We start from the raw sequence: 54,900 nt of genomic DNA, 5'->3' as shown, positions 1-54,900 counted from the left end.
TGCGGCTTTGAATTCGAGAAGGTATATGGCAGGCTTGGGAGCGGATTTGCGGAAGCGCATCATCGCGTTCCGCTTGGCCAATTACGCGACCAGGTAAGAACGAGAGTTGAGGATCTAATAACTGTTTGCGCGAATTGTCACCGAATGCTGCACCGGATGGCAGGACGGCGCGATGATGCAAACAAGCTTATGCGAGCAGTTGGGGGGTGACATGGGAGCACCCGAGCGGTCTGACTGGACGCGACTACTGATCATGCAATTGCCGCTTACGGCGGGGGAGGCATGCGAAGCGGTGAAGTCACCATTAGTCGCGAATGAACCACCTCAGAACGAGCTGGCGGCTTTGATTCCGCGCGGCTACATGCGCCCCCTGGCATTGAGACGCGGTACGCTCCGACTAGAAACAAAAGGGCGAGCTGCGTGACGACTAGCGGCGCAGAGCGCGAGCCGACTGACGCCGAGATGAACGAAGCGCAAGATTCTCTCGCGCGCTGGCAGACACCCGAAGAGTTTGACTCCAAAGTCAAGGCGTTCGAGTCGCTCGTTAAGTCGTCTACACTTTTCAACAAAGCAAATGCGGGCTTCTTATTAGACGCAATTCCTATTGCTGCGTTCGCCAAGCATCGCGCTGTGCAGTCGGTGCGGCTGGTCCTCCAACGGGAACGGCTGAACGACGGGCAGCTCCGAAGCGCGGATGAAACGATTGACATCGAAGTGACCGAAGTCATGGAGCCGGGCAGACGGCGCGGCGACGAATATCGCTCCGGAGCGACCCTGGCCATTCGCCATTTTGACCCACACCTCGGAAACACCATTGCAAATGAACTTGCGAATGGCATTAGGAAGAAGGCTGACAAAGGCTATCGAACAAAGCCGCTACTTTTGGTTTACCTGAACATTATGATTGGTGGACGTATTGGCAATGAAGTAGAAGTCGCGATTGAGAGACTCAGAACAGAGCACGCAAACACATTTCGAGAAATCTGCGTTCTGTGGGGTACAGAATGGCACTAGGCCGACTTCGCGACACCTGACCAGCGGCTGCACAACATCTTGCGTCAGTGACGCTCGACGCGGTAGTTGAATTGTTTCATGGGCTCCATTCCACCGGAATTGCGGCACTTCCCTATCACCACGCGCCGCAACGCACCGATTATCCGCCATCACATTGCAAATGGCGGCGGCGTCTGCTGCCTGACGCAGCCAATGCCGAAATCAAGGGAAAACAAATATGATCGGGGTTGATTGCCACTCGCTCGATTCACTCCAACCACTTCCCCAGGAATTCTTCAACTCCGATGTTGAGACAGTGGCAAGAGCGCTCATAGGCGCGTTCCTCTTTAACGCCGATGAGCATGGCAATGCAATTGGAGGCCGCATCGTCGAAACAGAGGCATATTGCCAAGGCGATCCCGCCGCGCACTGTTTCGATGACAGGCGCCCTCTCGGCAAACGATATCCGCGCAGATTCTTCGATTCTATGTACCTAACCGGAGGGCACGTGTACGTTTACAAGGACGGTCCAAAGCATTGCTATTTGAATCTCACGTGCGGGGAATTGGACTACGGTAGTGCTGTTCTGATCCGGGCAATTGAACCCTGCAAGGACAGCCTCGATACGATGAAGGATCGGCGGCTTAAGTTCGTTAAGAGCCTTTCTGATGCGGAGCTTGATCAAAAGCTCTGCTCTGGCCCGATTAGGCTTTCTCAGGCGCTCGGCATCGAGCCGCGGATGGACGGAGCACTTATTTCGAAGACTTCGCTCCGGCTATTTAGTAGCACCGAGTGCCCGCCAATTGCTTGCGGTCCCAGAGTGAACGTCAGGCGAGGAGCGGACATCATTCGACGATACGCGATGCAAGGTTCACCGTTTGTCAGCGAACGCGGAAACGAGCGATATCCACTTTCCAGAGGTCAATCTGGAGATTCAGCGGGATAGAGGCTCTGTAGCCGTGAGCCGGTCTGCGCACATCAAAGTTCCCCCGCTGGTGCCGGCTCGGATCTACCTCGACTGGCGAGTCATCGTCAATTTCGGTTTAGCCCGTGCTCTCCTCGTGAGAGAAGAATCCGTTTCCAGAACCCCTCTCGTTGAAAAACGATTTCATCAGACGTGAGATTCGGTCGATGTTCCAGGAGCGCGAAACGGAAGAACTTCCTGCAATATTCAAGAGTCGGATCGCTCACTAATTGTCGCAGTTCGGCGTTGCCACCATGGCCAGTGGCTGCATAGTTGCACCACCGTCCCCAAATTCCATCAATACTGTATGCTGAACCTACGTATCGCTTCCCGGTGTTACTATCTGAAATTAGGTAAACACCCTTCACGCTGCTCAGCGCCGCCTTCCAGTCGGGTCTATTGTTTCGAACTAATGTCTCCAGCTCATCGAAAGAAAGATCGATATTCTCAAATCCAGGAAATGCGCGGCCGGAGTAAGGTTCTCGAAGAATCTCCTCTACCTCCAAGGCGGAATAGTGGTTCTCGAAATTCACGCGTGTCGCACGTTCACGATAGGCCGAACGCAACTTAAGACGCCCGAGAAAGCTCGCACCCTCATCGGCCAGTTCGACAACGTAGCAATCCGAGAGGCGCTGGGTCACCCGAAACACACCTCCAAATAGCCAGATGTCTGGCTCGTGATAGAATTGAACTAGCGAGAAGATGGAGGGGCGATTGAACTCGTCGCGCGCAGGTCGATATTCCTGCCATCCTTGCCACTCCCGCCTATCTCGTGCCCAAACTTCAAGCGGCTGACTCTCACCGTTCCAGCGAGCGAAGTGGACCTTGTAATTTTCCGGGGCGGCAATCGGCCAGATGTCCGAGAGGCGGATCACGAGATCACCTATTCCTTTCACGATTCGTTGGCGCTGCGACTTGGATGCGAGATTTTCGGATGAGGCTGGTCTCATGTTCAAGCGAAAGGGTCTGGTTCAATTTGCTCCTCATGGAGCCCCATGACAGGAACGCCTTGGTGGCCAAGACTTAAATCATCTGCGTTTCTTACTGCTGGCCGTTTCGACACTTGCCGATTCCGCTAGTTGAATCAATATTGTCAGAATGGGCTGGAGAAATCCTATCTTTCAACGGCCACAGGTGACGGCAGAGTCGGCCCGCGGATGCATCGATGCGCCGGTTTGCTTTTCGGAACGGGAAGAATGGTAAAGCTCACAGTCTCCTACGGATATGACATTCACTCGATAGAGCTGGATGACGCTACCTATGCGGCAATCAAGTCAGGTCAAAAGGTAGCCCTCGACGGCCAAGGTTTCGTCCACGAAGAAGAAGGCAAGGTCTTGGATCATTGGGTTTTCAACAACACGCCCGGCGACATCTATTTTTGGCTCGATAGCGGCGCGGAGTTCCGGGCAAGAGATTCGTGGATTGAGGACGCTTCCTGACCTTCAATCAAGGCTCAATGTCATCTTCATTTGCGTAGCAACTATACAGTGGAGAGGTCTTGACGGTTAGCTCCGCTTGGTTTGCTGGCATCTCGGTAACAATTCACCATTATGGCTACAGTCGAGTTGACCTTCACTATGATGAGCTGATTGATTCCGGGTCGACGCCGCGAAACCAACCAACAGTTAAGCCATTCTTGTTGACATACTCTCTCAGCTCTTGACCTATAGCTGGCTCGATGTGCTGCAACGCGAAGCCAGTCAGTGCGTCACCTTCTTCAAAAGCTCCTCGCATTTACCACTTTCTGGATCCTTTTTTGCTGCCAGCTCTTGTTTGCAAATCTGGGAGCATTGGCCAAGCTCTATCAGAGCATCGACACCCCCAGCGACAGCACCCAAAATTGCACCACAAGCGGCTCCCACGGCCCCCGCTCTTGCTCCGCCAAGCGCACCTATTGCGGTTGCGGCCACCGCCTTGGCTTTAGCGGTCTCCAATTTTTGCCTGAGACACGCATGGCAATCATCTTGTCCAAGAACAACACTCGGCGAGCCAATAACCAGCATAAAGACGGAGGCTGCAATTAACTGACGCATGAGCCACTCCACGAAATCAAACTCTGGCCAACTGTCGGGATCGGCAAGATGGTTCGCGTCTTCAACATCCTAGAATTTCCAGTTAAGAGGATTCAGATCCCTAACCGTCTTGTTTGGGACCGACTCACTGCTTCCTGGAAATGGCTTGTTAACAAAAGATTCTCGACTTCCTGTGAGCTGGCTGGGGTTATTGATCACAGAATTTGGGCCGCCCGTAAGATCACCGATTGCCTTAACTGCTTTCACTACTTCATTGTTCGGACCGGGCCCTTGTGTCAAATCCTTGAATGCATTGTTCAGAGATATCACAACCGTGTTGTTTGGGCCGAAGCAGTCTTTTCCAACCTGTCCGGTAAAACACTTGGTAAGCTCTCTCACGGTCAATCGACCCGCAGTACAGCCAGCAAATCCAACGGGATTGCCGCCCGTCTGCACGGCACATTCAGCGGCGATCCTCCACTCTTCATTTATGGTTGGGCCTGCAGCACACAGTGCGAAGGACGTCATTCCTTGGCTATTGCTTGCGCAAGATACCATTCGCGCAGCATCGGGTGGCAGAACCGCACTCGCCGCGCAACCTGCCAGTTGACCCTTGTCGCTTCCAGCGCGCGCAACGCAAGCGACGTTCTGACGCGTCCTGTCGTCCATGATGCCATCGGTACAGTTCAGGATCACAGAACTCGCGTCTCGCCCGGTTGCGATACAACCATATACGCGCTGAGCGACACGAACCTCGGGCTTATCTCCAAGGAGGCACAGCGCCGCAGCGTTTCGGTCCGGATTCTTGATACACCCAGCAATCCGCGGCGCATCTCCGCCGACCTGAGCCGCGACGCAGTCGAAGCCGCGCGAGGGATCAGAACTTGCTAGACAATCGATAGTTCGCTTCGCGTCTCCCAATCTTGGATTGAGTGCAGCGAGGCATCCGTCCATCTTCGAGTTCGGCGTACGAACGCACGCTACAAGCTTCTGAGACTCTCCACCCAGGAACGGTGCGGCGCATGAAGTCAACTCATCCGTCGCAGATGGGTAACGCTTGACACACTCGCTTATCTGAGTAGCTCGTGGAAGCTCCAAGTTCAGAGGTGTGGCGCACGCAAGTTTATCAGCCGTGCTTCTTGCACTCGCAAAGCACATCATTTTTTGAGCAGCAGGTCCCGCCAAATCTGCGCCGCACGATAGTGGTGAAGAATGATTTTCTACAAGGCAGCCAACTAGCTTGCGAGATTTGGCCATATCGGGAGACAGTTGATCAAGACAAGAGGCGGCGGCCGACGGCGACCGATTGTTGGCTAGACACTGCGCCAAAACCACTTCCTTCGGTGTAAGACTCGCGGCAAGACAATCCCGGGCCGTTTGTGCCTGCTGAGCGGATTGTATACACTGCTGTATCTTTTCCGCCTTTGCTTTTACATCGGCATTCGCTGCGCAATTCAACAACTTTTGCGGAGATGGCTTATCGCTTCCGATGCATGCAAGTACTGGCACGAGAGCCGGGTTGTTTGTCGTCTTAGCAAAGCACGTGGCCCGATCCAGTTCGTGCGGTTTTTCAAAACAATCTCGAAGTCCACTCAACGCTGGTGAAGGGAATGTGGTCGCGACGCATCGCAAGAAATCGTCCTCGGTTTTGGAGGATTTCTTGCAATCATTTATCTTCTTTGCATCCGGAATTGGAGGAATGTCCGACGGGCGGAGGACCAATTGGCTTGCCCTGTTCAGATTTTCGGCCTTAAGCGCGACATCCAATGATGTGCGCCCTTCAATCGTATCAGGATAGACGGCACAGTCAGTCTCAAGCGCACAGCGCAATAAGATTCGCGGAGTAACCCAGACGTTTGCGCAATCGCGCATCTTTTGTATCGAAACCTGCGCGCCACCCTTCGCTAATTCGTTGTAGCAACTAATCACCTTTTTACTGACGGCAGAATCTGGTGCCGCAGCGGAGCTCGTTCCTACCGACCCAACAGCGAGCAAAATGCCGAAAATCCAAGAAAAGAAGCGACCCAGCATGGCTGTCTCCTCCTCAAATGATTGATTGTATGGTGATTATTCTGTATCTTCCGCGGGAATTGCGCAAGGGTTGTAATGCTGCTCTCGTGAAGCTTACACGACCGCCTGAAAGATTTGAATAAGACAGAGCAACTGAAATGAGTACGAACGATTCAGCACGCCCATCGAAGTAGCCCGAAAGCGATGGCGACTGGCAGTTCTCTGCTAGGATTGGCTCCGAGAAATCATGCTTGCACAGCGGTGCCTTATAGATAGAATCGATTTGCTGTTAAATTTCAAAGCGACTTTTTATGCCGGGCAAGCAGGCGAAAATTCTGGCTGCTGACCAGATCGACAACCTCCTACTGTTTGCCGATACGACGCGGTATCCGCTTCGAGACCGCGTAATCGTTTTGCTCTCTGTGAAAGCCGGCCTGCGAGCCGCCGAGATTGCGAACCTCACGTGGGAGATGGTTCTCGATCCGAATGGTGCCATCAGCAAAGCATTAGAGCTGAGAGACCACGCAGCAAAGAAGCGGCACGGGCGAATAATCCCTCTCCATACCGATCTTCGTGAGGCACTTTCAGCACTTCAAGGCACATCCGAGCCATCACGACCTGTCGTGCTTTCGGAGCGTGGCCGTAAGATGAAGGCGCGCAGCATCGTCATCTGGTTTAGCCGCGCTTATCGCGCGGTCAATCTTGATGGCTGCTCCTCACATTCAGGTCGCCGAACATTCATTACGCGGGCGGCTAGACTCGTGCATAAAGCCGGCGGATCCTTGCGCGATGTTCAGTTGCTCGCCGGGCATCGGTCGATCCAGACCACGCAACGGTACATCGACGGCGACAGTGACGCCCAGCGGAGGTTGGTATCGCTGATTTAGGTCCCCGCTCGACTAACCTAGGACCGCCCCGAGCGAAGGCGACGGAGCTGGCTGCTCCGTGTATTGGGCTTTTCGAACCATACAAGCACGCCGACACGTTGATCCGCGCCGTGTGTTCCTTTGCCGGGTCACTGTCCTTACTCGATGAGATCGATGACGAGTTTCGCCACGCGGGCCTCGATCAAGCTGTCGCGTCGAGCGATACGCCGCCTATTTTTGATTGGCTCCTGACGGCGTTCAGCTTTCAAGGCGTCTCAGACCGTGCGGCCCGGAGCTACATGGAGAAGCATGGGAGCGCATCCTGGGCCAAAATGGAGGCCAAACTCCAAGCTTGCCCCTCCTGCCCAAAGCTCCGAACCTACTGGGATTACGAGGGCTGCCGGTACGACAAGGGCAGCTTTACTTGCGCCGAGCCCGATCATATCGACGCCTGTCCAGTACCTCGTGAACAGCTCCGCAATGGAAGGCTGAATCAGACCGCGGCCTCATTCTTCCTGTTCGTCAGAGACATCGCTGGGGGCGACCTCATCGGCTGGATCGATAGCCAATTGGAAACCGTCACAGGCACATCTGACGCCGATCTGGAGGCGGCCACACAGGAAGCCTTGATCGGCCCCCTCCGAGAGGTTTTCGGCGTGGCCGACAAGGTCCTGACCAATGCGCTCTCCTGGCTTATGATAGGCGCACGCAACCACCGGCCCGTTTGGTTCGAGACCGGAAGTGCCATGGTCGTCATAGACACCTTGGTCCACAATTTCTTGCACCGCACCGGCATTTTGGAAAGCTGCGGAATTCCCCATCGGTACGGCCCGGCATGCTACGCCGAGCGCGGCTGTGCCGAGATCATCCGCCGTGCCGCGGAGCGAATTGATGCCCGCTCCTTCAATCCGAGCTTTCCAGAGTTTTTCCCGCGTTTTGTCCAGCACGCCATCTGGCGCTATTGCGCCGCGGACGGTCTCGACCTGTGCAACGGCAACCGAATTGACGACCGCGCATCGTGCCAAATCAGCTACTGCCACATTTTCCGAATTTGCGGCCGAAAACGACTAAAAAGCCAATAAAAACAATTTCTTGCATCATTTTTGAGTGCTTGTTTTCGATCAAGATTTAGCATATACTGTAATCGCAAGGTTAGATAACGACTTTGTACATTTTAGACTTGTGGAGTACTTCAGGGATACTTTTGCCCCGCCTTCGGGTCTGAAATGGCCGTTCCACCCGCGGATTGAGGGAGCCCTTGTGGCTCCCTTTCGCATTTCTAGGAGCTGCTCAATGGGCAAGAAAACTGGGAAGACCGAACCGGCAAAGGTTGATCCGGTCTACGTTCTAGGTCTCGACGCTAACGGTAAGCCGCGCGGCGCTCGGTTCGCCGAGCTGAAGGACAGCATCGTGTCCGCGGCCATGGACATGAAGTGCCGCGTATTGATCGACCAACCGGCACCAGTGTCGGCCCTGGGTATGAAGCTGCCGGTGGGACGAGTTTACGGCGGCGGCAAGGTCGTAAGGCTGTTCGTTCCGAATATCAGGCGCGAACTCTACGACAAGGTGCTCGAAGCGGCGGGGCCGCTTGCAGACGGAGAGCCTGCCGCCGAAAAAAACGATGTTCGGGGTCAGGCTCCCGAGGACCTTCAGGCAAAAAGCGAAGCTGATGCTGCCCCGGACGACGTGAGGTGCATCTCGCCGGTGACGTCCGGCTTACCGCGCAGTTGGGAAGAAATAGCCGTCGGCCACATGGTTCTGGCCCATGAGTCGCCCGATGATGGGTGGTGGGAAGCCGTGGTTATAGCGAGGGACGCAGAAATTCTGACCTTGCGATATCGCGACGCACCCAAGCTGCCGAAGTTCATCAGGCACATAAACACGGTCGCGTTGGTCAACCCCGGCCTCGCCTGATTCTACCCGCCCTCCATCCCAAATTGGCTCGGACTGCGGCCCGGGCCAAGCCCCTATCCACGCGCCGGACAGATTCCGGCATTCCCCCCAACATCACCGGAGAAAGCAACCATGTCGGTTGAACGGATTCGTGCGCTCAATGATCAGCTTCGGACGACTCTCACGGGCGGCAAGGCGTTCATGACGCCTGGCATTGCCGCGCTCGGACCAGAGGCCGTTCAGCGTCTAGTGACGGCTATAGCGATGTTTGACGACTTCTGTGTTGCCAACGATCCGCACGGCGAGCACGATTTCGGCATGTTCGAGTTTGAGGGCTCGTCCATTATCTTCAAGATCGAATATCTCGATGCGAGTTTCGAGTTCGGTTCACCCGACCCAGCCGATCCCACCGTCACCCAGCGAGTGATCACACTCATGTTGGCCGACGAATATTAGCCGGCCGCCGGGTCAACACCACCGCTAGTCAGAAAGAAGTTTCGCCAAAGGCACCGAGAGCGCCTCAGCGATACGGGCCATAACCAATAAGCTAGGGTTGCGTTTGCCTCGCTCAATCCCGCCCATATAGGTCAAGTCGATCCCGGCTTCGAACGCCAACTTCTCCTGTGTCATCCGTCGTTGCTGACGGATTTTCCGAACATTCCTCCCCAACACTGCGCGCCAATCCTGCATTGCAGGATCGAGCACCATCGGGCATATAGTCTCTAGGGACTATAATCCCTATTCGGATCAACCTATACGGGCGCGCCAACGGAATCATCGAAAGGATCGAATAATGTCGAGCGCCGAAAGCTCTAACCGCCAAAGCCTTCTTCAACGTGTTCCTACCCCTCTATTTCTTGTTATTGCTCTGTTCCTCCTTTTTGCTGGCACCTCCCTGTCCTTCTTTGCGGGCGCAATCGTGTGCGTTATCGCAGGCGTGGATAATTCCGACTTGCAGGCCCGTATAGGTGTGGCCGCTCTGCTCATCGGCTTTGTTGGCTCAATCTATCTGCTCATCAGAGCAAGGCGCTCTCCACGTTCGCAGCCGCAGCAATCGCGAACCGTTGCAACCGCTCCCCCGCCTTTGCCGATTATCCACGCGGTGCAAGACGACAGCCGCCGACGCAACAAGTCCGCCGAGGGCGATGAGCATGAGGCGACGGCCGAACAAGATATTGAACACGTCGAGGACGAAGTTGATCAGATGCCCATTGAGTCTAATCGAATAATCGATTGGGTGAAGGTCTTCACCACCCCTGTCTTGATCGCCTTCAATGCGGCCATCGTCTTTGTCGTTCTCGCCGAGACGCTTTCGCCGACGTTTGGGATGGTCGGATTTGCTGTCGTACCGATAGCTCTTGTTTCTGCTTTAACGTCCCATCTCATGGGTACCCACTTTAACGTCTCCGGTGACCGGCTCTCTTACCCCTATTTTGCGTGGCGGCTAGGATTGCCGTTGTCCGGTATTCACGACGCCAACGCGCAGACCATTAACAAGCGCGGAGTCGATGTTCTGGCGAGCTTGGGCGAAACGAATCCAAAATACAAAACCGTGCACCACTATCATGTGAACCTGTCAGGCGATTTTGGTGCACGGCGCTTGATGTTCCGCTCCAAATTCAAACGCGATCAATTCCTGAGCATTCTGCGAACGATCCGGCCTGACGTGCGGATCACGCGATGGTCCTAACGCGTGAAGTAATTTCCACGCCGAGTATTTGACGGGCAGACGATCAGGTTCAGCAACCATGAGACAGGGGTTCAATTTTCCAATGAAGCAGGTTGTTTTCTCAATGGTCACCATCATCGTCCTATTCTTCGGCCCGGCGAACGCCGAGATGGTCAAGATTCCCTGGCATACCTCAACGCAATCGTCGCCATGGATTCCCGGCAACGAATACATAGACGGCTGGTCAAAGAACTTTATGAATGGGACCGTCGAAGAAAACGGAAAGGTGAAAGTCGGCGGCGAATTGCAAGCCGAGATGATCCGGCCGCACGGCACCAAAGGTCCCATCCCGTTCGTGCTAATGCTGCACGGTTGCTCCGGAGCTCGTGAATGGAATTTCGCAAGCGACTATGGCGAAAAACTAGTCCGAGCAGGTTATGGTATCTTGGTGCTCGACAGCTTTGCTACCCGAGGTCTAGGGCCGGACGGCGTTTGCTCAGATCCAAGCCAATTGAATTGGGCGCGGCGTCGGGCCGATGATGCCTATGCCGCACTAGATTGGCTGATCGACCAAAAGATCGCTGATTCCAAGCACGTCTATGTCGTTGGTCGCAGCAACGGGGCCACCACGACGCTAATCATCATGAACCGCGTCATCGGCGATCTGCACGAGCATATGTTCGCCGGAGGCTTCGCCATGCAACCCTCATGCTATCTGATGAAGAACGTCGAGTTCTATGCTCCGGTTCATCTCTTCCTTGCCGAGAAGGATGAGGCCACCAGTCCGGCCCTCTGCGGCCAAATGGCCGAGAGCAAGCGCGCGATTCCTGTTCAGGTCACACTCTGGAAGAGAGCCTACCATGCTTTTGAAGATCATTATTCCGTCCACATTTTTCACGGCTACCATATCGGCCACAATGCAGCAGCGGCCCAAGGCACAATCAAAGCCATCATCGCGGATCTGAACGCCGCTCGGAAAGCTACGAGGTAATCCAACAGCAGTAGCACGTCATTAGCACGAAAGCAGCCTAGTTGCCGGTAGCCGCAACGTAGGCTTATCGCTCCCGAGTCAATAAGCGGGCGTACAGAACGTTGCCCGCTTATCTCCCCACATTCTGGCTCGCGGCTAGTTCAAGACCAGAATCGTGTCTTCGTCCAACCTGCCGTGCTTGAACGCCTTCAAAGTATAATCGGCCATGGTCCCGTAGCTGACCGGCGTAACGTGGATCCGCGCGAGCCGATCATTTAGATAGAACTCGCTTCGGTCGCGGAAATGCTGATCGAGAGGCACCTTCAAGCGCGATTGAAGACCCCACAATCTATTCTGAATCCCACTCGGTAAGATCGCCGGGCTTGGATGAGGTAACAAAGCGACGACGTTGAAGTGTAGACCGTCATTGGCGACAGCACGACGGTTCGGTTCGCCTCGATTCCACTTGAACACTGGTAGATCAGGCCCCCCAACGAAGATCGGCCGGAGGTGAACCCAGTTACGATGGTTCGGACGATGGATCATGTGCTTGGCGAGAGTCCAATGCACGCGCTCCACTTCTTGCCGCATAGTATCCATGTGGTTCTGACGTGACCCTGACAATCGGTTGAACATGAAGTTCACAAAGTATCCTTCGCGCCCCTCGTTCATCTTTTCAGCTATCAGGCTTGAATATGCCTCCACAATGGCTTCTCTACAATGAAAGCCATAAGCAGGTTGATGTTGTGTCATCGTTGGTCCGTTTATGTTGTGATTTGAATTATCTATTCAGACATGACTAGCCATATGAAGAGGGTGAATTCTCCATGTTGAAGTACCGCGCATCGGGACAACCACTGAGCGCGTCGGCTATGTGTTCTGAATTAGCTATTTTACAAGATGGGAGATGGTTGAGCGGGATCGGACGATGGCCGCCTCGCACCGTCTCTTAAAGAGACGGAAGACGGCGAAGCCGCCCAAGAAAAAAGCCCCCGACCTCGTGAGCCGGGGGCTTCCGTTTTCTCTCTGTAGAGAGGCGGAGCATCGTCCTCCTAGCATTAATCATCCCAATCGCTGGCATCTCCAAGGCTATTCGCAGCCATAACGCGTCTCACCTGAAGATCACCGTCATCCTTGCTTACCCGCGAAACTAGCATCGTGAGCTTGGTGCCCAATTTCTGGTCCAAGAGCTGGTCGCGTTCGGACATCCTCATCCGAAGAGGGAGAATGACCTCCTTGTCGTTGCGAGCCTTCTCGCGTTTGGAAGCTTTGCCAGCATCCGCCAGCGCCTCCCTTTTCTTTTTGCACCACGCAGAATAGAGCTTCTCCAACCCCTCCTTTTTGACAGTAATGGCAGTGTCCTTCACCGCCACGCCACGTTCACGCAGGTACTCGAGGACTCCAGCTCGCTTTGATGCCAGTTTCCTGGCCTTTCGTGATGAAGCACCCGTAGCCTTAGCTACAACTTCAAGAGGCCAATTGATGGCGGCTGATTTTTTGCGCCTGTTCCTCGCCTTTTTCACTGCGCTGACGAACTGCGACCGCAGTGTCTTGTCATCCGAGAATTTTACAATGATCCGTTGTGCCGTCTGCAGAGAACTCCGGAGCAGAGCACGATGTCCCTTGCTAGAGTTCCTAAGGTTACTTCCGCTGCGTTCAAGCTCCTCCAAAAGAGTCTTGATCGTATAGTTTGGTTCCGGCTTCTTCATTCGATTTTCCAGATTGATGATGTGCCAACTTCTGTGGCAATGGTCGATTGCCGCCGTTGGCGGATGAGCACCACACAGGCGAGAACACGAGGCGGCGACTGAGCGCTTCCACTTCTCTCAGTTGCCGGAACCACGACGAGAGGCACATAGGATGCTCTCAGACGAACTGCCCTTTGGTGCGGTTCAAATCTGGTTCAACGGATGGCTCCCCAATCCCGTGAACACGGCGCTCATTGCCCTGAGGGCTCCGCGTCATCCTTAGTAGGAAGACTATCAACGAAAGCGCGGAGAAACTCGGCGCGGATGACGGTTCGACGACCGATCTTGGCTATTTGCAACTCACCGCTTTTTATCGCGTGGTACAGAGTTGTCCGGCCGATGCTCAGCAATTTGCACGCTTCGGCGACACTGTAAGCCATTTTCATGAAAAGCCTCTCTAGTCCGGAGACGTTCCGGAGACCGCGTTGGCGACCGCCAACGCCATCCATCTAGATAACGCGGGAGTGCGCCTCAATTTCTCGTTCGGCTCAACTGGGCTCATCGCTTGGTCGCGAGATTAGGTGCCTCGACGCTTCACCCCCCTCAGGCGAAGTTTGCGTTGGAACAATGCCGCGTCAGCTTTTTGCTTGCTGATCGCCTTCTGCGCCGATACTCAAAATCGCCCCGTAACAACACCGCATTCGGTTATCGAAATACAGTAAGCGCTCGCTGAGGAAGCGCATTCGAGACTATGAACAGCCGACTGCGGTCATCGATCAGATTTCGGCCTTTGGCGCTCTAGCCGCATCTCCCTCAATTCGCGTTTTATCGTTGCAATCGATGGAGTAACGTTATGGTTTTTTCGAACCCATTCCTGGATTTCAAAGTTGCGAGTCTTCGCGGCCAGCCGCAAAGGAGGATCCCCATTCCAAAGGGCGAGAACAGATTGCCTTACTAAGGCCCCCTGAGGGGCGTCGTTGTGTGACCTAATAAGTCGCTTATTGATAAGTATTCTGATCTCTTGGCGAGAGACGAATGCGGAGGCGAGGTGCGCGTAAAATCGCGTGCCATCCGCTCCAATCACTCCATAGTTTCCATCCAAGATGAAGTTATCGTGGCCACCAACGGGGATGTATTCTTTAGGCGAAAAGCGCATCCAATCTTCGCAACGCAGACACAAGACTTTTTCGGTGACGGGGTCTCGGACATAGACTTGCAATCGCTCCTCTTCCATCTCAAGTCTGAGGAAAAGGGTGGCCTTCTGTTGGAGATGCCAACCTTCGAGCGTCTCTTGGTCTAGAGGCCCGGCAAGTAGCTTATCGAGAGCATCGTCCAGCGCCCTTTTCCACTCGCGAGGCCACTTCGGCTCATGCTGAGAGATAAGCTCGCAAATCTCGTTAAATACCGCTCCGAGAGAAACCTCGCCCTCGCCCAACGATGCCTCGTGGAAATCCAACCAACTTCTCATCCGATCCATCCCGTACCCTCGCATGGGCAGACCGCGAGATGTTGATCAGGTGTTGGGACGACATGCAGGCACGCCCAAATGGTGCGAGCCTGCTCGTTCACCACCGTCGCAGGTCATAGCGACTCGACCCTAAGCTGACGTGTCGATCAAGGAAAGGAGCCGCCCTTCGAAGTCCGAACGCGGAACGTCGGATTCCCGTACAACGCGACGGCTTTTTGAAAGGTGACGGCAGCGGCGCGCCGGAAATCACGTTGAAGAAAAGTTGAAGAAGCCGCCAGGGCGCGCGGCAACAAACCGCGTAAGCTATTGATTTTATTGGCGCTCCCTAGGGGAATCGAACCCCTGTTTCAGCCTTGAGAGGGCCGCGTCCTAACCGCTAGACGAAGGGAGCGTGAGGTGAACCGCATAGCCTCGAAATCGCCGCGCCGCAAGACGGGGATGGGAATTTTGTGGGGTGAGTGCCTCGAGGGTCTTTCCCCGTGGGGACCCCCACCCCCGACCCCTCCCCGCAAGGGGGAGGGGAGTGGGCTGCCCGGGTGGCGAAGGGATCGGCCATCATAGGATGGAAACAGCCGGCCAAGGCGGCGGTGGGCTCCCTCTCCCGCTTGCGGGGGAGGGTTGGGGTGGGGGCGCTGCCGGCGCCGGTGCCAATGGAGAGAGTTCCCCCACCCGCATCGCATCTTCGATGCGATGCGACCTCCCCCGCAGGCGGGGGAGGCGCTGACCGCCCGAGTCGGCAGAGATGGGGCAGCAACGCAATAATGGCTGGCGTCCGGGCGAAACCGCCCTGCCCTTACGGCTCCACGGCGAAGCGGAGGCGGCCGGTGGGTTTCAGGGACTTGGCGTCGAAGGTGCGGATCTCGGTGGTGCCGCCGACATCCAGCGTCACGGCCAGGCGGTCGCCGGCGGTGCCGGTGGCGACGATGCGGGCGCCCTTGGGCAGCATGGCGGTGAGGTCCGGGCCCGAAGCTGTGCTTCCATCGCCGCGGAAAAGGCGGTAGCCGATGGCGACCAGAAGCACTGCGATCGCGATCGAGGTGGTCACGCCCGCGATCATCATCATGCGCCGCAGCCGCGCCATCAGCTGGGCCTGCTCGGGCGAGGACGGCTCGGGCGCAACGGTGGAATTCATGGACATCTCGACTTCAAATCCTAGCGGCGTGATGACGGTGACGGTCGCCGGCGACGAAGGCTCGCCGCGGCTCGATCGCGTGCTCGCGGTCCGGCTGCCGGAGCTGTCGCGGTCGCGGCTGAAGGCGCTGATCCTGGCCGGTCAGGTCAGCCTCCGCGCGGAGGCGGTGCGGGACCCCGCTTATCACGTCGCCGCCGGCGACACGATCACAATCGACGTGCCGGAAGCGGTGCCGGCCGAGCCCGCGGCCGAGGCGATCCCGCTGAAAATCATCTACGAGGACGACGACATCGTCGTCATCGACAAGCCGGCCGGCCTCGTCGTGCATCCCGCGGCCGGGCACGAGACGGGAACGCTGGTGAACGCGCTGATCGCGCATTGCGGCGCCAGTCTTTCCGGGATCGGCGGGGTGAAGCGCCCCGGCATCGTGCACCGGCTGGACAAGGACACCACCGGGCTGATGGTGGTCGCCAAGAACGACATGGCGCACGCCTCGCTCAGCGCGCAGTTCGCCGATCACGGCCGCACCGGCGCGATGGAGCGCGGCTATCTGGCGTTTGCGTGGGGGGTGCCGCACCGGCCGCATGGCACCATCAACGCGGCCATCGACCGGCATCCGCATGCCCGCGACAAGATGGCGGTGCGCCCGCGGGGGCGCGAGGCCATCACCCATTACGAGGTGCAGGAGAGCTTCGTCGGCCGCGACGGCAAGCCGGTGGCGTCGCTGATCGCCTGCCATCTCGAGACCGGGCGCACCCACCAGATCCGGGTGCATCTGGCTCACCTCGGCCATCCGCTGCTCGGCGATGCCGTCTATGGCCCGCATTTCAAGACCAAGGCGAACCAGCTCGCGCCGGCCGCGCGGGACGCGCTCGAGGCGCTCGGGCGGCAGGCGCTGCACGCCTATCTCCTGGTCATCGAGCACCCGCGGACGGGAGAAATAATGCACTGGGAATCGGAGCTGCCGGAGGATCTCATGCTGTTGAGGAGCGCCCTGCGAGCGGCGCTATGACGCAGCGCCTTCAGAAAAACGCAAGTATGCCAGCAGGTTATGGCAGCCACACGGGGACGTGACCCCCGGAATCCTTCCACCGGGGGGCGAAAATGGTGTATGTTGCGCCTGCGTCGAATGGTCGACGCATGGAACGTCGCAAACCGGCCGGCTTTAACCAAGCGACCGCTTTGCCTGGCCCGCCGCTATCGGGGGCCTGAACCAACTGGAGGGCGCTCGATGGCCCGTACAGCTACGCTGCCGGTTCTCAATGGAGAATCCGGACTTTCACGCTACCTCGCCGAGATCCGCAAGTTCCCGATGCTGGAACCGCAGGAGGAGTACATGCTCGCCAAGCGTTGGCGCGAGCATGACGACAGCGACGCAGCGCATAAACTCGTGACCAGCCACCTCAGGCTCGTGGCCAAGATCGCCATGGGCTATCGCGGCTACGGCCTGCCGATATCCGAAGTCGTTTCGGAAGGCAATGTCGGCCTGATGCAGGCGGTGAAGAGGTTCGAGCCCGAGAAGGGCTTTCGCCTCGCCACCTACGCCATGTGGTGGATCAAGGCGTCGATACAAGAGTACATCCTGCGTTCCTGGTCGCTCGTGAAGATGGGCACCACGGCGAACCAGAAGAAGCTGTTCTTCAACCTGCGCAAGGCCAAGAGCAAGATCTCCGCGCTGGATGAAGGCGATCTGCATCCGGATCAGGTCAAGCTGATCGCGAAGCGCCTCGGCGTGACCGATCAGGACGTGGTCGACATGAACCGCCGCCTCGGCGGCGACGCCTCGCTGAACGCGCCGATCCGCGACGACGGCGAAGCGGGCGAATGGCAGGACTGGCTGGTCGATACCTCGCCCAACCAGGAAGCCATCATGGCCGAGCACGAGGAGTATGACCACCGCAGGCAGGCGCTGAACGGCGCGATCGGCGTGCTCAACGCGCGCGAGCGCCGCATCTTCGAGGCGCGACGCCTGGCCGATGAGCCGATGACGCTCGAGGACCTCGCCGCCGAGTTCGGCGTGTCGCGCGAGCGGGTGCGCCAGATCGAGGTGCGCGCGTTCGAGAAGGTGCAGTCCGCCGTCAAGGGCGCCATCGCCAAGCAGGAGGCGGCGGCCCTGGAGGCCGCGCATTAACGGCGCGGCTTACGGCTTGAAGGTGGTCTTTGGATGCGATCGGAGCCGGCGGAGACGCCGGCTTCTTGTTATGTGATCAGTTTGTTATGTGATCAGTCCGGCGCAGCGCGGGCGAGCCCGGCGAGCGCACAGCCCTCGCAATAGCGGGCATCCTTGTAGTCGATCCAGTTGTGCGCATAGATCCGCTCCCGCGGGATCTGATAGCGCAGCCGGAGCAGCTTCGAGAGAATGCGCCACGCGGCGACCTGGGCTTCGGTGGCGGGCCGGGTGACGTCGGGATAGTTGCCGGCGAACTCCACGCCGATGGAATTGTCGCGCACGACCTTGCGATAGGTCGGGCCGTTGTCGATATAGCGGTTGTCGTTGCGGTTGGCGCCGTCGCCATGCAGCGTCACCAGGGTTTCCGGCACCGCCCAATACACCGTGCCGTCGGTTTCCACCCACAGGGTGACGCCGCGCCGTTTCGGGTTCTTGGCTTGCGCCAGCGCCCCTGATCGCGCCGATCCCGCCGGTCCTTCGGTCTGGTGGACGATGATGTTGGTCCAGGGATGGGCCTTGGCCGGATCGCCCCACGGCGCCAGCCAGACCATCTTCAGACCGGGGATGTCCGGCGTGCCGGACGAGCGGGCGAGCGACGTGAGATCCTCGGCCGTAGCAGGCAGAGGCAGCGTGACGAGAAGCAGCGCGAGCGCTGCGCGGAGGGAGAACAGAACCGGCCTCATGGCCGGCAACGATAGCACCGGCTACCCGGCGGTGGCATCCTGCCGGCGCGGCGGTGCCATCATCGGCTCGATCTGGTCCGGCGCCAATGCCGGCGTCTCGTGGTCGGCGGCGAAGACGGCATAGCGGTTCTTGCCCTCCTTCTTGGCGGCATAGAGCGCCTGGTCCGCCCGCGCCATCAGCCGGTCGGGGAATGCGCCGACATCCTCGGTCCATTCGGCGATGCCGATCGAGACCTCGATCGGCACCTCGGCGCCGGCACAGGCCTCCGCATCGTCGCGGCAAACCTGCAGGATGCGCCGCGCGATCATCGCGCCTTCGCGCAAGGCGGACGCCGGCAGCACGATGCAGAATTCGTCGCCGCCGGTGCGCGCCAGCATGTCGCCGGGGCGCAGCCGGGTCTGGGCCATCAGCGTGAAGTGCTGCAGGCAGGCATCGCCGGCGGCATGGCCATGGGTGTCGTTGATGGTCTTGAAGCCGTCGAGGTCGATCACCAGCAGCGCGAACGGCCGCCGCGAGCGCTCGGCGCGCGCGCATTCCTCGCTCAGGCGCTGCATCAGGTGACGGCGGTTGGCGACGCCGGTGAGATCGTCGAGCAGCGCGAGATCGGCGACCTCGTTGCGCAGCCGGTCCACCGCCATCAGCAGGAAGCCGAAGTTGAGCGACATCGACAGGAAGATCAGCAGCAGCACCGCGGCGGCCTGGCCGCTGGTGGAGTGGCTGAAATTGAAATCGGCGCCGACGAACGCCCCGATCGACCGCGCGGCAAACACCGCGATGATCAGAACCGACAGCAGGCCGGCCAGCCGCGCTCCCGGATTGACGGGCCCGCGCCTCGCATCCAGCACCAGCCGCGCGATGATCGCCATGGGGACCGCCTGCCCGATCGAGTAGCACAGGATCCTCAGCGGGCCGTGGTCGTACACGTATTGAAAGAATGCGATCGACGCACAGGTCATCGCGACGACGATCAAGCTCAGCCGCCACGACGCCCTGTAGCCATAGAAGCGCTCGACGCCCATCGCCGCGAGGCAGATCGCGAAGGTCATCAGCGAGCCGCCGGCCAGCAGCGGAACGAACGAGCCGAAATAGAACCGCGTCAGCGCGAACGTCGCCGCCGGCGCGCACATGAACGCAGACGCCGTCCAGTACCGCGCCGAATCCAGATTGGGATAGCTGCGCATCACGTAGGCCCAGATCAGGCCCAGCGCGAGGAAATTGACCACGAAGGCGGTCCATAGCGTCGGAACGTTCAGCATCCCGACAGCAGGACGCCGCAGCTCCTGTCCTCGATGTTCAATAGCGCCGCGCTCATGAGCTACCCTGTTGTTCGCGGCAACATGGGCGCGGCGCAGTTAACGGTTCCTCAAGGTCGCAACCAAGATTGCGCCTTGGTTTTGAATCAATGAAGACACCTTTTACGATCCGCTAACCTTGTCACGACCTGCGTGCCAGCGGCGCAACTGGCCGGCGAATGCATCGAGCTGTGGATAAGCGCAACCGCGCTGGTGACAGCGTGAGGCAGAGCTTCGCGAATCTGCTGGGATCGACACCCGAGGCTAATGCATGGCTGGCGTGCGCCAGCGAAGCCTCGAAGTCGCGTTGCAATCCATCAACTCCTGACGAGGATGCCATGGCGAAGAAGGCGAAGAAGGCCGCGAAGGCCACCAAGAAAGCTGCGAAGAAGACCAAGAAGGCTGCCAAGAAGAAGTAGTTGCACTTCCGGGTGGGAGCGCGGCTTCCACCCGGCTCTCAGTCGGCTCGGCCGCTAGCCAATCCCACGTCTCCACCGGTCGGCATTTGCCACGCATCACCCTTTGAGCGACGCTGGCGGAGCAAGACCTTGGCCTCACCCGATATCGGGCGCGCGCTCGAGCGTCACCTCAGCCTCGCGCAGCACATCGAGCGGCGCCCACGGCTTGCTCCAGAACTTCGTGCCGCCCGGCAGCGGCTGCGAAAACGGCCGGCCAGAAGTGACGACCACATTGATGTGGGGGTGACGCGCCTTGGCGAGATGGGCAAGCTCAACCCCGTTCATGCGGCCCGCCAGATTAACGTCGGTCATCAGCAGCACGATGCGATGACCCGGCTTGTTCAGGACGAGTTCGGCGGCCTCCGCGCTCTCACACGCGATCACGTCGTACTCGCTCTCTTCGAGCAGCAGCGTGATCATCTCGCGCTGCGCCAGATCGTCTTCCACGATCAGTGCGGTGGCACGGAAAGGTTGCGACTGTCCCATGCAGGTCCTCCACGAATGTGTGCTCGTAAAGTAATGTGAGTTAAAAGCTGAACGGCCGGATGGTTCGGTTCCAATCAGAAAAAGTGGCAGAAAGCCCAGCTGCAATTGGAACAGGCACGTAGATCCGGTCGATCAGGGGAGTGAAGCGACAATGACGATCATTCGAGGCGCATCTGCCGCCGTGACAGGCGCAGCCAGCGGCATCGGCCGTGCGCTGGCGCAGGAGCTGGCGGGGCGCGGTTGCGATCTCGCGCTCGCCGACCGCGACGAGGCGGGCCTCGCAAGCCTCGCCGCCGAGCTCGCCGCGAGCGGCCGCAAGGTGACCACGCACCGGCTGGACGTCAGCGATGTCGCTGCAGTCATCCAGTTCGCCGAGGACGCGACCCGCGCGCATCCCGACCTCAACATCATCGTCAACAATGCCGGCGTGGCACTGTTCGGCAGCTTCGCCGAGATCGATCAGGCGGAGATGGAGTGGCTGTTCAACATCAATTTCTGGGGCGTCGTGCACGGCACGCGCGCGTTCCTGCCGCATCTTTCGCGCCAGCGCGAAGCGCATGTCGTCAACCTGTCCTCGATCTTCGGCATCATCGCTCCGCCCGGCCAATCGGCCTACGCCGCGGCAAAGTTCGCGGTGCGGGGATTTTCCGAGAGCCTGCGTCACGAACTCACAGCCGCCGGCAGTCCCGTGCGGCTGTCGGTCGTGCATCCCGGCGGCATCGCCACGGCGATTGCGCGCAATGCCCGCGCCGGCCAGGGCATGACCGACAATGCGCGCCGCGTGCAGGCCATCGAACGGTTCGAGCGGCTCGCCAGGACCAGCCCGCGCGATGCCGCGTTGCGGATCATCGAGGGCGTCGAGCGCAATGAGCCCCGCATCCTGATCGGCGGCGATGCGCGCTTCATGGATCTCCTGCAGCGGTTCATGCCGGGCACCTATTGGCGCGTGATGGCGAAGCGGCTCGAGAAGGCGGCCGCGAAGCAGGCGTGAGCCACGGGACAGGAGGCGCCGCCCCGCCTCGCGCTCTCGAGACCACGGCACCAGGACACAGCTCATGCCGGTCGGACACGGGGAATCACCCCCGTGGCGGATACGGCCGGGGCGATGGCGTGTCGGCGAGCTTGATACTTCAAGCCACCCAACGACCGGTCAGGCCGCTCTGATATGGGCCAGGAACTGGTTGACCTCGCTGCGCAGCCGGGTCGACTGCTGCGCGAGCTCGCCGGCCGCCGACAGCACCTCGTTGGCGGCGTGGCCGGTCTGCACGACCCCGGACGTGACGCCCGCGATGTTGCGCGTGACGTCCTGGGTCTTGCCGGCGACGACGATCACATTGCCGGCGATCTCGCGGGTCGCGGCGTCCTGCTGCGCGATCGATGAGGCGATGATGGTCGAGATCTCGTCGACCTCCTGGATCGTGGTGCAGATCATGCCGATGCTCTGGACCGCGGCGGCGGTTTCGGCCTGAACCGCGGCGATCTGAGCACCAATCTCTTCGGTCGCCTTGGCCGTCTGGGTCGCCAGTGTCTTGACCTCGCTGGCGACGACGGCGAATCCCCTGCCCGACTCGCCGGCGCGCGCGGCCTCGATCGTCGCATTCAGCGCCAGCAGATTGGTCTGGCTGGCGATCTGGTTGATGAGTGCGACGACCTCGCTGATCTTGCTGGCGGCAACGTTGAGCCGCTGCACCTTGTCGTTGGATTGCTGCCCTTCGTCCGCGGCCTTGCGAACCACGGACGATGCACGCTCGAGCGTCTTGCTGATCTCGTTCATCGAGGATGACAGCTCTTCGGCCGCCGAGGCAACGGTGTTGACATTATCCGATGCGGAGCCGCACGCCTGCGACACCGTCAGGGCCTGCTGCTTCGATTGATCGATCGTCACCGACATCGAACGAGCGGTCGCCTCCATTTCAATGGCCGCAGCCGACACTGCGTCGACAACGCCGCGGACGCTGGCCTCAAAGCCATCGGCCACCTCCATCAGCATGCGGCGCCGGTCCTCCTCGGCACGAGCCTGGGCCTTCTCCTGCTCCGCCTGCAGATCCCTCATCCGGATGGCGTTGTCCCTGAAGACCGAAACGGCGCGCGCCATCTGTCCAACCTCGTCCTTGCGCCAGTCGGCCGGGACGCTGACGTCCAGGTTGCCATCGGCGAGCTCGCGCATGGCGCTCGTCATCTGGACGATCGGGCGGGAGATGCTGCGCGCGATCAACAGCCCGGCGAGCGCGATCAGCACGAGGCCGGCCAGCGTCATCCCGATCGCCAACGCCCCGGCGCGATTGCGAGCCTGGATGAACTCGCTGTTGTCCATGATGATCTCGACGGCGCCGATCGGCTTGCCGGAGAAATCTTTGATCGGGCCCAGCAGCGCGACCACCGGAACGCCTTTGAGCTGTCCTTGGCGCGACAGGAAGCTGCCGGCCGATGCCTCCCGATAGTCGCCGCTTGCGAAGAAGGAGGTCTCCCCGATCGTTGTCGCGAACAGCTTGAAGCCGTTGTCGCCAGCCAGGCGGAACGCGACGTCGACATTCCGGCTGCGCTTGAACTCGTCGAAGAAGTTTTGGCCAAAGGTCAGGCCGAACTCGACCGAGCCCAGATGTTTGCCGGCGGAAACGATCGGTACGACGCCGCGGAGGCCGAGGCCGGCAACGCCGCCCTCCAGCCCGACGATCGGCTTGCGGTCGGTGTTGGCGGCCACCACCGTCTTGCGGAAGCCCGACAGATCGTCGCCGAACTTGGCCGGCTGGTGCACGCGCAGGAAGGACATCGCCGGCGGCGTGTGAAACTGAAACTGGTCGACACCGTAATCGGACTTCATGCTGGCCATGCCCGCGCCGAACAGCCGCATCAAGGCGTCGCGGTCGTTCTGCGCCATGGCGTCCTGGACGGCGGGGATCTTGGCGACCACCGCGCTCATGGCTTCCGCGCGGGTCGACTCCAGCTGCAGGCGCGAATTGAAGGCGTCATATTGGGCGTGGAGCTCGCGCTCATTGGCGCGGTCGATGATGCCGCCGATGATCCACATGGCGACCAGCAGCACGAAGAGGGCCGTCGCGGCCGCGCCGATCACCAGAGAAAGGGTGATCCGGGTTCTCAAGCCAACAAGCTTCAACATGCAATCCTCGAACGTCGACCGGTGTTCGAGTATTGCAGCGTTGCAACTAATTATTCCTGAACGAGTCAACCAATGGAGTGGACCAACAACAAATTAGCTGCTGCGGGCGAGAACGGCTATCGAAGCTTTCCGCCGCACACTTTACTCTTAACCTGCCGCAACCCACGCTGGTTGCAGGTCATTTCATCTCAACCAGAACAGATCCGTTCGGAACGTCCTGACAGAGCAGAAGGTCGGATCTGTCGGACAGGGCGCGTTCAGGCGACAGGACCGCCGCGCGCCCGCCAGCGGCTCATGCCGCCGGCATAGTGGCGGATATCCTGCCGCCCCGCCGACAGCGCCCGCCGCAGCGCGGTGGCCGAGCGGCCGCCAGCCTGACAGATCAGAACCACCGGCTTGTCGTGCACGAGGTCGCCCGGGTCGAAACGCGACAGCGGGTGATTGACAGCGCCGGGAATGTGTCCGCCCTTGAACTCATGCGGCTCGCGCACGTCGACGATGACGCAGCGCCGCTGCTGATGCGCCCGCACCAGCTCGTCATGCTCGATCGCCGGCACACTCGTCGATCCGGTCAGCTTGCTGAACAGTCCTGATAGCATAGGAGGAACCTCTCACTGATTGACATAGGGGGCACTCAGGCGACTCCGCCTACCCCTGTGTCCGCTTCGCCTTGGCCTCGGATGCTTCGACCCAGAAGAAGAACGCACCTGCGCCGATCGCGAGCGCGGCGAACCAGGCGCCATCCGGCACGCCGGTGATGTCGGGCAGCCGCACCTTGCCGAGCGCCCAAACATTCAGGACGTGAGCCTTCACCCAGTCGAAGCTCAGCGCATAGAGGATCGCGCCGACAATCATGCCGAAAGCGCCGACTGCGGCATGCACGCTGCCGCTGGCGATGGCGCCGAGCGCGGTGCCCGGGCAGTAGCCGTAGACCACCATGCCGACGCCGAACAGCGCCGCGCCGAGCGCGACCGCGAGCATGTTGGCGTCCTTGACGTAATATTTGGTGTTGCCGGTATCAACCAGCAGCAGCACGCCGATGCCGCCGACCAAGATCGCCGTGCCCATCACCTTCAGCACGGTGAAGTCGCGCAGCCGGAACTGGTTCTCGATCACGTTGCAGCTCGTGACCTTGCCCTGCTGCAGCAGATAGCCGAACACGGCGCCCATCAGCAGCGGGCCGGCGATGCTCATCAATGACGTCATGGCCATTCTCCTATGCTTTGCGGAACATGACGCGCGACGCCAGAAGGCCGGTCGCGAACATCACGGCGAGGAACAGCCAGCTCGACAGCGCCAATTGCAGACCGCCGGAGATGCCGTGTCCGCTGGTGCAACCGCCGGCCAGACGCGCGCCATACATGATGACGATGCCGCCGAGAAACGCGGCCACGAAGCGCTTGACCACAGACGGGCCAAAGCGCTCCTTCCAGACCTCCGGTACCAGTTCGAGGCGCCACGTGCCGGAGATGATCGCCGACAGGAATGCGCCGAACGGAATGCCGACCAGGAACCAGACGCCATAGTCCCATTTCAACGGCATCGACTTCCAATAGCTGTTGGCGGCGACGGCGTCGGATCCGATCACCGGAGCGGCAAACAGCGATGCGATGCGCGAAAACGCCGTCGTGACGCCGAGCGGGTCGCCGAACCCGGCAAAGGCCACCCAGCTGAGGACGCCGATGCCGGCGCCGACCAGATAGGGCGACCAGTCGATGCGCTTGGACTTGCCCAGATCCTTGACCATGACGTCGTTCATCATTGCCACGACGGGTCCTCCCTGCTGACGCGGCCCAGCGCCGCGACCGACTTACGTTACTATATGCATATATTCGAATTTCTGCAATTATAATTCAGCCGATGCCGACAGGTGAGGTGAAAAGGCGGGGCTCTGCGGCAGCCTGACTGCGAGGAAACAGCGGCACTGACGAACTCGGGGACGGCAGCCCCGAGCAAGCGCGGCGGAGCATGATCCGCCGCGACCCACGCTCTGTTCATGTCGGCGCGGGCCTCGCAAGCCCATCGTCACCAGGCGACTCGGTCACGCAGCTTGCCGCGGCCGCGCGAAAGATCCTCGAGATGAGGCTCGCAGGCCACCGCAGAAGCGATGGCAGCGTGGCCGGCGCACCTGTCAGCACACCCGACGCGGGCCGGCCGAAATGGCGGCGAGATCGGATCTGCGCGGCTCTCAGTCGCTACGAACCCTAGGCGGCTCTCACGCCGGCGATGAACTTCTTCACTTCCATGCTCAGTCTGGCACTGTCGTCGGCCAACGATTTCGCGGCGGACAGAACCTGGGAAGCCGCGGTTCCGGTATCGACGGCGCCGCGCTGCACATCCGCAACGTTGGCTGAGACCTGCTGCGTTCCCGCCGCCGCGTGCTGGACGTTGCGCGAGATCTCCTGCGTGGCAGCGCCCTGCTGCTCCACGGCCGATGCGATCGTCGACGAAATCTCCTGCAGTTTCTCGATGGTGATGCTGATGTCGCGGATCGCACCGACCGATTGCTGGGTGGCGGACTGGATGCCGGAGATCTGCTGGCCGATCTCGCCGGTGGCCTTCGCCGTCTGCTCGGCAAGCGCCTTGACCTCGGATGCGACCACGGCAAATCCGCGGCCGGCTTCGCCGGCGCGCGCGGCCTCGATCGTTGCATTCAGCGCGAGCAGGTTGGTCTGTCCGGCAATCGTATTGATCAGCTCGACGACGTCGCCGATGCGGGCAGCGGACTTCGAAAGCTCGCTGACCTGTTCATTGGTCTTGCGGGCCTGCGCCACCGCCTCATTGGCCATCTGGGCCGAATCCTGGACTTGCCTGCTGATCTCGTTGACGGACGCGGAGAGCTCCTCGGTCGCAGATGCCACCGACTGCACATTGGCGCAGGCTTCCTCGGAAGCCGCGGTGACGGATGTGGCCAGGTTCTGTGCGCGGCTCGCCGTGTTGCTGAGCCCGCCGGCGTGACCCTCCAATGTGCTCGATGCCGTGGACACGGTGTCGACGATCTCGCCGACCACGGCCTCGAAGCGGCCAGTGATCTCGTCAAGCCGCCGGCTGCGTTCCAGTTTCACCTCTGCCTCTTTCGAAGCGATATCGTCGGCCTGCTTCTTCGCGATCAAGGCGGTCTTGAAGACCTCCAGGGCGTCCGCCATCATGCCTACTTCGGTCTTCTGGCCGCGATAGGGGATCTCCGTCGCCAGGTTGCCCTCACCGAGCGCCTGCATCGGCCTGATGATGGAAGCGATGCACCGGGAAATATCGCGAACGAACCAGCTTCCGACGCCGATGCCGGCGAGAACGGCAAGGACGATGACCGTCGACATCAATGCAAATGCCTCGGCATAGCCATCCGCGGCGATCTTCGTCTCGGCGTCGGCGCCACGATTGTTGAGGTCAATCAGCTTTCGAAGATATTCGTCCGACTGATTGGCGACGCCCCGGACCGTCTTGTTGAACAGATCGCTCGCCTGCTTGGTCGCATTGCCGTTCCCTGCGCGCAGCACCTCGAGCACACCATCGGCAGCCTTGACATATTGCTCCCAGCCCCGCGACCAGCTCTCGAACAGGCTGCGCTCCTCGGAAGACGAGATCATCGCCTCATAGGAGCGGCGCGCCGTCGCAATGACGGCGAGCGTTGCCTTCATGTTGCGGTCGAGATTGTCCTTCTCCTCAGTCGTATCAGCCGTCATGTAGGCTCGGAGCTGCGCCCGATTGAGATTGATCGCCGAACGCAACTCGCCGAGCACGCGCACGCTCGGCAGCCAGTTCTTGGCGATCTGTTCGGTATGCGTGTTGATTGTCTGCATGCCGCGGACGGCCAGCAATCCGACGATGGTCATCGCCAGCAGCAGCAGCGCAATGACGGCCGCCATTTTTGCTCGAATGGAGAGTTGCGTCATCTCGCGTGCCTTTCGTAGTCCCGGCGATTCGTATCGGTCCGCCGCATGATTGCGCCGTACCCCTCGCGACGGTAACACTCGACCTTCGCAAATTGGTTAACGAGCGGGATCTCGAGACTGGGATCTACCAACGTCATGTTCGGGCGTGATAGTCCGAACGCCCTGTTCGGCGCGCATCTCCTGTGGTCGACCCGCGGACCACGCGATCCGCGCTCCGGCGTGAACGACGCAAAGACACGTGTCTTCGGGTTCGATCCGATCTGATCAGACAATGTTTTTGTCAGAGGCCTGGAGTGCGCCGACACGCCAGGCGTCGACGAGCCTGTGACAGACAGGTCCCGGAGATTGATGGATGCTGCTCTTTGACGCTGCATTTTCAATGCCGCTCAGCAGAAGCAGGCTCGCTTCCGCAAGATGTCTCATGAAGGCATGACGGAGGGCGACTGAACCGGGCTCTGCGCCGGCTTGGCGGCGAACAGCCAGCGGTCGACGACAAAATCGGTGACGGCCGCACCCAACCACATGCCACCGAGCACGATCCACGCTGTGAGCGCAAACACCGATGCCCCCGTCACGCCGGCGCCGACGGCGCAGCCGCCCGCCAGCATGGCGCCGAATCCCATCAGGACGGCGCCGATCATGTAACGGCGCATGCCGCGCCCATCCGAGAAGCCTTCGAGATTGAGTTCGCGCGCCAGCGCGGCCGCAACGAACGAGCCGATGAACACGCCCGGAATGATGCCGAGATCGAAGCCCGGCTTCAGCTGCGTGCTGGCGAGCACCTGCATCAGCAGTTCCGCCGAAGGACCGCTGAATGTGAGGCTCTTCAGCGGCACCGGCGAGAACGAGGCCTGGCCGAGCTGATAGGTGAGGAGCCAGCCCCCGGCGACCGCCGCGCCCGCGGCGACCGCCGCGCGCAGGATCTTCGGGCCGACCTGAAACTTCGACACGGCGGCGAGCCCGGCCAGGAACCACAGCATGCCGAAGCCGAGCTTCTCGGGCGTGCCGCCGCCGAACAGGCTCATGATGTCGCGCGACGGTCCGCCGTCGACCAGCCAAAGATTGGTGAGCCACTCGCGCGCCGGCGCGAGCAGTCCGCGATAGGCGGACTGCGCCGTCACCGCGAAGATCAGGCCGGACAGCAGCGCCCGCAAATTGCCGTTGGCCGAGAGCACCAGCAGACGGCTGGCACAGCCGCGCGCCAGGATCATGCCGCAGCCGAACAGGGTGCCGCCGATCATCGCGCCGGAAATGCTGCCCTGCTGCGCCAGCTGGCGCGCCTCGGAGACGTCGAGCAGGCCCATCGCCACCAGCGCCTGGGTGCCCAGCAGCGCCGAGGCGAAGGTGAGGAGCCACACCGCCAGCCGCGGACCGCCCTGCCCGCGCGCGAACTCGACCGTGGCCGCCCGCAGGCAGAAGCGGCTGCGCTGGGCGAAGAAGCCGAACGCGCCGCCGGCCGCGAGCCCGCAAAGCAGCGACACCAGCTCCTCACCCAGAAGGTCGATCAATGCGGTGAGCACGGGCGCTCCCGTCGTTCAGGCCTGCCGCTCAACATGCCGGGCGGCATCGGCAAGGACGCATGCGCCCGTCACGGGCGCAGGTAGGCGTATCCACTCTGCTGCAGCTCGGTGAGGCGCACGACGCCGCCCTTCTCCGCCACCGCGAAGCCTGGCAAGAGATCGTCGAGCTTCACACCCTGCGCCTTCATGGTGTTGGCACAGGCCTCGAAGCCGACGCCGGCCTTCATGAGGCGCTCGGCCAGAGCCGAGATGGTCTGGTCGGCCGAAATCGCATGAAAGGCCCGCAAGCCCGGACCGTGGATCACCAGGCGAATGTCTGCGCGTCCAGGTCCTCCGGTGCCATCGACGTGATTCTGGAGGTTGCCGAGAACGAACAGGGCGCGGTCCTGATCGGCGAGATGATAGGCGACGCGCTGGCGCGGAGACTCCGTCGCCGCGCGTGCGCGGCTGACACCGAAGATTCCAAACACACTGGCAAGACCAGCTTGCATCAAAGATCGACGTTCCATGGTGACTCCTAACGCGTGGCTGCAATGAATCCTGCGATGCGATCAGCGGCATCCTCGGCGGCGAGATCGCGAAAGAAGTGATCTGCGTCGTCAATCGTCTCCAATCGGACACGGCTGCCGGCGCGTGACGCCAGCGGCGCGAACGACGCTGCCACGTCCGGTACCGTCTTGTCTTGCGCTGCCGCAAGCACCAGAACCGGCAGGCTCACGTCGGCGATCAGCGCCGCCGTATCCTGGCGCCGGTCGGCGCGATAGAATGCTGCGAATGCGCGCGCCGTCACCTTGGCATCGCGGCAATAGATGAAGCCCGGCACCGACATCCAATCACCGCCGCGCCCGGCGGCGATCGCAGCCTCAGCCTTGTCGAGCAGCGGCGCCAATCGCTGGCCGTAGCTTTCCGCATAGGCGTCTCTCAAACCGGTCTCGATGCTCGCCGTCGCCGGCGCCAGCAGGATCACACCGTCGACCGCCGCTTTGGGATACGCGGCCAGATAGCGCGCGAGCTGATTGGCGCCGCGCGAATGTCCGAGCACGAAGACGTGCGACGAGGTCTTGCGCGCTTCGCTCAGCCAGGCGGCGATCTCGGCGATCGCATCGTCAGGCGCATAGTCATGGGGCTTGGCGCAATCGTACATGCCGGTGCGGCGATCGAGACCGAGCACGAGATTGTGCGCGAGCGAGGCGATGCCCCGCTCGGCCAACGCCTTGGACAGACCCTGGATGGTCTCCATGTCCTTGTGCGCGAGCGTGCCGTGCGTCATCAGCACCAGCGGCACATCCGGTCCCGACTGCGCCGGCAGCCGGAGCGTGCCGAGCGCCGTACGCCCGCCGATCGCGAGCTCGCGCATCTCCTCGGCCGCGACTGCGATCGACGCAATGAACGAGAGGACGAGAGCCAGCCACCACCGCATCGCAAATTCCTTCAGGGACGCACGATCGTCCAGTTCTTCTCGGACAGCTCCAGCAGGGTCGCGACCCCGGTCTTGACGACCGTGACACCGTCGAGCAGAGGCGGCTGCCGTCCCTCCTTGCTCGCGAGCGTCTCCAAGGTATTGCCGCAGGCGATGAAGCTCACATTGGGCATCGACTTGGCGAAGCCGAGCACCCGCTCCTTTACCGGCGAGCGGTCGGCCAGCAGCATGTCGAGGCCGCCATTGAAGGCGACGATCACGATCTCGACCTCCGCGCCCTCGCCCGAATAGTGGCGGGAGACATTCGCGGCGACGTCGAGCACCGCGCGCATCTTGGCCGGATCCTCGTCGCTGATCTGCAACGCGAGCCTGTGTGGCTCGGCTGCAGTGGCGATGGACGCAACCCCGCTTCCGGCCAGGGCGACGGATGCGGCCGCCAACAGCATCTGGCGGCGGCTGCATCCGGCAATCCTCACTCGACGCCTCGCGGCTTGCCGTCCTTGTCTTCCGGCGTGACGTCGACCGCTGTCGCGCGTCCGGTGATCTTGACCGGCGCGATGCAGTTCTTCATGCACGGATCCTTCTGCCAGAACGCCTTCTCGCTCGTGCTCCGGTCATCCATGATGAACCCGCCCTCGTTCGGCATCTTGATCGTGGCGAGATTGCTGTTGCTCAACTCGAAGTTCTGATCGGTGATCACGTCGTTCAGATAGAGCACATAGGCGACCAGCGCGTAGTACTCGTCGACCTTCAGCGACTGCGGGCTGCCGAACGGCATCGCGTGGCGGACGTAGTCGAACAGCGTCGAGGCGTAGGGCCAGTAGGAGCCGACCGTCTTGACCGGATTGTCTGATGTCAGCGATCCCTTGCCGCCGGCGAGCACCGGCCAGCGGCCGGCACCCTCGCCGAATTCACCATGGCAGCTGGCGCAATTGTCCATGAACAGCTTCTCGCCCTGGGCGACGGTGCCCTTGCCGACTGGCAGCCCCTGCCCGTCCGGACGCACGTCGATATCCCAGCCGCGGATCTCCTCGGCGCTCGGCGCGCGGCCGATGTTGAAGCGCTGCGGCGGCTTGGCCTCGGTTTTGGCCTCGATCTTCTCGCTCGGACCGCCGGCGAATGCCACCGAGCCCGCAAGCGTTGCCAGCGCCGCGGCGGCAATGAGGAGCTTAGGCGACCTCAACATTCTCGACCTCACCGTTTGCCTGCACGTGCCAGGTCTGGATGCCATTGTTGTGATAGATGGAGTTGTAGCCGCGGACCTTGCGCAGCTCGGCCTTGGACGGCTGGACGTAGCCGGTCTCGTCCTGCACCCGCGACTGCAGCAGCAGCGGCTCGCCGTTCCAATCGAACTCGTAGTAGAAGCGGGTCAGCGCCTTATCGAGCACCGGGCCGTCGATCCGCGCCGGCCACCAGTTGCGGCCGCCATCGAGCGACACGTCGACGCGCTTGACCTTGCCGTTGCCCGACCACGCCAGTCCCGAGACGATCGTGAAGCCCTTGCCATGCTTGATCGGCGCCTGCGGGCTCGGGCTGGTGATCACCGACTTGGCATCCATCGCCCAGGTGAAGCGCCGCGCCTTTCCGTTCGGCAAAAGATCGGTGTATTTCGAGGTTTCCTCGCGAGTGTGCCAGGGCTGGTCGCCGACCTTGATGCGGCGCAGCCATTTGACCCAGAGATTGCCCTGCCATCCCGGCACGACCAGGCGCATCGGATAGCCCTGCTCGGGATACAGCGCCTCGCCGTTCATCTTGTAGGCGATGATGCAGTCGTCGAGCGCCTTCTCGATCGGCAGGCTGCGATCCATCGACGCGGAGTCGGCGCCCTCCACCAGCAGCCATTTGCCGTTGGTCTTGACGCCGGCCTCCTCCAGCAGCGTGCGCAGCGAGACGCCGGTGTACTGCACGCAGTGGATCATGCCATGCGTGAACTGGCAGCCATTGAGCTGGGCACCGCGCCACTCCATGCCGGAATTGGCGGCGCATTCCATGAAGTGGATGCGGTTAACGCGCGGGTAGCGCTTGAGCTCGTCGAGCGTCAGCAGCAGCGGCCGCTCGACCAGGCCGTGGATCATCAGCCGGTGATCGGCCGGATCGACGTCGGCCACACCGCCGTGATGGCGCTCGAAGCACAGCCCGTTCGGCGTGATGATGCCTTCGAGCTCATGCAGCGGCGTGAAGCTGACCGAGGATTCGCGCGAAGCCGTCAGCCATTCGACGTCGCGGCGGACGACGTCCTTCTCGAACTTCGACGGCTTGCCGTAGGGGCGCACAGCGACGCCCTCGCCGAGGGTGCGCGTCCATTCCGGCACGTTCGGCGGCTGGTTGGCGGGATTGCCGGCGCCGGCACGCGCCTGCGAGGCCAGCGCCGTGGCGGCAAGACCGCCGGCTGCAGTCAGGAAACCACGGCGCGACGCGCGTGAGGCTGAGGGAAGTAGTTTGTCCTTGGACATCGTCGTCACACTCCGGAGACTTTGACGGCCCGGTTGGGCTCGAGACGAACGGTTTTCTGACGCTGCAGATAGCTCGACACGACCTCCCAGATCGGCGGCCCCTGCGTGCCTTCGTTGACGCTGGCCCAGCCCGCGACCTGGTACTCGCGCGTCGGATCGATCGCGGCCCCGGTCTTGATCAGGCGCATGTCGGAGATCCGCTGCCCCTGCGGCTTGTTGACGTCGATGGCGTAGGACATGCCGCCGATGCGGACCATGTCGCCGCCCTGCTGGTAGTAGGGGTCGACGTTGAACAGGTTGTCGGCGACGTCCTCGATGATCTCCTTGAGGCGCGTGCCGGTCATGCCCATGCGATAGACGGCCGGATAGGTGATCGCGGTGGCGTTGGTGACGTCCTCGAAGGTGATGTCCTGACCCGGCATCACGCTTGTGCCCCAACGGAAGCCCGGCGACAGCGCGATCTCCGCATCGCGCTCCTGCAGCAGCGCCTGGCAGATGAGGTCATCGAACGTGCCGTTGAAATTGCCGCGGCGATACAGCAGCGTCTCGGTCCGTCCCAGCGGGCGGGCGAGATCGGCGGCAAACGGCTTGCGCACCTCGGCGATCTTGGCCGCCATCGCCGGATCCGGCGTGATCACGTCGGAAAACAGCGGGATCAGTTTGTAACGATAGCCCTTCACCTCGCCGTCCTTGACGTCGAGATCGAGCCGCGAGACGAACTTGCCGGAGGAGCCCGACGCGATCAGCAGCGTCTTGCCGACCTTCACGGCCTCGGGCAGCGCATCATGGGTGTGACCCGTGAGAATGACATCGAGACCCTTGACGCGGCTGGCCAGCTTGCGGTCGACGTCGAAGCCGTTGTGCGACAGCAGCACCACGAGGCCGGCGCCGTCCTTGCGCGCCTTGTCGACCTGGGTCTGAACATCCTCCTCGCGCACGCCGAATGACCAGTTCGGAATCATCCAGCGGGGATTGGCGACCGGCGTATACGGGAAGGCTTGGCCGAGCACCGCGATCTTGACGCCGCCGCGCTCGATCATCGTCGAGGCTTCGAACGCCGGCTCGTTCCATTCGGTGTCGCGGATGTTGAGGCCGAGGAACGGAAAGCCGAGACCATCGACCGCCTGCTTGACGCGCTCGGTGCCGTAGGTGAACTCCCAATGCCCCGTCATCGCATCCGGCTTCAGCAGCGCCATGCAGTCGATCATGTCCTGGCCGCGGGTCTTCAGCGACGACCATGATCCCTGCCAAGTATCACCGCCATCGAGCAGCACGACCTTGTCGCCGCGCTCGGCGCGGATGGCCTTGATGACGGTGGCGGCGCGGTCGAGCCCGCCGATCCGCCCGTAGGTCTTGGCGAGCGCCTCGAAATCCTCCGAGGTCAGCGCATAGGCCGACGACGAGCCCGGCGCGATGCCGAAGCGGGTGAGGAAATCCTTGCCGGTGACATGCGGCGGCTGGCCCTTGGCGTCGCCGACGCCGAGATTGGTCGACGGCTCGCGGAAATACAGCGGCATCAGCTGGCCGTGGATGTCGGTGACATGCACCAAGGTGACGTTGCCGACCGGATCGAACGCCAGCAGCTCCTTCTCGGTCAGCTTCTGCTGAGCAAAGGCGCGGGTCGCACCCGCAAGACCGGAGCCACCCGTCAAGGCAGCCGCCGCCAATGCGACCTGAACGAATTCGCGACGCGATATCATGATGTATCTTCCTTGTGTCCGCGGCTAGTTGCGGACCGACGGTGTCTCGACGGGCAGCCCGATGCCGCGCCAGGCGACGTAGACTTCGAGGGCGAGGAACTCGTCCGACAGCGGCTTGTAGGGCACGCCGCGAACGTCGAACATGCAGCCCTCGAACCGTTCGTGCAGCGGGATCAGGCGCTGATCGCGCAGCCGGTAGGTCGGAAAGCCGTTGGTCTGGCCTTGGCTCAGAAAATCGGCGCGCATGAACTTGCCGTTGTTCTTCTCGTGGCAGGACGCGCAGGCAAGATCGAGCTGCCCGACCCGCGTATAGTAGATCTCCTTGCCCTTCTCGAACCATGGCGACATCGGACCGTCGGTCTTCACCGCCACCGGCATGCCGCGCGACTGGTAGCGGACGAACGCCGTCATGTCCGTCAGTTCCTTCGACTTGAAGGCCCAGGGCTGCGCCTTCATGTGCTCGGTACGGCAGATGTTGATCTGCTGCTCGAGATTGACCGGCTTGTTGAGCTTATCGCTCCATTTGGGCATGGCGGCGCCGACGCCCTTCATGGTCTTTTCCGCCTCGCCATGGCAGCTCATGCACGACTTGCCTTCGCTGCCGTCGACCGTCTTCCAGACGTCGGCGGCCCGCTCCACCGCGAGGAAGCCGGGATTCTCCAGGTCGTCATCCTGGAGCGCGCGCGTTTCCTTGGTGCGGAACTGATAGCCCGAGATGATGGTCTTGAAGACGTGACCGGGAGGCGCCGGAATGCCCTTCCGTTCGGCCTCCTGGCCGAACGTCGCGGCTGCCGACAGGGCGAGCGCGGCCGAAGCCAGGACGGCGAGAGAACCGTAGCGAATGGACATCCGTCACTCCTCCTAGCGATCACACGCGGCCGATCAGGCCTTCAACGCGATCTTCTCTTCGGCCGTCACGACTGAGCCATCATCATCCGTCCAGGCGAACTTGAACGTGCCTTCCTCGTCGATCCTTGCGTCGAACTGGATGTACGGGTTGGCCGAGATCGCCGGCTCCAGCGCGCAGGAGAACACCGGCTTGCCGTTGAACTCGCAGGTGAACTTGTTGATGATCTTGCGTGGGATCGGCTTGCCCTGCGCATCCTTGCGCTGACCCGATTCCATCAGATGCGAGACCAGCGTCTTGATCTGGATGATCTCGCCCTTCTTGGCTTCCTTCGGAAGCTTGATGCGCGGCTTGTCTGCCATGTTCGTCTCTCCCCTGTCTCAGCCGCCGCAGCCGCCGATGGTGACCTTGACGGTCTTGCGCTCCGTGAAGAGCGAGCCGTCGCTCATCTTCGCGACCGCGATCACGTTCTGGGTCTGCGCCAGACGGATGCGGATCGACGCCTCGGCCTTGCCGGACATCGGCGTGAACATCAGCGTGGCGACGCCGGCGTTCGGATTGCCGTCGGCCACGAACAGCACTTCCTTGACGTAGTTCTCGGCGGTCATCGGGCTTTCGACCGAGAGCGCGAGCGGCACCGTGTTGCCGTTCTCGGCGATCTCAGGCAGATCGAGCGTGATCTTGCCCTTGGCCGCTTCCTTGCCGCCGGTGAACTTCTTGATCATCTCGGCCGCGTCGTTGCTCGGCTCGGCGTTGGCGGCCATCGGCAGCACCGTCAGGGCGACGAAACCGCCGCCGAGAAGGAACGCCTGTCGTCTGTTGATTGCGCCCATGCATCATCCTCCAGAGGCGGTTATTTCAATGTTTCGAGAAAGGCGACGACGTCCTCGACCTGCGCTGCGGTGAGAACGGATTTGCCGACGAACTCAGGCCTGACGCGATTGAGTCCGTCGTTCTTGTAGAAGGCGGGCATCACCGTATCGGTGAAGATGCGCTTGGGATCGGCGACGATCAGGCGCAATTGCGCCGTGTTGTAGCGGGTCGCGACGCCGTCGAGCGACGGACCGAACTCACCGTGAAACTCCTCCGACTTCAGCGACGACACCTGATGACAGGCGAGACAATTGCCCAGCGTCCGCGTCAAGAACACCTTCTTGCCGGCATCGGCATTGCCGGGCGCGCCCGTCAACGATTTCGGAATGGCATAGTCGATGACATCGAGCCTGATCGGCTCGTCACCTCGCGCGGCTGCCGACAGCAACACGCAGAGCAAGGCGGCCGGAATCAAACGGCGCATGTTTCCACCCTGACCGACGAGGCGTCCCCTCGCCTTACGATGACACGACGGACTTACGATCCATCATATTCAAGAATTATGATTTGATAATGTGATTGGTGTCAAGCGTATTTCGATGCCGCAGTGCACTCAACCCTTGGTCGAAGCGAGATAGTCGCGGAATGTGCCGCGCTCATAGGCCTTGTCGCGCACGAAGCGGAACATTGCGAGGAAATGCGGCGGCTTGAGATAGCCCGGCGCGCGAGCCACCTCGCGCGCGAGCGGCTCCTTCGCAGAGACGCCCTCGGCCGATGGCGGAAAGAACTGGAACGTCGGCGTGAAGCGGATCGCGTAACGCTCGGCGAGCTCCTTCTCGGTGAACTCCTTGCCGTCGAAGTCGATCACCTTGCGCGCGCCGAGCAGGTTGAGCTGCAGCACTTCGAAATTGGCACGGATGTAGTCCGTGATCCCTTGGTCGGCAAAGTTCACCAGATGAGTCTCGCGGCAATACGGGCAGCCGCGCAGCTCCCACATGATCGCAAGCCGCTTGCCTTCCGACGCCGCGCTTTCGAGATCCTCGCGCAGATCCAGGAAGCTGTTGAGAAACCAGGACTGGTGATAGAGCCCGTCGTCGCCGAGCGCCGCGTCGGCCTGCGCCGGCGCTGACGCCAGGCCGACGGCCGCCGCAGCAGAGAGCAGCGCAACCAGATCGCGCCGCGTCATCGTCCGGTTCGTCGTCATCAGCCTGCTCGCGCGCTTTGCCAAGTCCACTTTGCCAAGTCCACGGGATTTCGATACATGATATTCGAATAACAGAATGTGAAAAGGACATTCGATGCTGCGCCGCGTCATCATGCTGTCGCTCGTCCTGTCATGCCTCACGCATGGCGTCCGTGGGCACGCCGAAGAGAACGCGGATGTTGCTGCCTTCATGCACTCGGCGATGGCCAGCCTGCGCACAGCCGCGAGCTATGGCCGCACCGGCAATGTGGGCCTGGCGCAGATCGAGCTCGACGACGCCCGGATCGCCTGGGCCAGGCTCAGCCGGCTCGCCGAGCGCTCCAATGCGCCCTATTCGGCCAAATCCTTTGCAGAGCTGATCGCCACCGGAAACGATCGCCTGAAGCAGGCGGACGAAGCGCTGACCGCAGGTGACGGCGCGCGCGCTGCGGCGGCCATTGCCGCGTTGCGCCGGTCGCTTCACGCCCTGAGGCAGGACGCCGGCGTGGTCGAGCTCAGCGATTGCGTGTTCGAGCTGTCGCCCGTCATGGACGCGTTGCGCAACGCAGCTGCGCGGTTCGCAGCGGGCAAGGCCGAGCCTGGCGAGGTCGTCCAGGCCGGCACAGCGCTGCGCGACCGACTGCAACGCTGCAACGGCCTCGCCGCGCCCGATGTGGCGCGCCAGGCCGAATTCCGCCGCCTGATCGACGGCGCCACGACGAGCGCCGGCGAAATCGGCCGCGCTGCGCGCGAGAGCGACGCCGGCCTGGTGCATCGCTATGAGATCGAGCTGCAGTCCTTCGTCAATCTATTGGACTTCCGCTTCGGCTGATCAGCCGATGGTGGCGAGCGACGGAAAGCGCTCGAAGATCCATTCCGACATCCGCGGGATCACGCCGGCGAGAAAGGCCGCGCCGGTCAGGACGAGAAAGCCGCCCATCGTCTTCTCGACCAGGGGGAGATGCGGCTTGATGCTCTTGAGCATGGTCATGAACTGCCCTGTGAAGGCGGCAGCGATCAGGAACGGGATGCCGGTCCCGACCGAGTAGGCGGCGAGCAGCAGCGCGCCCTTGCCGACCGTCGCCTCCGCGCCGGCCATCATCAGCACGGCGGCAAGGACCGGCCCCGCGCACGGCGTCCAGCCGAAGGCGAAGGCAAGTCCCATCACGAACGCACCGAGCAGACCGGCCGGCTTGCTTCCGACGTCGATCGTCGCGCTCCGGTACAGCAGCGGAATCCGGAGCACCCCGAGGAAATGCAGCCCCATCGTGATGATGACGAGGCCGGCGAGGATGCCGAGCTGGCTGAGATGGCCGGCGATGAATCGCCCGAACACCGAGGCGGTGGCGCCAAGACCGACGAACACCAGCGAAAAACCGCCGACGAAGCACAGCGCCGTCAGCACCGTCCGCCGCCGCTGGGCCATGCTGGTTTCGCCGATCGCGTCGGCCGCCGAGACGCCAGCCATGTAGCACAGGAACGGCGGGACCAGCGGCAGAATGCACGGTGACAGAAACGACAACAGACCCGCGGCCAGCGCGGCCCCCAGCGTGACGTCGAGATCCATCTTTCCTCCCGGTCGGCCAGCGCTACGTGCCCGGCCTGCCGGGCAGGATTCGGAAATCGCGCACTAGTACATATTCGAATTTAATGATAGATTGACCGACAAGTCCAGAGAGGATCTCGGCATGTCCAGCAGAAGTGCATCGCGCGGATTCGCAACGCTCGCAGGGGCGGTGGTGACCGGCATTTGCCTCTCGGCCCCGGCGTTCGCCTCCGAGCTCGTGATGTTCGAACGTCCGGGCTGCGGCTGGTGCGCCCGCTTCAACGCAGAAATCGGTCCGATCTATGCCAAGACCGACGAAGGGCGCGCGCTGCCGCTGCGACGGGTCGACCTTGCCAAGCCGCTGCCGACGGATCTTTCCGGCATCGATCCGGGAGCGTTCACCCCGACCTTCGTGGTGGTCGAGCAGGGCCGCGAGATCGGACGCATCCGCGGTTATCCCGGCGATGCGTTCTTCTTTGGGCTGCTCGGCCGCATAATGAATGCTACAAGCGGGGCTCCGGCCCGCTCCTGACGCCAACCGAGGGATCCAGAATTCATGCCGCTGCCGAAGTTGAAGGACATCGAAACCTCTGCCGAGCTCGAGCAGATGATCGAGAAGGCACGGGAAGCCAGCGAGATGCTGAAGGCGCTGTCCCACGAGTCCCGACTTTTGCTGCTCTGCATCCTCGCCGAAGGCGAAAAATCCGTCACCGAGCTCGAGCAGTTCCTGGGCGAGCGGCAGTCGACCGTCTCGCAGCAGCTCGCCCGTCTCAGGCTCGACCGGCTGGTCACGACGCGGCGCGAGGGCAAGACGATCTACTACAGCCTTGCGAGCGAAGATGTCCGCAAGATCCTGACGGCGATCTACGACGTCTATTGCGAGCCGGTCCGCAAGCGCCGCCGCTGAGAGGTTGGCCCTCGCGGTCTCGGGCTTCGCATCGGCGCGCCCTGTAGCGGCGCGAGAGGCCTGGCGTCCCCGCCGTTCCTGGCGCACAATGCCAGGAAGCCAACGAGGATGTCGGAGAGGAATGCTCAGCCCATCAGCACTGACGTTCATGTGTGGGCTGCTCGCGGGCGCCGTTCTCGGCGTCGCCGGTCGCGCCGGCCGCTTCTGTACGCTCGCGATGCTGGAGGACGCGTTCTTCGGCGCCGATACCCGACGACTCAAATCCTTCGCGCTGGCGGCCGCGGTCGCGCTGGTCGCAACCCAGTTGCTCGCCAGCTTCGGCCTGATCGACCTGTCGCGCTCGATCTACTTGACGTCGTCCATTCCGCTCGGCGGCGCCATTCTCGGCGGCCTGTCGTTCGGCATCGGGATGGCCCTGGTCGGCACCTGCGGCTTCGGAACGCTGGTCCGTATCGGCGGCGGTGATCTGCGCGCCATCGTCGTGTTTCTGGTGCTGGGCGTGTCAGCCCTGGCCGCGATGCGTGGGCTCACGGGATTCCTGCGCATCTCGCTGATCGAGCCGCTCTCCATACGCCTGCCCGAAACGATGACCCAGGGCATGGATGTGCTGCTGTCGCCCGCACTTGGCTCATATGCGCGGCCGGCAACCGTTTCCGTCGCAGCGGTCGCGCTCGCGGCCTGGGCATTGGCCGACGGGCGCCTCGTGAGATCGCCGCGCCTGCTGCTCTCCGGCCTCGCCGTAGGCTGTGCGGTGGCGTTCGGCTGGTTCGCCACCAGCTGGCTCGGCAATGACGATTTCGATCCGGCGCGCGTGGCATCCCTGACCTTCGTTGCCCCGCTCGGCAATACCGTGCTCTACATCGCCACGCTTTCGGGCAGCCGGGCCGATTTTGCGATCGGCTCCGTCGCCGGCGTGATCCTGGGCTCGTTCGTCGCGGCAATGTTTTCGCGCGTCTTCCGCTGGGAAGCCTGCGATGACGCGCGCGAGCTGAAGCGTCACATGACCGGCGCGCTGCTGATGGGCACCGGCGGCATCATGTCGATGGGCTGCACGATCGGACAGGGCCTGTCGGCATTCTCGACGCTGGCGGTCTCGGCGCCGTTGACGATGCTGGCGATCACCTGCGGCGCACGGCTCGGCCTCGAATACACCATGACCGGAGAATGGCGCCCCGCCGTGCGGAATCTGTTGCGTCTGACATCGTGACGGTGGCTGCGCTCTCGCAATGCGCAAGCTTGCCCCCACGCCAGGGCAATGGCGTTGTACCGCAGGCAGACGGATTGTGGATTTCGCCGTTGCCTCAATACTTCAGTTCAACGCGAGCTTCGTAGAATTGTCCTCCGGCTCACATGGTCGTGTGCCCGCCGTCCTGGTGATCATTCCCGGATCTTCCGATGCCACGCTTCATGGGGAGACGGCACTGTCCTCAGCTGCACAGCAGCTCACAGGGACGAAGCGGCACAAACCAAAACTCCCGCAGCCTCATCGGCTACGGGAGTGTCGGTCTCAGTGGTTGCGGGGATAGGATTTGAACCTATGACCTTCAGGTTATGAGCCTGACGAGCTACCGGGCTGCTCCACCCCGCGTTAACTTGCGCGTCACCTTCAGAGAAGCGCCGGGCGGTCCTGGCAGACGCCTAAGGCGCTGCCGATCCATCCCAAAGGCTTCCTGAGAAGGCTTGAGCCCGCCGGCCGGGTCGGCCATCGGGTGCGGGCGGTATGTACCAATGCGAGGCCGGTTTGGAAAGGGCTTTCCGCAAGTTTTTTTGCCGGATTGTGACACCGCCCGCTACGACCCTCGTTGCTCGAATTACATCGATAATCCAATCTCTTATGAGATCGGCCTGTTTGCCCGCCAGCATGAGGCGCACGGCCCAGGCTGGGAACGACGACAAAGTTCCTCGAAGGGCGGCGGCAGGGATCGACGAACCACACACCCGCCAAACGGCTTGGCTCTACGCTATCGTCAGGCGGCGCAAAACCGATGCCGTGCTTGCCAAGGGTTCCGCAACGCGGCAGCTTTAGGCCAACCAGAATGACGGCCCTGCACGCGGCCGCGGTACACGCGAGGAGACGTCCATGGACCAGTCCCTGAAGAGCCCAGCCCTCTCGGCGCTCGACGACGCGTTCCACGCGCAGGTCGAGGCCTCCCGCAATGCGCCTCCACCCGCCCTCGCGGCGCGGCTGGACGGCCTGAAGCGGCTGCGAGCGATGCTGTCGGACAACGAGAAGCGCCTGGAGCAGGCGATCTCGGCCGATTTCGGCCACCGCTGCGCCGTCGAGACCACGATTGCCGAAACGCTGTTCCTGCAGGCCGAGATCAGGCACACGCTCAAGGTGCTGCCGCGCTGGATGGCGCCGCGGCGCATCGCCACCGCGCTGCAGTTCTGGCCGGCGCGCAACCGCCTGATTCCGCAGCCGCTCGGCGTGGTCGGCATCATCGCGCCGTGGAATTACCCGTTGCAGCTGACGCTGGCGCCGGCAATCGGCGCGCTCGCCGCCGGCAACCGGGTCATGATCAAGCCGAGCGAGCTAACGCCGCACTTCTCCGCGCTGCTCAAGGAGCTCATCGCGGCGAATTTCGACCCGACCCAGCTCATCGTCACCGGCATCGACGACGGCGTCGCGGAGACCTTTGCCGCGCTGCCTTTCGATCATCTGGTCTTCACCGGCTCGACCCGCGTCGGCCGCATCGTCGCTGAGGCCGCCGGGCGCAACCTGACCCCGGTGACGCTCGAGCTCGGCGGCAAGTCACCGACCATCGTCGACGTCTCCGCCGACATCGACGAAGCCGCGGAGCGGATCGCCTATGCCAAGCTGCTCAACGCCGGCCAGACCTGCATCGCGCCGGACTACGTGTTCGTGCCCGAGCCGCAACGCGACGCATTCGCGGGCAAGCTGCACCGGCAGATGCTGCAGATGTTCGGCACCAACCCGACCAATGACGACTACACGTCGATCATCTCCGAGCGGCACTATGCCCGGCTGGAAGGATTGCTGCGCGACGCGATCGCGCGCGGCGCCAAGACGCTGAGCACGACCAGTCCCGAAGATCCGGCCTGGAAGAAGCTGCGGAAATTTCCACCGACCGTCGTGGTCGGTGCAACCCCGGACATGGCGATCATGCAGGAGGAGATCTTCGGTCCCCTGCTGCCCATCATGACCTATCGCCAGTCCGACGAGGTGATCCGCCACATCAATGCCCACGACCGGCCGCTCGCGCTGTACTGGTTCGGCAGTGACGCGGCTTCGCGCGACACGGTGCTGGCGCGCACCGTCTCCGGCGGCGTCACCATCAACGACTGCCTGCTGCATTTTGCGCAGATGAACCAGCCGATGGGCGGCGTCGGCGCCTCCGGCACCGGCCACTATCACGGCGAATGGGGCTTCAACAGCTTCAGCAAGCTGAAGCCGGTATTCTACCGCTCGCCCTTCAACCGCATGAAGGACCTCTATCCTCCCTACGGCGCCAGCATCGCCCGAATCGAAAAGCTGCTGCGATTCCTGTCCTAGCCACACCAATCGTCATTCCGGGGCGCGCAAAGTGCGAACCCGGCCCCCGAGATGATGGGGTGCAAGCCTAACCCAATGGTTTCGCCAGCTGTGCGCGGCGCCGCCCTTGGAATGACATTCAAACAACAAGCAAGACAACATCAGGGAGAGATGCGTGACGGACGAGGTCGATTTCATCGTCGTGGGCGGCGGCAGCGGCGGCGCAACGGTTGCTGGCCGCTTGTCGGAAGATCCGGCGACATCCGTGGCGCTGCTCGACGCCGGGGGACGCAACGACAACTGGATCGTGACCACGCCCTACATGCTGTTCCTGATGGTCGCGGGGCCCGTCAACAACTGGTCCTTCACCACCGTGCCGCAAAAGGGCCTGGACGGGCGCAGCGGCTATCAGCCGCGCGGCCGCGGGCTCGGCGGCTCCTCCGCGATCAACGCCATGGTCTACATCCGCGGCCACCGCGCCGACTACGATCATTGGGCTTCCCTCGGCAACACCGGATGGTCGTATGACGACGTGCTGCCCTACTTCAAGCGCGCCGAGAACAACGCCGAGTTCAACGGCGCGTATCACGGCCAATCGGGACCACTGCCGGTCAGCCGGCTGCGCACCGACAATCCCGTGCACGACATCTTTCTCCAGGCGGCGCGCGAAGCGCAGTTTCCGGTCCGCGACGATTTCAATGCCGAGACGCAGGAAGGGCTCGGGCTCTATCAGGTCACGCAGAAGAATGGCGAGCGCTGGAGCGCGGCACGGGCCTACATCCAGCCGTATCTCGGCAGCCGCAGCAACCTGCGGGTCGAGACCTCGGCGCATGCGTCGATGATCCTGTTCGAGGGCAAGCGCGCGGTCGGCGTCAAGTACCGCCAGGGCAAGGAGGTCAAGGAGATCCGCTGCCGGCGCGAAGTGATCCTCGCCTCCGGCGCGTTCCAGACCCCACAATTGCTGATGCTGTCGGGCATCGGCGACGCGAGCGCCCTGGCGCGGCTCGGCATCGCCGGCGTCCACCATTTGCCAGGTGTCGGACAGAACCTGCAGGACCATCCGGATTTCATCTTCGCCTACACCTCCGACAACCCCAACTTCTCTTCCCTGTCGCCGAAGGGCCTGCGCCGGCTGCTGGCGGGCATCGGCCAATATCGCCGCGAGCGTCGCGGCGTCCTGACCTCGAACTTCGCCGAATGCGGCGGCTTCCTGAAGACGCGGCCTGATCTCGACGTGCCCGACATCCAGTTGCATTTCGGCATGGCCGTCACCGACGATCACGGCCGCAAGCGCCACGGCAATGGCTTCTCCTGCCATTTCTGCCTGCTCAGGCCGAAGAGCCGCGGCATGGTCGGCTTGAAGAATGCCGATCCGCTCGCCGCGCCGCTGATCGATCCCAACTTCCTGGGCGAGGCCGACGATCTCGAAACCATGGTGGCCGGCTACAAGACCACGCTGCGGCTGATGCAGACGCCGGCGATGCGCAGCCTCGGCAAGCGCGACCTGTTCACGTCGGATGTCAGGACCGACGACGACATTCGCGCCATCCTGCGCGCCCGCGTCGATACGGTCTACCATCCCGTCGGCACCTGCAAGATGGGCGTCGACGATCCGCTCGCCGTGGTCGATCCCGGATTGAAGGTGCGCGGAATGTCCGGCCTGCGCGTGGTCGACGCCTCGATCATGCCGACCCTGATCGGCGGCAACACCAATGCGCCGACCATCATGATCGGCGAGAAGGCCGCCGACATGATCAAGCGCGAGCTGAAAGGCTGAGACGGCTCGCCATCGAGGGAAATCAACCTGCCGATCAGCAGGGCCTCACGTCAGCAGGAAGCCGCCGTCCACCGTGACGACGCTGCCGGTCATGTAGCGCGAGGCGTTGGACGCCAGCAGCAGGATCGCGCCGTCGAGGTCGCTCTCGTGGCCGACGCGCCGCTGCGGAATCCGCTTGACCAGCTTCTCGCCCGCCGGCGTCTCCCAGACCTCGTGATTGATGTCGGTGTCGATGTAGCCGGGCGCCAGTGCGTTGACGCGGATGCCGCTCGCCGCGAGCTCCAGCGCCAGCGCCTTGGTCGCCTGCACCACGCCGGCCTTGGAGATCGCATAGGGCGAGATGAACTTGACGACGCTGAAGCCGAGCACCGAGGCGATGTTGATGATGTTGCCGCCGGTCTTGCGCGCGGCCATGCGCCGAGCCGCTTCGGTTGCGGCAAAATAGGCGCCCTTCAGATTGGCGCCGATCACGGCGTCCCAATCCGCCTCGCTCTGCTCGACCGCGAGCTTCTCTACCGCGATGCCAGCATTGTTGATCAGCACCGTCACGGGTCCGAGCGCGGCCTCGGCCGCATCCATGCCCCTGACGATCGATGCCATGCTCGTCACGTCCATCTCGACCGCGGCGGCGCGACCACCCCTTGCCTTGAGCTCCGCCTCCAACGCCTTGAGCTTGCCGGTCTGGCGTGCCGCGAGCGCGACGGCGGCGCCACGTGCCGATAGAACCCGGGCGAACTGCCGGCCGAGCCCCTGGCTCGCGCCGGTGATCAGGATCACCTCGCGGCTGACGTCGAACAGCTCGGACATGGTTCCTCCCACGGTTGCTCATTTGTTGCGGCGCATTGATACAGACGATTTGAAGCAGCGCAAACCGGAATCGTTTACCGGGCCCGGCCTACAACCGCGGCGGAGCAACCATGAACGCTTTCGACCTCGCCGCTTGTGCCGCACTGATGGTTGCCGTCTACAGCGGCTTCTCGACCGGGCTGTTGCGCAGCGCCATCACGATTCTGGCCTACCTGCTCGCGATGCCGCTGGCGATGGGCGCGGTTGCGGCGATGAGCCCGCAACTGCGCGACGTGCACGGCACTCCGCTGGCACAGAACTGGCTGCAGTTCTTCGCCGCCTTCGTCGTCATCGGCATGGCGCTGGGCAAGATCGGCCGCATCCTGCTCGACGAAGCGATCGGTTCCGAGGCCGGTTTTGGCGACCGGCTCGGCGGAGCTCTGCTGGGCGCCGTGCGCACCGGCATGGTCGCGACCACGCTGGTGCTGGTGTTCGACAGGATCGTTCCCCCCGAGCGTCAGCCGCGCTTCCTCGAGGGATCACGCCTGCGTCCGGTGCTCTCGCTCGCAGGCGCAAACGGCTTCCGCTCGCTGCCTCCGGAGCTCGCAAGCCTGATCGACCGGCTGAAGCAGGAACGGCGCATCTGACGGACACGGCCGCGCCGCCTCTCCCGTCATAGCGAGCCATGCAATTCGGCACAGGCCGGCTGCTCTTATCAGCGGCAATTCGGTTGGCTAGAATGCGCCCATCTTTCTTCCAGCCTCACTGACATATCGGAGTGATCAATCGTGGATCTCGGGATCAAGGGCCGCCGCGCCATCGTCTGCGCCTCCAGCAAGGGCCTGGGCCGCGCCTGCGCCATCGCGCTGGCCAATGAAGGCGTACATGTCACGATCACGGCGCGCGGCGCCGAAGTGCTGGCGAAGACCGCGGCCGAGATCCGCGCGGCCAATCCCGGCGTCACCGTCACGGAAGTGGCGGGCGACATCACCACGCCCGAGGGCCGCGCCGCCGTGCTGAAGGCCTGCCCGGATCCGGACATCCTGATCAACAACGCCGGCGGCCCGCCGCCCGGCGATTTCCGCAACTGGACCCGCGACGACTGGATCAAGGCGCTCGACGCCAACATGCTGACGCCGATCGAGCTGATCAAGGCGACCGTCGACGGCATGATGGCGCGCAAGTTCGGCCGCATCGTCAACATCACCTCGGCCGCGGTGAAGGCGCCGATCGACATTCTCGGCCTCTCCAACGGCGCTCGCGCCGGCCTCACCGGCTTCGTTGCCGGCCTGTCGCGCAAGACCGTGATCAACAACGTCACGATCAATGCGCTGCTGCCGGGACCGTTCGAGACCGACCGCCTGCTCTCGACGGCAAAGGGCGAGGCCGAGAAGCGCGGTGTCACGCCGGAGCAGATCCTCGCCGACCGCGCCAAGACGAACCCTGCAGGTCGCTTCGGCGATCCCGAAGAGTTCGGACTCGCCTGCGCTTTCCTGTGCGGCGCCAAGGCCGGCTACATCACGGGGCAGAACATCCTGCTCGATGGCGGCGCCTTCCCAGGCACGCTGTAAGACAGACTTCCTTGGGCGGGTCTGGCGCGGAAATCTGCTACGCTAACCCGGGGCTTTCACCTCGCCCCGCTTGCGGGGAGAGGTCGGATTGCATCGCGAGATGCAATCCGGGTGAGGGGGACTTTCCGCGAACGCGGTGTCTGCGGAGAGTCCCCCTCACCCCAACCCTCTCCCCGCAAGCGGGGCGAGGGAGCGCAGTGCCGGCGCAATAGGAATTCTAGTCCAACTAATAAAGCTGTGAGTTCTGTTTGGCATCCGCGCTATGAATACAGCGACTCTGCCTTTCCGAACGACCTACCGCTTCTCGTCCTCGTCGCGCTGGCTTGGGCTCGACGAATCCGCCGTGGTGCGGCCTTCGGTCCAATCGATGCCGAACGCATCGAGGCCCTCCGCCAGCAGGTCGCCGAGCATCGGCTCGCCCAGCAGATAACGCGCGGTGTGGCGGTCGCGCTGGCCGGCGGCCTCGCGGCGGAGATCGTCCCACTCGTCGATATCGCCGTCGCCGCGGCCGAGCCGCATCAAGGCGACGAGATCGGTCTGCTCGTCCTCGGTCATCGCGTTGATGAAGCCGGTGATCTCGCGCACCACGGGATCATCGCCGCTATCCTGGAGCACGTCGACCATGTCGTCATCGACGGCATTCGAGCCGGATTCCTCATCGGTCGCCTGCTCCTTGACGTCGAACTCGCGCGCCTTTTCGATCAGGAAGGCGACCTTCTCGGGCGATATCGTCAGCTCTGGCATGGCGTTCTCCTCATGGACGGACTGCAGCAACGGCTGTTCCGGGCGGGTGATCCATTGCGCCGGAACAAGCCACGCGGCATCGTGACCGGCATCAAGAATAGGACGAGGAAGCGCGCATGTCTTGGATGATCGGCCGGGTCAGGGTCACCAAATTCGTCGAGCTGGAGACCGTCGGCGGCACCCGCTTCATCCTGCCGCAGGCAACACCCGAGACGATCCGCGAGCTGTCCTGGCTCACGCCCGATTTTGCGACCGATGAAGGTCGGCTGAAGATGTCGATCCACACCCTGGTGCTGGAAACACCGACGATGCGGATCGTGGTCGACACCGGGCTCGGCAACGACAAGCAGGGCCGCAGCGTGCCAATGTGGAACAACCGCGCGACACCGTTCCTGGAGACGATGAGCGCTGCCGGCTTCCCGCCCGACAGCATCGACATGGTGATCTGCACCCACCTTCACGTCGACCATGTCGGCTGGAATACGCGGCTGGTCGACGGCCGCTGGGTCCCGACTTTCTCCAATGCGCGCTACGTTTTCGGCCGCACTGAATATGAGCATTGGCGCGATCACAGCGAGGCCGCCGACGAGACCGCGACCTACGCCGATTCCGTGCAGCCGATCGTCGCCGCCGGACGCGCGGAGTTCGTCGGAAGCGAAGCTGTGATCACCGACGAGATCACCCTGATCCCGACGCCGGGCCACAGCCCGGGTCATGTCAGCCTGCACATCCGCTCGGATGGCGCGGAGGCCGTGCTCACCGGGGACGTCGCCCACCATCCCTGCCAGATGGCGCGTCTCGATTGGAGCTCGACGGTCGATTCCGATCCGGCGCAGGCGATCGCGACCCGGCGGGCGCTGTTCTCGCGTTTTGCCGACACCGGGACGCTGGTGATCAGCGGCCATTTCGATGCCGGCCATATCCGGCGGGACGGCGCCGCCTTCCGCTTCGAGGCATTACAGGGCCGCGGCGACGCATAGCCCGCGAGGTTGAATTTCCTCCCGCCATGCTCCATGACAGGGCTCTGGAATACCAGGGAATTGAGGGAGAGAAACCAATGAAGCTTGTTCGCTACGGCGAGAAGGGCGCGGAAAAGCCGGGCCTGATCGACGCATCCGGCCAGTTGCGCGACCTGTCGGCGCATGTGAAGGACCTCGATGGCGCGGCCTATGCGCCGGAGTCGCTGAAGAAGCTCGCCGCGCTCGATCCGGCCTCCCTGCCCGCCGTTGCCGGCAAGCCGCGGCTCGGCGCCCCTGTCACCGGCATCTCGAAATTCGTGGCGATCGGCCTCAACTACTCCGACCATGCCAAGGAGACCGGCAACCCGATCCCGGCCGAGCCGATCTTCTTCCTCAAGGCCAACACCGCGCTGTGCGGCCCCTATGATCAGGTCGAGAAGCCGCGCGGCTCGACCAAGCTCGACTGGGAGGTCGAGATCGCCGCCATCATCGGCACCCGCGCCAAATACGTGTCCGAGGCGGAGGCGCTGAACCACATCGCCGGCTACACGATCTGCAACGACGTGTCCGAGCGCAACTTCCAGATCGAGCGGCTTGGCCAGTGGACCAAGGGCAAGTCGCACGACACGTTCGGCCCGGTCGGCCCGTGGCTCGTCACCAAGGACGAGATTCCAGACGTGCAGAACCTGTCGATGTGGCTCGACGTCAACGGCCAGCGCCGCCAGACCGGCACCACCGCGACGATGATCTTCTCGATGGCGAAGTGCATCTCCTACGTCTCGCAGTTCATGACGCTGCTGCCCGGCGACATCGTCACCACGGGCACGCCTCCGGGTGTCGGCATGGGCATGAAGCCGCCGACCTTCCTCAACGTCGGCGACGTCGTCACGCTCGGCATCGAGCGCCTCGGCGAGCAGCGCCAGGAAATCATCGAGGCGTAACACCATCCACCGTCATTGCGAGCGAAGCGAAGCAATCCAGGATGCCACGCGCGACTCTGGATTGCTTCGTCGCTTCGCTCCTCGCAATGACGGAGAACCATCTGTCGCGAGCCAACAGGAATACGTCGATGAAACTCACCTTCTCGCCCGCCTCGCCGTTCGCCCGCAAGGTGCGCATCGCCGCCATCGAGCTCGGGCTGATCGACAAGATCGAATTCATGGCCGCAGCGGTGACGCCGGGCCAGGCCAATGAGGAGTATTCGAAGATCACGCCGCTGAAGAAGCTGCCGGTGCTGATCCTTGACAACGGCGACGTGATCCTGGATTCCTATGTGATCGTCGAGTATCTCGACGAGCTCGCCGGCGGCAACAAGCTCATTCCGGCATCGGGTCCCTCGCGCTGGAAGGTGAAGAGCGAGCATTCGATGCTGCAGGGCATGCTCGATTCGATGCTGTTGTGCCGCTACGAGGCGATGGTGCGCCCGGAGGGCCTGCGCTGGCAGGCGTGGTCCGACGACCACTGGAACAGAGCCTGGATGGGCATGGCGCGCTTCAATGCGCAGCCCGACTTGATGACGCGCCCGTTCGACATCGTCTCGATCGGACTCATCTGCGTGCTCGGCTATGCTGATTTTCGGTTTGCGGATTGCGGCTGGCGCAAGGCGTTTCCGACGCTCGACGCGTTCCACAACAAGATGCTGGAGCGGGAATCGGTGAAGGTCTCGGTGCCGCCGGCGGCTTGATCGCCGAACAGGAGCTGACGTGACGCTGACATTCTCGGTTGCAGACACGACCATTCATCGCATCATCGAGCAGGAAACCACGTTCCTGCCGGCGCGCGAGATGTTTCCGGAGCTGACGCCGGAGATGCTGGCAGCGGAACGCAGCGCGCTGCAGGCGGCCGGTGCCCTCGATGCGCAGGACACGCTGATCCTGTGCTTTCAGTCCTACGTGGTGAGGACGCCTCACCACACCATCCTGATCGACAGCTGCATCGGCAACGACAAGCCGCGCGCGCGGCCGGTCTGGAACATGAAGACCGACGACACCTACATGCGGGCGCTTGCGACTGCGGGCGTGTCGGTCGACGACATCGACGTCGTGATGTGCACGCATCTGCACACCGATCATGTCGGCTGGAACACGCGGCTCGACAACGGCCGCTGGGTGCCGACCTTTCCGAATGCGCGCTACGTATTCGCGCAGCGCGAATATGATTACTGGGTGGCGCAGAACGCCAAGACCGAGGTGCCTCCATTCGCCGACAGCGTGCTGCCGGTGGTCGAGGCCAAGCGCGCCGACATCGTGAAGGATGGATTCGCGATCGGCGATCACGTCCGCCTGCTGCCGACGCCGGGGCACACGCCCGGCCATGTCGCGGTCGCCGTCGGTAAGGGCAGGGACGACGCGGTGTTCTCCGGCGACCTGATGCACTCGCCGCTGCAGCTTGGGCTTCCCGAGCTGTCACCGAAATTCGACGTCGATCCGGCGCAGGCCGCAGCGACGCGGCGCACCTTTCTCGATCGCTATTGCGACACGACGACGCTGTGCTGCACGGCCCATTTTCCCTCGCCCTCGGTCGGGCGTATCAGGCGCAAGGGCGACGGCTTCGCCTGCGAGACCGTGTAACGCTCGCAGATCTCAGTCGACGATGAACAGCTTGGCGCCTTTCGGCGTAAAGGACCGATGGGCAGCGTCGCCGAAATCGGAGACCTGGTAGCTCATGCCCGCCGACAGAGTGAACCTGCGACCATCCTTGAGCTCGCTCTCGAGCTCGCCTTCCGTCACCAGAAGGATGTGGCCGCGATCGCACCAATGATCGGCGAGATAGCCCGGCGTGTACTCGACCTGCCGCACCCGGATGTCGCCGATCATCAGCGTCCGCCAATAGGCCGTGCCCTGCTCTCCCGGATGCTCGGTCACGGGAACGGCCGACCAGTCGGTCACGGTGAAGGGAAGGGTCGGAATTTTCATCGGCGCGCTCTGGTTGGAGATGGGTTGGCGGGGTCGAGACCGCGCCACCGCATAGAGCGAGCCGCGCCGGAGATCAAACCCGCCTTCCAGTAGCGTTCTGCCGTCAATCGAACAGGCTGGGCGTATGGTTCACCGCGGCGCCCTCGATCGCCAGCATCCTCAGCTTGGTGTCGACGCCACCATTGGCGGAGAAGCCGCCCGGCTTGTTGCCGGCCGCGAGCACGCGATGGCATGGCACCACGATGGGACACGGGTTGCGGCCCAGTGCCTGACCGACCTCGCGCGACAACTCGACGCCGCCGAGCTGTTTGGCGATGTCGCCATAGGTCAGGGTCCGGCCCGGCGGGATCCGGCGCGCGATGTCGTAGACGCCGCGCTGGAATGCGCTGACGCCGTCGAGATCGAGAGCCACGTCGGTGAGATCATCCGGCTCTCCGGCCAGTAGCGCCTTGACGCGGGTGATGACGCGCTGCACATGCGCCGGCGGCTCATCCTCGGCGATGCCCGGGTGGCGCTGCTGCATCCGGGTCCGGGTCTGCGCGACGCCGCCCATCGGCAGTTGCACCGCGTTGATTCCGCGCGGTCCCCAGGCGATCGCGCAAGTGCCGATCGCGGTCTCGAGAAGTGCGTAGAAGTGGTCAGACATGGCGGGCTCCATCGTCGATCTGCCCCGTATCATCTGCCAGTCAAAATAGGCTTGGAGAATGTTGCGATCCACCCGGATTCTGCCAATGTCGACAGCGGAAGCACCGTGACGCCCATCGGCAGGCCGAGAGGATGGGAGCACGACGCAGAGGCAGCCCGGCGCAAAGAGCGGGCGCCCCGTCCGAGGAAGCCAAGGCGAGGGAGAAGGACATGAAGCTGACCCCGGAGCAGATTGCATTCTTCAACCGCGAGGGCTGGCTGTTCCTGCCCGAGCTGTTTAGCCCGGAGGAGACCGCGTTCCTCGCCCACGAGGCGGAGGCGATCTACGCCGCCAACAGGCCCGAGGTCTGGCGCGAAAGGAGCGGCGCGCCGCGCACGGCGTTTGCCGCCCATCTCTACAACGACGCCTTCCGCGTGCTCGCGGCGCATCCGCGCATGATCGAGCCGATCGAGCAGATCTTCGGCGAGAAGGTCTACATGCATCAGTTCAAGATCAACGCCAAATCGGCCTTCACCGGCGATGTCTGGCAATGGCACCAGGACTACGGCACCTGGAAGCGCGACGACGGCATGCCGGAACCGCGCGCGATGAACATCGCGATCTTCCTCGACGAGGTCATGCCGATCAACGGCCCCTTGATGCTGGTGCCGCGCAGCCAGCATGCCGGCGACCTCGAGGCGTCGCACGATCTCGCGACGACGTCCTATCCATTGTGGACCTTGGACGAGGCGACGGTGACGCGGCTGGTCGCGGAAGGCGGCATCGTCGCGCCAACCGGAAAGCCGGGTGGCATGCTGACGTTCCACGGCAATCTTGTGCACGGCTCGGCCGGCAACATCACACCCTATCCGCGCAAGATCGTGTACCTCACGCTCAACGCCGTCTCGAACCATATCCGCAGCCCGACGCGGCCGGAGTACATCGCGCATCGCGACTTCACGCCGATCGAGACGGTGCCGGACGATGCGCTGCTACAACTGGCGCGGGCGCATCGCGAAGCGGCGGAGTAGAGCACAGCACTCGCCACGAAAAATGTCGTCATGCCCGGGCTTGACCCGGCCATCCATCAATCAGGACGACGGCCCCCGTTGGGGATGGATGGCCGGGTCAAGCCCGGCCATGACGGGGAAACTGATAGCCGCCCTACCGCGCCTCCAAGAAACGCTGGAATTCTCCAATGAACCTCCACGCCCTCCTCCAAGCGCGCAATGCCTCCGGCAAGCCCGTCCGCGTGGCACTGATCGGCGCCGGCAAATTCGGCTCGATGTTTCTGGCGCAGGTACCGCATGTCGCGGGCCTCGAGGTCCCCGTCATCATCGACCTCGATCCCGAGCGCGCCCGCGACGCGTGCCGGACGGTCGGCTGGAGCGCCGAGCTGATCGCGCGCACGAATTTCAGCCCCGATGGTTCGAAGGCGACGGGTGACGGCGTTGATGTCGTTGTCGAAGCGACTGGCAATCCTGCTGCCGGCATCCGCCATGCGCGCGCCGCGATCAAGGCTGGCAAGCACATCGTGATGGTCAATGTCGAGGCCGACGTGCTGGCCGGGCCGCTTCTTGCGGAAGAGGCGCGCAAGGCGGGCGTGGTCTATTCGCTGGCCTATGGCGACCAGCCGGCGCTGACAGCCGAGCTCGTCGACTGGGCACGCGCGACCGGCTTCCACGTGGTCGCGGCCGGCAAGGGCACGAAATATCTGCCGGCCTATCACGACGTGACGCCGGACGGCGTCTGGCAGCATTACGGGCTGACGGCGGGCGAAGCACAGTCTGCCGGCATGAATCCGCAGATGTTCAATTCCTTCCTCGACGGCACCAAGTCGGCCATCGAGATGGCCGCGATCGCCAACGCGACCGG

Annotated in this window: 62 protein-coding genes and 2 tRNA genes (2 of these 64 cut by a window edge); 28 read left to right on the top strand and 36 right to left on the bottom strand. The window is 62.5% G+C overall.

The genetic code is table 11. The annotated features are described in order from the left end of the window. The 3 genes from QX124_RS31820 to QX124_RS31815 all read left to right on the top strand — a co-directional run. Positions 1-210, top strand: partial view of an HNH endonuclease gene (locus QX124_RS31820; RefSeq protein WP_409997643.1) — the 3' portion only. 669 nt of this gene lie to the left of the window's left edge; only the last 210 of its 879 coding nucleotides appear in the window; the start codon falls outside the window, past its left edge; its stop codon occupies positions 208-210. Positions 211-462: 252 nt separating this feature from the next. Next, positions 463-1,014 carry a hypothetical protein gene (locus tag QX124_RS00610; RefSeq protein WP_315795710.1) on the top strand — a complete coding sequence of 184 codons (552 nt, stop codon included), beginning with the start codon at positions 463-465 and terminating at the stop codon, positions 1,012-1,014. A gap of 217 nt (positions 1,015-1,231) precedes the next feature. Further along, positions 1,232-1,939, top strand: coding sequence for a DNA-3-methyladenine glycosylase (locus QX124_RS31815; protein WP_409997642.1), 708 nt, complete (start codon positions 1,232-1,234; stop codon positions 1,937-1,939). Positions 1,940-2,025: 86 nt separating this feature from the next. Here the strand turns inward: QX124_RS31815 and QX124_RS00605 are convergent, their stop codons facing one another. Further along, complete coding sequence (locus QX124_RS00605) at positions 2,026-2,832, bottom strand: GIY-YIG nuclease family protein (protein ID WP_315795709.1); 807 nt, start codon at positions 2,830-2,832, stop codon at positions 2,026-2,028. A gap of 321 nt (positions 2,833-3,153) precedes the next feature. Between QX124_RS00605 and QX124_RS00600 the strand changes: the two genes are divergently transcribed. After that, positions 3,154-3,396 (top strand): hypothetical protein, encoded by a 243-nt coding sequence (locus QX124_RS00600; RefSeq protein WP_315795707.1) that lies wholly within the window; start codon positions 3,154-3,156, stop codon positions 3,394-3,396. 261 nt (positions 3,397-3,657) lie between these two features. On the opposite strand, the gene QX124_RS00595 is transcribed toward QX124_RS00600, so the two are convergent. Next, positions 3,658-3,990, bottom strand: coding sequence for a hypothetical protein (locus QX124_RS00595; protein WP_315795704.1), 333 nt, complete (start codon positions 3,988-3,990; stop codon positions 3,658-3,660). Between the two features lie 69 nt (positions 3,991-4,059). After that, complete coding sequence (locus tag QX124_RS00590) at positions 4,060-6,000, bottom strand: hypothetical protein (protein WP_315795703.1); 1,941 nt, start codon at positions 5,998-6,000, stop codon at positions 4,060-4,062. Between the two features lie 290 nt (positions 6,001-6,290). Here QX124_RS00590 and QX124_RS00585 point away from each other — a divergent pair, with 290 nt between their 5' ends. From QX124_RS00585 to QX124_RS00570, 4 genes are all read left to right on the top strand, one after another. Next, positions 6,291-6,866, top strand: coding sequence for a site-specific integrase (locus QX124_RS00585; RefSeq protein ID WP_315795701.1), 576 nt, complete (start codon positions 6,291-6,293; stop codon positions 6,864-6,866). A gap of 98 nt (positions 6,867-6,964) precedes the next feature. Next, positions 6,965-7,927, top strand: coding sequence for a hypothetical protein (locus QX124_RS00580; protein ID WP_315795699.1), 963 nt, complete (start codon positions 6,965-6,967; stop codon positions 7,925-7,927). A 211-nt stretch (positions 7,928-8,138) separates the two neighbouring features. Next, complete coding sequence (locus QX124_RS00575; RefSeq protein WP_315795697.1) at positions 8,139-8,759, top strand: hypothetical protein; 621 nt, start codon at positions 8,139-8,141, stop codon at positions 8,757-8,759. Positions 8,760-8,870: 111 nt separating this feature from the next. Continuing rightward, the gene (locus tag QX124_RS00570; RefSeq protein WP_315795696.1) at positions 8,871-9,194 is read left to right on the top strand and encodes a DUF3768 domain-containing protein; all 324 of its coding nucleotides are present in this window, start codon (positions 8,871-8,873) and stop codon (positions 9,192-9,194) included. A gap of 24 nt (positions 9,195-9,218) precedes the next feature. Here QX124_RS00570 and QX124_RS00565 read toward each other — a convergent pair whose 3' ends face one another. Beyond that, complete coding sequence (locus QX124_RS00565) at positions 9,219-9,446, bottom strand: helix-turn-helix transcriptional regulator (protein WP_315795694.1); 228 nt, start codon at positions 9,444-9,446, stop codon at positions 9,219-9,221. Between the two features lie 85 nt (positions 9,447-9,531). Here QX124_RS00565 and QX124_RS00560 point away from each other — a divergent pair, with 85 nt between their 5' ends. Together QX124_RS00560 and QX124_RS00555 are read left to right on the top strand one after the other, a co-directional pair. Continuing rightward, a complete protein-coding gene (locus QX124_RS00560) occupies positions 9,532-10,428 on the top strand; it encodes a hypothetical protein (RefSeq protein WP_315795692.1) in 897 nt (298 codons plus the stop codon). Between the two features lie 103 nt (positions 10,429-10,531). Then, on the top strand, positions 10,532-11,398 hold the full coding sequence (locus QX124_RS00555) for a dienelactone hydrolase family protein (protein ID WP_315795690.1): 867 nt from the start codon (positions 10,532-10,534) through the stop codon (positions 11,396-11,398). A gap of 135 nt (positions 11,399-11,533) precedes the next feature. On the opposite strand, the gene QX124_RS00550 is transcribed toward QX124_RS00555, so the two are convergent. The 6 genes from QX124_RS00550 to QX124_RS00525 all read right to left on the bottom strand — a co-directional run bounded on the left by QX124_RS00550 (position 11,534) and on the right by QX124_RS00525 (position 15,665). Further along, a complete protein-coding gene (locus QX124_RS00550) occupies positions 11,534-12,130 on the bottom strand; it encodes a hypothetical protein (protein WP_315795688.1) in 597 nt (198 codons plus the stop codon). 305 nt (positions 12,131-12,435) lie between these two features. Next, positions 12,436-13,086: a hypothetical protein gene (locus QX124_RS00545; protein ID WP_315795686.1), complete on the bottom strand. Its 651-nt coding sequence runs from the start codon at positions 13,084-13,086 to the stop codon at positions 12,436-12,438. A gap of 230 nt (positions 13,087-13,316) precedes the next feature. Next, positions 13,317-13,505 carry a helix-turn-helix domain-containing protein gene (locus tag QX124_RS00540; protein WP_315796601.1) on the bottom strand — a complete coding sequence of 63 codons (189 nt, stop codon included), beginning with the start codon at positions 13,503-13,505 and terminating at the stop codon, positions 13,317-13,319. 329 nt (positions 13,506-13,834) lie between these two features. After that, on the bottom strand, positions 13,835-14,533 hold the full coding sequence (locus tag QX124_RS00535) for a hypothetical protein (protein WP_315795685.1): 699 nt from the start codon (positions 14,531-14,533) through the stop codon (positions 13,835-13,837). Between the two features lie 316 nt (positions 14,534-14,849). Then, positions 14,850-14,924: transfer RNA gene (locus QX124_RS00530), tRNA-Glu, on the bottom strand. Between the two features lie 402 nt (positions 14,925-15,326). Then, entirely contained in the window at positions 15,327-15,665 is a 339-nt protein-coding gene (locus tag QX124_RS00525; protein ID WP_315795684.1) for a hypothetical protein, read from the bottom strand. Between the two features lie 31 nt (positions 15,666-15,696). On the opposite strand from QX124_RS00525, the gene QX124_RS00520 reads away from it, so the two are divergent. Both QX124_RS00520 and rpoH read left to right on the top strand, forming a co-directional pair. Further along, positions 15,697-16,677 carry an RluA family pseudouridine synthase gene (locus QX124_RS00520; protein WP_315796600.1) on the top strand — a complete coding sequence of 327 codons (981 nt, stop codon included), beginning with the start codon at positions 15,697-15,699 and terminating at the stop codon, positions 16,675-16,677. A gap of 219 nt (positions 16,678-16,896) precedes the next feature. Next, positions 16,897-17,796, top strand: coding sequence for an RNA polymerase sigma factor RpoH (gene rpoH, locus QX124_RS00515; RefSeq protein WP_315737032.1), 900 nt, complete (start codon positions 16,897-16,899; stop codon positions 17,794-17,796). 92 nt (positions 17,797-17,888) lie between these two features. Here rpoH and QX124_RS00510 read toward each other — a convergent pair whose 3' ends face one another. Then, positions 17,889-18,518 (bottom strand): peptidoglycan recognition family protein, encoded by a 630-nt coding sequence (locus QX124_RS00510; RefSeq protein WP_315795682.1) that lies wholly within the window; start codon positions 18,516-18,518, stop codon positions 17,889-17,891. A gap of 21 nt (positions 18,519-18,539) precedes the next feature. Further along, entirely contained in the window at positions 18,540-19,775 is a 1,236-nt protein-coding gene (locus QX124_RS00505; RefSeq protein WP_315795680.1) for a GGDEF domain-containing protein, read from the bottom strand. 227 nt (positions 19,776-20,002) lie between these two features. Here QX124_RS00505 and QX124_RS00500 point away from each other — a divergent pair, with 227 nt between their 5' ends. Beyond that, on the top strand, positions 20,003-20,230 hold the full coding sequence (locus tag QX124_RS00500; RefSeq protein WP_315783137.1) for a hypothetical protein: 228 nt from the start codon (positions 20,003-20,005) through the stop codon (positions 20,228-20,230). A gap of 135 nt (positions 20,231-20,365) precedes the next feature. On the opposite strand, the gene QX124_RS00495 is transcribed toward QX124_RS00500, so the two are convergent. Further along, on the bottom strand, positions 20,366-20,755 hold the full coding sequence (locus QX124_RS00495; RefSeq protein ID WP_315795678.1) for a response regulator: 390 nt from the start codon (positions 20,753-20,755) through the stop codon (positions 20,366-20,368). Between the two features lie 151 nt (positions 20,756-20,906). Between QX124_RS00495 and QX124_RS00490 the strand changes: the two genes are divergently transcribed. Next, positions 20,907-21,746: an SDR family oxidoreductase gene (locus QX124_RS00490; RefSeq protein WP_315795677.1), complete on the top strand. Its 840-nt coding sequence runs from the start codon at positions 20,907-20,909 to the stop codon at positions 21,744-21,746. Between the two features lie 159 nt (positions 21,747-21,905). Here QX124_RS00490 and QX124_RS00485 read toward each other — a convergent pair whose 3' ends face one another. From QX124_RS00485 to QX124_RS00405, 17 genes are all read right to left on the bottom strand, one after another. Beyond that, positions 21,906-23,873 (bottom strand): methyl-accepting chemotaxis protein, encoded by a 1,968-nt coding sequence (locus QX124_RS00485; protein WP_315772280.1) that lies wholly within the window; start codon positions 23,871-23,873, stop codon positions 21,906-21,908. 257 nt (positions 23,874-24,130) lie between these two features. Next, complete coding sequence (locus tag QX124_RS00480; RefSeq protein ID WP_315795675.1) at positions 24,131-24,472, bottom strand: rhodanese-like domain-containing protein; 342 nt, start codon at positions 24,470-24,472, stop codon at positions 24,131-24,133. Between the two features lie 49 nt (positions 24,473-24,521). Beyond that, entirely contained in the window at positions 24,522-25,079 is a 558-nt protein-coding gene (locus tag QX124_RS00475; RefSeq protein ID WP_315772277.1) for a YeeE/YedE thiosulfate transporter family protein, read from the bottom strand. Positions 25,080-25,089: 10 nt separating this feature from the next. Next, the gene (locus QX124_RS00470) at positions 25,090-25,632 is read right to left on the bottom strand and encodes a YeeE/YedE thiosulfate transporter family protein (protein ID WP_315756100.1); all 543 of its coding nucleotides are present in this window, start codon (positions 25,630-25,632) and stop codon (positions 25,090-25,092) included. A 445-nt stretch (positions 25,633-26,077) separates the two neighbouring features. Then, positions 26,078-27,766 (bottom strand): methyl-accepting chemotaxis protein, encoded by a 1,689-nt coding sequence (locus QX124_RS00465; protein WP_315795672.1) that lies wholly within the window; start codon positions 27,764-27,766, stop codon positions 26,078-26,080. A gap of 419 nt (positions 27,767-28,185) precedes the next feature. Continuing rightward, entirely contained in the window at positions 28,186-29,286 is a 1,101-nt protein-coding gene (locus QX124_RS00460; protein WP_315795671.1) for a YeeE/YedE family protein, read from the bottom strand. 68 nt (positions 29,287-29,354) lie between these two features. Beyond that, entirely contained in the window at positions 29,355-29,795 is a 441-nt protein-coding gene (locus tag QX124_RS00455) for a DsrE family protein (protein ID WP_409997641.1), read from the bottom strand. An 8-nt stretch (positions 29,796-29,803) separates the two neighbouring features. Then, complete coding sequence (locus QX124_RS00450; RefSeq protein WP_315795670.1) at positions 29,804-30,706, bottom strand: alpha/beta hydrolase; 903 nt, start codon at positions 30,704-30,706, stop codon at positions 29,804-29,806. An 11-nt stretch (positions 30,707-30,717) separates the two neighbouring features. Beyond that, positions 30,718-31,152 carry a hypothetical protein gene (locus QX124_RS00445; RefSeq protein WP_315718331.1) on the bottom strand — a complete coding sequence of 145 codons (435 nt, stop codon included), beginning with the start codon at positions 31,150-31,152 and terminating at the stop codon, positions 30,718-30,720. 26 nt (positions 31,153-31,178) lie between these two features. After that, on the bottom strand, positions 31,179-31,937 hold the full coding sequence (locus QX124_RS00440; protein WP_315795668.1) for a cytochrome c: 759 nt from the start codon (positions 31,935-31,937) through the stop codon (positions 31,179-31,181). Then, positions 31,876-33,159, bottom strand: a complete 1,284-nt coding sequence (soxC, locus tag QX124_RS00435; RefSeq protein WP_315795667.1) for a sulfite dehydrogenase — start codon at positions 33,157-33,159, stop codon at positions 31,876-31,878. The genes QX124_RS00440 and soxC overlap by 62 nt, the downstream gene beginning before the upstream one ends. Before the next feature lie 5 nt (positions 33,160-33,164). Then, on the bottom strand, positions 33,165-34,859 hold the full coding sequence (soxB, locus tag QX124_RS00430; RefSeq protein ID WP_315795665.1) for a thiosulfohydrolase SoxB: 1,695 nt from the start codon (positions 34,857-34,859) through the stop codon (positions 33,165-33,167). Positions 34,860-34,883: 24 nt separating this feature from the next. Further along, complete coding sequence (gene soxA, locus QX124_RS00425) at positions 34,884-35,708, bottom strand: sulfur oxidation c-type cytochrome SoxA (RefSeq protein WP_315755997.1); 825 nt, start codon at positions 35,706-35,708, stop codon at positions 34,884-34,886. A gap of 33 nt (positions 35,709-35,741) precedes the next feature. Further along, a complete protein-coding gene (gene soxZ / locus QX124_RS00420; RefSeq protein WP_315718309.1) occupies positions 35,742-36,068 on the bottom strand; it encodes a thiosulfate oxidation carrier complex protein SoxZ in 327 nt (108 codons plus the stop codon). A gap of 18 nt (positions 36,069-36,086) precedes the next feature. Then, a complete protein-coding gene (gene soxY, locus QX124_RS00415) occupies positions 36,087-36,539 on the bottom strand; it encodes a thiosulfate oxidation carrier protein SoxY (RefSeq protein ID WP_315718310.1) in 453 nt (150 codons plus the stop codon). A 20-nt stretch (positions 36,540-36,559) separates the two neighbouring features. Next, positions 36,560-37,003 (bottom strand): sulfur oxidation c-type cytochrome SoxX, encoded by a 444-nt coding sequence (soxX, locus tag QX124_RS00410; RefSeq protein WP_315795662.1) that lies wholly within the window; start codon positions 37,001-37,003, stop codon positions 36,560-36,562. A 129-nt stretch (positions 37,004-37,132) separates the two neighbouring features. Next, positions 37,133-37,723, bottom strand: a complete 591-nt coding sequence (locus QX124_RS00405; RefSeq protein ID WP_315778325.1) for a thioredoxin family protein — start codon at positions 37,721-37,723, stop codon at positions 37,133-37,135. Positions 37,724-37,817: 94 nt separating this feature from the next. Here QX124_RS00405 and QX124_RS00400 point away from each other — a divergent pair, with 94 nt between their 5' ends. After that, positions 37,818-38,534 carry a hypothetical protein gene (locus tag QX124_RS00400; protein ID WP_315795660.1) on the top strand — a complete coding sequence of 239 codons (717 nt, stop codon included), beginning with the start codon at positions 37,818-37,820 and terminating at the stop codon, positions 38,532-38,534. Here QX124_RS00400 and QX124_RS00395 read toward each other — a convergent pair whose 3' ends face one another. Beyond that, the gene (locus QX124_RS00395) at positions 38,535-39,269 is read right to left on the bottom strand and encodes a cytochrome c biogenesis CcdA family protein (RefSeq protein WP_315736268.1); all 735 of its coding nucleotides are present in this window, start codon (positions 39,267-39,269) and stop codon (positions 38,535-38,537) included. Positions 39,270-39,390: 121 nt separating this feature from the next. On the opposite strand from QX124_RS00395, the gene QX124_RS00390 reads away from it, so the two are divergent. From QX124_RS00390 to QX124_RS00380, 3 genes are all read left to right on the top strand, one after another. Beyond that, positions 39,391-39,780 (top strand): thioredoxin, encoded by a 390-nt coding sequence (locus QX124_RS00390; protein WP_315778339.1) that lies wholly within the window; start codon positions 39,391-39,393, stop codon positions 39,778-39,780. A 24-nt stretch (positions 39,781-39,804) separates the two neighbouring features. Beyond that, positions 39,805-40,155: a metalloregulator ArsR/SmtB family transcription factor gene (locus QX124_RS00385; RefSeq protein WP_315718315.1), complete on the top strand. Its 351-nt coding sequence runs from the start codon at positions 39,805-39,807 to the stop codon at positions 40,153-40,155. A gap of 121 nt (positions 40,156-40,276) precedes the next feature. After that, a complete protein-coding gene (locus QX124_RS00380) occupies positions 40,277-41,362 on the top strand; it encodes a YeeE/YedE family protein (RefSeq protein WP_315783122.1) in 1,086 nt (361 codons plus the stop codon). Positions 41,363-41,666: 304 nt separating this feature from the next. Here the strand turns inward: QX124_RS00380 and QX124_RS00375 are convergent. Continuing rightward, positions 41,667-41,743 (bottom strand) — tRNA-Met (locus tag QX124_RS00375). A 492-nt stretch (positions 41,744-42,235) separates the two neighbouring features. On the opposite strand from QX124_RS00375, the gene QX124_RS00370 reads away from it, so the two are divergent. Together QX124_RS00370 and QX124_RS00365 are read left to right on the top strand one after the other, a co-directional pair. Beyond that, a complete protein-coding gene (locus QX124_RS00370; protein WP_315795658.1) occupies positions 42,236-43,669 on the top strand; it encodes a coniferyl aldehyde dehydrogenase in 1,434 nt (477 codons plus the stop codon). Between the two features lie 154 nt (positions 43,670-43,823). After that, entirely contained in the window at positions 43,824-45,425 is a 1,602-nt protein-coding gene (locus tag QX124_RS00365; RefSeq protein ID WP_315795657.1) for a GMC family oxidoreductase, read from the top strand. 45 nt (positions 45,426-45,470) lie between these two features. Here the strand turns inward: QX124_RS00365 and QX124_RS00360 are convergent, their stop codons facing one another. Next, on the bottom strand, positions 45,471-46,232 hold the full coding sequence (locus QX124_RS00360; RefSeq protein ID WP_315718074.1) for an SDR family NAD(P)-dependent oxidoreductase: 762 nt from the start codon (positions 46,230-46,232) through the stop codon (positions 45,471-45,473). 110 nt (positions 46,233-46,342) lie between these two features. Here QX124_RS00360 and QX124_RS00355 point away from each other — a divergent pair, with 110 nt between their 5' ends. Further along, the gene (locus tag QX124_RS00355) at positions 46,343-46,858 is read left to right on the top strand and encodes a CvpA family protein (protein ID WP_315795655.1); all 516 of its coding nucleotides are present in this window, start codon (positions 46,343-46,345) and stop codon (positions 46,856-46,858) included. A 141-nt stretch (positions 46,859-46,999) separates the two neighbouring features. Next, on the top strand, positions 47,000-47,782 hold the full coding sequence (locus tag QX124_RS00350; protein WP_315753786.1) for an SDR family oxidoreductase: 783 nt from the start codon (positions 47,000-47,002) through the stop codon (positions 47,780-47,782). 294 nt (positions 47,783-48,076) lie between these two features. On the opposite strand, the gene QX124_RS00345 is transcribed toward QX124_RS00350, so the two are convergent. Then, positions 48,077-48,526, bottom strand: a complete 450-nt coding sequence (locus QX124_RS00345) for a DUF3775 domain-containing protein (RefSeq protein ID WP_315718078.1) — start codon at positions 48,524-48,526, stop codon at positions 48,077-48,079. Between the two features lie 116 nt (positions 48,527-48,642). Here QX124_RS00345 and QX124_RS00340 point away from each other — a divergent pair, with 116 nt between their 5' ends. The 4 genes from QX124_RS00340 to QX124_RS00325 all read left to right on the top strand — a co-directional run bounded on the left by QX124_RS00340 (position 48,643) and on the right by QX124_RS00325 (position 52,055). Further along, a complete protein-coding gene (locus QX124_RS00340) occupies positions 48,643-49,506 on the top strand; it encodes an MBL fold metallo-hydrolase (protein ID WP_315795654.1) in 864 nt (287 codons plus the stop codon). Between the two features lie 77 nt (positions 49,507-49,583). After that, positions 49,584-50,426, top strand: coding sequence for a fumarylacetoacetate hydrolase family protein (locus tag QX124_RS00335; protein ID WP_315718081.1), 843 nt, complete (start codon positions 49,584-49,586; stop codon positions 50,424-50,426). Positions 50,427-50,554: 128 nt separating this feature from the next. Next, on the top strand, positions 50,555-51,169 hold the full coding sequence (locus tag QX124_RS00330) for a glutathione S-transferase family protein (RefSeq protein ID WP_315778313.1): 615 nt from the start codon (positions 50,555-50,557) through the stop codon (positions 51,167-51,169). Positions 51,170-51,188: 19 nt separating this feature from the next. Beyond that, positions 51,189-52,055: an MBL fold metallo-hydrolase gene (locus QX124_RS00325; protein WP_315795653.1), complete on the top strand. Its 867-nt coding sequence runs from the start codon at positions 51,189-51,191 to the stop codon at positions 52,053-52,055. 12 nt (positions 52,056-52,067) lie between these two features. Here QX124_RS00325 and QX124_RS00320 read toward each other — a convergent pair whose 3' ends face one another. Both QX124_RS00320 and QX124_RS00315 read right to left on the bottom strand, forming a co-directional pair. Next, a complete protein-coding gene (locus QX124_RS00320) occupies positions 52,068-52,400 on the bottom strand; it encodes a DHCW motif cupin fold protein (RefSeq protein ID WP_315778311.1) in 333 nt (110 codons plus the stop codon). Between the two features lie 103 nt (positions 52,401-52,503). Continuing rightward, a complete protein-coding gene (locus tag QX124_RS00315; protein WP_315795651.1) occupies positions 52,504-53,046 on the bottom strand; it encodes a methylated-DNA--[protein]-cysteine S-methyltransferase in 543 nt (180 codons plus the stop codon). A gap of 209 nt (positions 53,047-53,255) precedes the next feature. On the opposite strand from QX124_RS00315, the gene QX124_RS00310 reads away from it, so the two are divergent. Together QX124_RS00310 and QX124_RS00305 are read left to right on the top strand one after the other, a co-directional pair. Next, entirely contained in the window at positions 53,256-54,056 is an 801-nt protein-coding gene (locus tag QX124_RS00310; RefSeq protein ID WP_315795650.1) for a phytanoyl-CoA dioxygenase family protein, read from the top strand. Positions 54,057-54,223: 167 nt separating this feature from the next. After that, positions 54,224-54,900, top strand: the 5' portion of a protein-coding gene (locus tag QX124_RS00305; protein WP_315795648.1) for an NAD(P)H-dependent oxidoreductase. It continues 631 nt past the right edge of the window; 677 of the gene's 1,308 nt are visible here — the first part of the coding sequence; the start codon lies at positions 54,224-54,226; its stop codon lies beyond the right edge, outside the window.

It is taken from the genome of Bradyrhizobium sp. SZCCHNRI3043, assembly GCF_032377735.1.
GTDB lineage: Bacteria > Pseudomonadota > Alphaproteobacteria > Rhizobiales > Xanthobacteraceae > Bradyrhizobium.
This window is presented reverse-complemented; position numbering and strand designations above follow the sequence as displayed.

Coding starts and splice junctions, on each gene's coding strand:
- QX124_RS31815 (WP_409997642.1), top strand. CDS start 1,232: ATGATCGGGGTTGATTGCCACTCGCTCGATTCACTCCAACCACTTCCC.
- QX124_RS00505 (WP_315795680.1), bottom strand. CDS start 19,775: ATGCTGAACGTTCCGACGCTATGGACCGCCTTCGTGGTCAATTTCCTC.
- QX124_RS00310 (WP_315795650.1), top strand. CDS start 53,256: ATGAAGCTGACCCCGGAGCAGATTGCATTCTTCAACCGCGAGGGCTGG.
- QX124_RS00490 (WP_315795677.1), top strand. CDS start 20,907: ATGACGATCATTCGAGGCGCATCTGCCGCCGTGACAGGCGCAGCCAGC.
- QX124_RS00380 (WP_315783122.1), top strand. CDS start 40,277: ATGCTCAGCCCATCAGCACTGACGTTCATGTGTGGGCTGCTCGCGGGC.
- QX124_RS00345 (WP_315718078.1), bottom strand. CDS start 48,526: ATGCCAGAGCTGACGATATCGCCCGAGAAGGTCGCCTTCCTGATCGAA.
- QX124_RS00450 (WP_315795670.1), bottom strand. CDS start 30,706: ATGCGGTGGTGGCTGGCTCTCGTCCTCTCGTTCATTGCGTCGATCGCA.
- soxA (WP_315755997.1), bottom strand. CDS start 35,708: ATGTCCATTCGCTACGGTTCTCTCGCCGTCCTGGCTTCGGCCGCGCTC.
- QX124_RS00445 (WP_315718331.1), bottom strand. CDS start 31,152: ATGCTGTTGGCGGCCGCATCCGTCGCCCTGGCCGGAAGCGGGGTTGCG.
- QX124_RS00475 (WP_315772277.1), bottom strand. CDS start 25,079: ATGACGTCATTGATGAGCATCGCCGGCCCGCTGCTGATGGGCGCCGTG.
- QX124_RS00340 (WP_315795654.1), top strand. CDS start 48,643: ATGTCTTGGATGATCGGCCGGGTCAGGGTCACCAAATTCGTCGAGCTG.
- QX124_RS00525 (WP_315795684.1), bottom strand. CDS start 15,665: ATGAATTCCACCGTTGCGCCCGAGCCGTCCTCGCCCGAGCAGGCCCAG.
- QX124_RS00440 (WP_315795668.1), bottom strand. CDS start 31,937: ATGGCATCCAGACCTGGCACGTGCAGGCAAACGGTGAGGTCGAGAATG.
- QX124_RS00565 (WP_315795694.1), bottom strand. CDS start 9,446: ATGGTGCTCGATCCTGCAATGCAGGATTGGCGCGCAGTGTTGGGGAGG.
- rpoH (WP_315737032.1), top strand. CDS start 16,897: ATGGCCCGTACAGCTACGCTGCCGGTTCTCAATGGAGAATCCGGACTT.
- QX124_RS00560 (WP_315795692.1), top strand. CDS start 9,532: ATGTCGAGCGCCGAAAGCTCTAACCGCCAAAGCCTTCTTCAACGTGTT.
- soxY (WP_315718310.1), bottom strand. CDS start 36,539: ATGGGCGCAATCAACAGACGACAGGCGTTCCTTCTCGGCGGCGGTTTC.
- QX124_RS00315 (WP_315795651.1), bottom strand. CDS start 53,046: ATGTCTGACCACTTCTACGCACTTCTCGAGACCGCGATCGGCACTTGC.
- QX124_RS00520 (WP_315796600.1), top strand. CDS start 15,697: ATGACGGTGACGGTCGCCGGCGACGAAGGCTCGCCGCGGCTCGATCGC.
- QX124_RS00400 (WP_315795660.1), top strand. CDS start 37,818: ATGCTGCGCCGCGTCATCATGCTGTCGCTCGTCCTGTCATGCCTCACG.
- QX124_RS00550 (WP_315795688.1), bottom strand. CDS start 12,130: ATGACACAACATCAACCTGCTTATGGCTTTCATTGTAGAGAAGCCATT.
- QX124_RS00480 (WP_315795675.1), bottom strand. CDS start 24,472: ATGCTATCAGGACTGTTCAGCAAGCTGACCGGATCGACGAGTGTGCCG.
- QX124_RS00335 (WP_315718081.1), top strand. CDS start 49,584: ATGAAGCTTGTTCGCTACGGCGAGAAGGGCGCGGAAAAGCCGGGCCTG.
- soxC (WP_315795667.1), bottom strand. CDS start 33,159: ATGTCCAAGGACAAACTACTTCCCTCAGCCTCACGCGCGTCGCGCCGT.
- QX124_RS00535 (WP_315795685.1), bottom strand. CDS start 14,533: ATGAGAAGTTGGTTGGATTTCCACGAGGCATCGTTGGGCGAGGGCGAG.
- QX124_RS00555 (WP_315795690.1), top strand. CDS start 10,532: ATGGTCACCATCATCGTCCTATTCTTCGGCCCGGCGAACGCCGAGATG.
- QX124_RS00370 (WP_315795658.1), top strand. CDS start 42,236: ATGGACCAGTCCCTGAAGAGCCCAGCCCTCTCGGCGCTCGACGACGCG.
- QX124_RS00390 (WP_315778339.1), top strand. CDS start 39,391: ATGTCCAGCAGAAGTGCATCGCGCGGATTCGCAACGCTCGCAGGGGCG.
- QX124_RS00540 (WP_315796601.1), bottom strand. CDS start 13,505: ATGGCTTACAGTGTCGCCGAAGCGTGCAAATTGCTGAGCATCGGCCGG.
- QX124_RS00395 (WP_315736268.1), bottom strand. CDS start 39,269: ATGGATCTCGACGTCACGCTGGGGGCCGCGCTGGCCGCGGGTCTGTTG.
- QX124_RS00610 (WP_315795710.1), top strand. CDS start 463: ATGAACGAAGCGCAAGATTCTCTCGCGCGCTGGCAGACACCCGAAGAG.
- QX124_RS00545 (WP_315795686.1), bottom strand. CDS start 13,086: ATGAAGAAGCCGGAACCAAACTATACGATCAAGACTCTTTTGGAGGAG.
- QX124_RS00360 (WP_315718074.1), bottom strand. CDS start 46,232: ATGTCCGAGCTGTTCGACGTCAGCCGCGAGGTGATCCTGATCACCGGC.
- QX124_RS00455 (WP_409997641.1), bottom strand. CDS start 29,795: ATGGAACGTCGATCTTTGATGCAAGCTGGTCTTGCCAGTGTGTTTGGA.
- QX124_RS00385 (WP_315718315.1), top strand. CDS start 39,805: ATGCCGCTGCCGAAGTTGAAGGACATCGAAACCTCTGCCGAGCTCGAG.
- QX124_RS00570 (WP_315795696.1), top strand. CDS start 8,871: ATGTCGGTTGAACGGATTCGTGCGCTCAATGATCAGCTTCGGACGACT.
- QX124_RS00320 (WP_315778311.1), bottom strand. CDS start 52,400: ATGAAAATTCCGACCCTTCCCTTCACCGTGACCGACTGGTCGGCCGTT.
- soxX (WP_315795662.1), bottom strand. CDS start 37,003: ATGCGCCGTTTGATTCCGGCCGCCTTGCTCTGCGTGTTGCTGTCGGCA.
- QX124_RS00575 (WP_315795697.1), top strand. CDS start 8,139: ATGGGCAAGAAAACTGGGAAGACCGAACCGGCAAAGGTTGATCCGGTC.
- soxZ (WP_315718309.1), bottom strand. CDS start 36,068: ATGGCAGACAAGCCGCGCATCAAGCTTCCGAAGGAAGCCAAGAAGGGC.
- QX124_RS00465 (WP_315795672.1), bottom strand. CDS start 27,766: ATGACGCAACTCTCCATTCGAGCAAAAATGGCGGCCGTCATTGCGCTG.
- QX124_RS00595 (WP_315795704.1), bottom strand. CDS start 3,990: ATGCGTCAGTTAATTGCAGCCTCCGTCTTTATGCTGGTTATTGGCTCG.
- QX124_RS00600 (WP_315795707.1), top strand. CDS start 3,154: ATGGTAAAGCTCACAGTCTCCTACGGATATGACATTCACTCGATAGAG.
- QX124_RS00495 (WP_315795678.1), bottom strand. CDS start 20,755: ATGGGACAGTCGCAACCTTTCCGTGCCACCGCACTGATCGTGGAAGAC.
- QX124_RS00585 (WP_315795701.1), top strand. CDS start 6,291: ATGCCGGGCAAGCAGGCGAAAATTCTGGCTGCTGACCAGATCGACAAC.
- QX124_RS00470 (WP_315756100.1), bottom strand. CDS start 25,632: ATGAACGACGTCATGGTCAAGGATCTGGGCAAGTCCAAGCGCATCGAC.
- QX124_RS00355 (WP_315795655.1), top strand. CDS start 46,343: ATGAACGCTTTCGACCTCGCCGCTTGTGCCGCACTGATGGTTGCCGTC.
- QX124_RS00330 (WP_315778313.1), top strand. CDS start 50,555: ATGAAACTCACCTTCTCGCCCGCCTCGCCGTTCGCCCGCAAGGTGCGC.
- QX124_RS00510 (WP_315795682.1), bottom strand. CDS start 18,518: ATGAGGCCGGTTCTGTTCTCCCTCCGCGCAGCGCTCGCGCTGCTTCTC.
- QX124_RS00485 (WP_315772280.1), bottom strand. CDS start 23,873: ATGTTGAAGCTTGTTGGCTTGAGAACCCGGATCACCCTTTCTCTGGTG.
- QX124_RS00405 (WP_315778325.1), bottom strand. CDS start 37,723: ATGACGACGAACCGGACGATGACGCGGCGCGATCTGGTTGCGCTGCTC.
- soxB (WP_315795665.1), bottom strand. CDS start 34,859: ATGATATCGCGTCGCGAATTCGTTCAGGTCGCATTGGCGGCGGCTGCC.
- QX124_RS00590 (WP_315795703.1), bottom strand. CDS start 6,000: ATGCTGGGTCGCTTCTTTTCTTGGATTTTCGGCATTTTGCTCGCTGTT.